The organism is Pseudoalteromonas sp. SG45-2, from assembly GCF_014164115.1.
GTDB classification, from domain to species: Bacteria; Pseudomonadota; Gammaproteobacteria; order Enterobacterales; family Alteromonadaceae; genus Pseudoalteromonas; species Pseudoalteromonas distincta.
Map to the genome: position 1 here is coordinate 230,687 of NZ_JACJEO010000001.1, position 50,293 is coordinate 280,979.

The 50,293-nt window shown below is 40.0% G+C and carries 45 protein-coding genes and 1 pseudogene (1 of these 46 only partly in view); 26 read left to right on the forward strand and 20 right to left on the reverse strand.

What is annotated here, in order from left to right; translation table 11 throughout:
* The 9 genes from serC to H5116_RS01040 all read left to right on the forward strand — a co-directional run.
* A protein-coding gene (gene serC, locus H5116_RS01000) for a 3-phosphoserine/phosphohydroxythreonine transaminase (RefSeq protein WP_024595544.1) crosses the window boundary here: on the forward strand, positions 1–1,006 show its 3' portion. 77 nt of this gene lie to the left of the window's left edge; 1,006 of the gene's 1,083 nt are visible here — the last part of the coding sequence; its start codon lies beyond the left edge, outside the window; the stop codon is at positions 1,004–1,006.
* Positions 1,006–2,283: a 3-phosphoshikimate 1-carboxyvinyltransferase gene (aroA, locus tag H5116_RS01005; RefSeq protein ID WP_154903187.1), complete on the forward strand. Its 1,278-nt coding sequence runs from the start codon at positions 1,006–1,008 to the stop codon at positions 2,281–2,283. The genes serC and aroA overlap by 1 nt, the downstream gene beginning before the upstream one ends.
* A gap of 106 nt (positions 2,284–2,389) precedes the next feature.
* Positions 2,390–3,100, forward strand: coding sequence for a (d)CMP kinase (cmk, locus tag H5116_RS01010; protein ID WP_154903185.1), 711 nt, complete (start codon positions 2,390–2,392; stop codon positions 3,098–3,100).
* A 95-nt stretch (positions 3,101–3,195) separates the two neighbouring features.
* Entirely contained in the window at positions 3,196–4,863 is a 1,668-nt protein-coding gene (gene rpsA, locus H5116_RS01015; protein WP_002961176.1) for a 30S ribosomal protein S1, read from the forward strand.
* 67 nt (positions 4,864–4,930) lie between these two features.
* Positions 4,931–5,218, forward strand: a complete 288-nt coding sequence (ihfB, locus tag H5116_RS01020; RefSeq protein WP_002961178.1) for an integration host factor subunit beta — start codon at positions 4,931–4,933, stop codon at positions 5,216–5,218.
* Positions 5,219–5,239: 21 nt separating this feature from the next.
* Complete coding sequence (locus H5116_RS01025; RefSeq protein ID WP_039489780.1) at positions 5,240–5,521, forward strand: lipopolysaccharide assembly protein LapA domain-containing protein; 282 nt, start codon at positions 5,240–5,242, stop codon at positions 5,519–5,521.
* A gap of 2 nt (positions 5,522–5,523) precedes the next feature.
* Entirely contained in the window at positions 5,524–6,660 is a 1,137-nt protein-coding gene (gene lapB, locus H5116_RS01030) for a lipopolysaccharide assembly protein LapB (RefSeq protein WP_002961182.1), read from the forward strand.
* Between the two features lie 44 nt (positions 6,661–6,704).
* On the forward strand, positions 6,705–7,409 hold the full coding sequence (gene pyrF / locus H5116_RS01035; RefSeq protein ID WP_002961184.1) for an orotidine-5'-phosphate decarboxylase: 705 nt from the start codon (positions 6,705–6,707) through the stop codon (positions 7,407–7,409).
* Between the two features lie 93 nt (positions 7,410–7,502).
* Positions 7,503–7,877, forward strand: a complete 375-nt coding sequence (locus H5116_RS01040; RefSeq protein WP_024595713.1) for a hypothetical protein — start codon at positions 7,503–7,505, stop codon at positions 7,875–7,877.
* Between the two features lie 39 nt (positions 7,878–7,916).
* On the opposite strand, the gene H5116_RS01045 is transcribed toward H5116_RS01040, so the two are convergent.
* Both H5116_RS01045 and H5116_RS01050 read right to left on the reverse strand, forming a co-directional pair.
* A complete protein-coding gene (locus H5116_RS01045; RefSeq protein WP_182715357.1) occupies positions 7,917–8,750 on the reverse strand; it encodes a S1 RNA-binding domain-containing protein in 834 nt (277 codons plus the stop codon).
* A gap of 2 nt (positions 8,751–8,752) precedes the next feature.
* Positions 8,753–10,081: a DEAD/DEAH box helicase gene (locus H5116_RS01050; RefSeq protein ID WP_182715358.1), complete on the reverse strand. Its 1,329-nt coding sequence runs from the start codon at positions 10,079–10,081 to the stop codon at positions 8,753–8,755.
* Positions 10,082–10,289: 208 nt separating this feature from the next.
* Here H5116_RS01050 and H5116_RS01055 point away from each other — a divergent pair, with 208 nt between their 5' ends.
* From H5116_RS01055 to H5116_RS01065, 3 genes are all read left to right on the forward strand, one after another.
* Positions 10,290–11,297, forward strand: a complete 1,008-nt coding sequence (locus H5116_RS01055) for a rhodanese-related sulfurtransferase (protein WP_002961191.1) — start codon at positions 10,290–10,292, stop codon at positions 11,295–11,297.
* Between the two features lie 148 nt (positions 11,298–11,445).
* Positions 11,446–13,341 (forward strand): DUF294 nucleotidyltransferase-like domain-containing protein, encoded by a 1,896-nt coding sequence (locus tag H5116_RS01060; RefSeq protein WP_182715359.1) that lies wholly within the window; start codon positions 11,446–11,448, stop codon positions 13,339–13,341.
* Positions 13,342–13,344: 3 nt separating this feature from the next.
* Positions 13,345–14,055, forward strand: a complete 711-nt coding sequence (locus H5116_RS01065) for a 3'-5' exonuclease (RefSeq protein ID WP_033039579.1) — start codon at positions 13,345–13,347, stop codon at positions 14,053–14,055.
* Positions 14,056–14,135: 80 nt separating this feature from the next.
* Here H5116_RS01065 and H5116_RS01070 read toward each other — a convergent pair whose 3' ends face one another.
* Positions 14,136–15,716, reverse strand: a complete 1,581-nt coding sequence (locus H5116_RS01070; RefSeq protein ID WP_002961195.1) for a BCCT family transporter — start codon at positions 15,714–15,716, stop codon at positions 14,136–14,138.
* Positions 15,717–16,610: 894 nt separating this feature from the next.
* Here H5116_RS01070 and egtB point away from each other — a divergent pair.
* Both egtB and egtD read left to right on the forward strand, forming a co-directional pair.
* Complete coding sequence (gene egtB / locus H5116_RS01075; RefSeq protein WP_182715360.1) at positions 16,611–17,882, forward strand: ergothioneine biosynthesis protein EgtB; 1,272 nt, start codon at positions 16,611–16,613, stop codon at positions 17,880–17,882.
* Positions 17,879–18,853: an L-histidine N(alpha)-methyltransferase gene (gene egtD, locus H5116_RS01080; RefSeq protein WP_182715361.1), complete on the forward strand. Its 975-nt coding sequence runs from the start codon at positions 17,879–17,881 to the stop codon at positions 18,851–18,853. The genes egtB and egtD overlap by 4 nt, the downstream gene beginning before the upstream one ends.
* Positions 18,854–19,136: 283 nt before the next feature.
* Here the strand turns inward: egtD and H5116_RS01085 are convergent, their stop codons facing one another.
* From H5116_RS01085 to pxpB, 6 genes and pseudogenes are all read right to left on the reverse strand, one after another.
* On the reverse strand, positions 19,137–20,012 hold the full coding sequence (locus H5116_RS01085) for a PhzF family phenazine biosynthesis protein (protein ID WP_182715362.1): 876 nt from the start codon (positions 20,010–20,012) through the stop codon (positions 19,137–19,139).
* Entirely contained in the window at positions 19,996–21,669 is a 1,674-nt protein-coding gene (gene asnB / locus H5116_RS01090) for an asparagine synthase B (RefSeq protein ID WP_182711293.1), read from the reverse strand. Before asnB ends, H5116_RS01085 begins: the two co-directional genes overlap by 17 nt.
* A 153-nt stretch (positions 21,670–21,822) precedes the next feature.
* Entirely contained in the window at positions 21,823–22,491 is a 669-nt protein-coding gene (gene pcp, locus H5116_RS01095) for a pyroglutamyl-peptidase I (protein WP_165723421.1), read from the reverse strand.
* Positions 22,484–22,767: pseudogene (locus H5116_RS20465) on the reverse strand (5-oxoproline transporter, DUF979 family subunit); the annotation flags it as partial. The gene pcp and the pseudogene H5116_RS20465, both read right to left, overlap by 8 nt.
* Complete coding sequence (locus H5116_RS01105; RefSeq protein WP_182715363.1) at positions 22,757–23,737, reverse strand: biotin-dependent carboxyltransferase family protein; 981 nt, start codon at positions 23,735–23,737, stop codon at positions 22,757–22,759. The gene H5116_RS01105 and the pseudogene H5116_RS20465, both read right to left, overlap by 11 nt.
* The gene (pxpB, locus tag H5116_RS01110) at positions 23,730–24,395 is read right to left on the reverse strand and encodes a 5-oxoprolinase subunit PxpB (RefSeq protein ID WP_182715364.1); all 666 of its coding nucleotides are present in this window, start codon (positions 24,393–24,395) and stop codon (positions 23,730–23,732) included. Before pxpB ends, H5116_RS01105 begins: the two co-directional genes overlap by 8 nt.
* A 248-nt stretch (positions 24,396–24,643) precedes the next feature.
* Between pxpB and msrA the strand changes: the two genes are divergently transcribed.
* Complete coding sequence (gene msrA / locus H5116_RS01115) at positions 24,644–25,933, forward strand: peptide-methionine (S)-S-oxide reductase MsrA (protein ID WP_182715365.1); 1,290 nt, start codon at positions 24,644–24,646, stop codon at positions 25,931–25,933.
* A gap of 133 nt (positions 25,934–26,066) precedes the next feature.
* Positions 26,067–26,843, forward strand: a complete 777-nt coding sequence (locus H5116_RS01120) for an amino acid ABC transporter substrate-binding protein (RefSeq protein WP_182695013.1) — start codon at positions 26,067–26,069, stop codon at positions 26,841–26,843.
* Positions 26,844–27,585: 742 nt separating this feature from the next.
* Here the strand turns inward: H5116_RS01120 and H5116_RS01125 are convergent.
* The 9 genes from H5116_RS01125 to H5116_RS01165 all read right to left on the reverse strand — a co-directional run bounded on the left by H5116_RS01125 (position 27,586) and on the right by H5116_RS01165 (position 37,418).
* Positions 27,586–28,467 (reverse strand): LysR family transcriptional regulator, encoded by an 882-nt coding sequence (locus tag H5116_RS01125; protein ID WP_002961883.1) that lies wholly within the window; start codon positions 28,465–28,467, stop codon positions 27,586–27,588.
* A gap of 344 nt (positions 28,468–28,811) precedes the next feature.
* Positions 28,812–29,468 carry a CoA transferase subunit B gene (locus H5116_RS01130; protein ID WP_182715366.1) on the reverse strand — a complete coding sequence of 219 codons (657 nt, stop codon included), beginning with the start codon at positions 29,466–29,468 and terminating at the stop codon, positions 28,812–28,814.
* A 14-nt stretch (positions 29,469–29,482) separates the two neighbouring features.
* Positions 29,483–30,181, reverse strand: a complete 699-nt coding sequence (locus H5116_RS01135) for a CoA transferase subunit A (RefSeq protein ID WP_008135270.1) — start codon at positions 30,179–30,181, stop codon at positions 29,483–29,485.
* Positions 30,182–30,442: 261 nt separating this feature from the next.
* The gene (locus H5116_RS01140) at positions 30,443–31,339 is read right to left on the reverse strand and encodes a hydroxymethylglutaryl-CoA lyase (protein WP_182715367.1); all 897 of its coding nucleotides are present in this window, start codon (positions 31,337–31,339) and stop codon (positions 30,443–30,445) included.
* Positions 31,339–33,342 carry an acetyl/propionyl/methylcrotonyl-CoA carboxylase subunit alpha gene (locus H5116_RS01145; RefSeq protein WP_182715368.1) on the reverse strand — a complete coding sequence of 668 codons (2,004 nt, stop codon included), beginning with the start codon at positions 33,340–33,342 and terminating at the stop codon, positions 31,339–31,341. The genes H5116_RS01140 and H5116_RS01145 overlap by 1 nt, the downstream gene beginning before the upstream one ends.
* Before the next feature lie 8 nt (positions 33,343–33,350).
* Positions 33,351–34,121 (reverse strand): enoyl-CoA hydratase/isomerase family protein, encoded by a 771-nt coding sequence (locus tag H5116_RS01150; protein WP_182715369.1) that lies wholly within the window; start codon positions 34,119–34,121, stop codon positions 33,351–33,353.
* A gap of 12 nt (positions 34,122–34,133) precedes the next feature.
* Positions 34,134–35,741 (reverse strand): carboxyl transferase domain-containing protein, encoded by a 1,608-nt coding sequence (locus tag H5116_RS01155; protein ID WP_182715370.1) that lies wholly within the window; start codon positions 35,739–35,741, stop codon positions 34,134–34,136.
* A gap of 10 nt (positions 35,742–35,751) precedes the next feature.
* Positions 35,752–36,927 (reverse strand): isovaleryl-CoA dehydrogenase, encoded by a 1,176-nt coding sequence (locus tag H5116_RS01160; protein ID WP_182715371.1) that lies wholly within the window; start codon positions 36,925–36,927, stop codon positions 35,752–35,754.
* 56 nt (positions 36,928–36,983) lie between these two features.
* Positions 36,984–37,418, reverse strand: coding sequence for a MerR family DNA-binding transcriptional regulator (locus tag H5116_RS01165; protein WP_008135264.1), 435 nt, complete (start codon positions 37,416–37,418; stop codon positions 36,984–36,986).
* 330 nt (positions 37,419–37,748) lie between these two features.
* Here H5116_RS01165 and H5116_RS01170 point away from each other — a divergent pair, with 330 nt between their 5' ends.
* The 7 genes from H5116_RS01170 to H5116_RS01200 all read left to right on the forward strand — a co-directional run bounded on the left by H5116_RS01170 (position 37,749) and on the right by H5116_RS01200 (position 45,509).
* Positions 37,749–38,930, forward strand: coding sequence for an acetyl-CoA C-acyltransferase (locus H5116_RS01170; protein WP_182715372.1), 1,182 nt, complete (start codon positions 37,749–37,751; stop codon positions 38,928–38,930).
* 125 nt (positions 38,931–39,055) lie between these two features.
* Complete coding sequence (locus H5116_RS01175) at positions 39,056–40,546, forward strand: CoA-acylating methylmalonate-semialdehyde dehydrogenase (RefSeq protein WP_182715373.1); 1,491 nt, start codon at positions 39,056–39,058, stop codon at positions 40,544–40,546.
* A 162-nt stretch (positions 40,547–40,708) separates the two neighbouring features.
* Positions 40,709–41,866 (forward strand): acyl-CoA dehydrogenase family protein, encoded by a 1,158-nt coding sequence (locus H5116_RS01180; RefSeq protein ID WP_182715374.1) that lies wholly within the window; start codon positions 40,709–40,711, stop codon positions 41,864–41,866.
* Positions 41,867–41,876: 10 nt separating this feature from the next.
* Positions 41,877–42,668, forward strand: a complete 792-nt coding sequence (locus H5116_RS01185) for an enoyl-CoA hydratase (protein WP_182715375.1) — start codon at positions 41,877–41,879, stop codon at positions 42,666–42,668.
* A complete protein-coding gene (locus H5116_RS01190) occupies positions 42,668–43,819 on the forward strand; it encodes an enoyl-CoA hydratase/isomerase family protein (protein WP_182715376.1) in 1,152 nt (383 codons plus the stop codon). The genes H5116_RS01185 and H5116_RS01190 overlap by 1 nt, the downstream gene beginning before the upstream one ends.
* A 10-nt stretch (positions 43,820–43,829) precedes the next feature.
* Entirely contained in the window at positions 43,830–44,729 is a 900-nt protein-coding gene (mmsB, locus tag H5116_RS01195; RefSeq protein ID WP_182715377.1) for a 3-hydroxyisobutyrate dehydrogenase, read from the forward strand.
* Positions 44,730–44,738: 9 nt separating this feature from the next.
* Positions 44,739–45,509 (forward strand): SDR family oxidoreductase, encoded by a 771-nt coding sequence (locus H5116_RS01200; RefSeq protein WP_182715378.1) that lies wholly within the window; start codon positions 44,739–44,741, stop codon positions 45,507–45,509.
* A 73-nt stretch (positions 45,510–45,582) separates the two neighbouring features.
* Here H5116_RS01200 and H5116_RS01205 read toward each other — a convergent pair whose 3' ends face one another.
* Positions 45,583–46,551 carry an integron integrase gene (locus H5116_RS01205; RefSeq protein ID WP_182715379.1) on the reverse strand — a complete coding sequence of 323 codons (969 nt, stop codon included), beginning with the start codon at positions 46,549–46,551 and terminating at the stop codon, positions 45,583–45,585.
* A gap of 231 nt (positions 46,552–46,782) precedes the next feature.
* On the opposite strand from H5116_RS01205, the gene H5116_RS01210 reads away from it, so the two are divergent.
* The 3 genes from H5116_RS01210 to H5116_RS01220 all read left to right on the forward strand — a co-directional run bounded on the left by H5116_RS01210 (position 46,783) and on the right by H5116_RS01220 (position 48,654).
* Entirely contained in the window at positions 46,783–47,397 is a 615-nt protein-coding gene (locus tag H5116_RS01210) for a hypothetical protein (RefSeq protein ID WP_182715380.1), read from the forward strand.
* Between the two features lie 86 nt (positions 47,398–47,483).
* Positions 47,484–47,915 carry a hypothetical protein gene (locus tag H5116_RS01215; RefSeq protein ID WP_024600383.1) on the forward strand — a complete coding sequence of 144 codons (432 nt, stop codon included), beginning with the start codon at positions 47,484–47,486 and terminating at the stop codon, positions 47,913–47,915.
* Between the two features lie 289 nt (positions 47,916–48,204).
* Positions 48,205–48,654, forward strand: a complete 450-nt coding sequence (locus tag H5116_RS01220) for a hypothetical protein (RefSeq protein ID WP_182715381.1) — start codon at positions 48,205–48,207, stop codon at positions 48,652–48,654.
* A gap of 375 nt (positions 48,655–49,029) precedes the next feature.
* Here H5116_RS01220 and H5116_RS01225 read toward each other — a convergent pair whose 3' ends face one another.
* Complete coding sequence (locus tag H5116_RS01225) at positions 49,030–50,184, reverse strand: IS110 family transposase (RefSeq protein WP_182715382.1); 1,155 nt, start codon at positions 50,182–50,184, stop codon at positions 49,030–49,032.
* Positions 50,185–50,293 lie beyond the last annotated feature (109 nt).

Sequence of the window (50,293 nt, forward strand, 5' to 3'; positions counted from 1 at the left end):
AGATTGGCAAGATTTAGGTGTGTCTGTGATGGAAATAAGCCATCGTAGCAAAGAGTTTTTAGCCCTTACAGCTAAATGTGAAGCCAGCCTTCGTCGCCTAATGAATATCAGTGATGAATTTGAAGTGCTGTTTATGCATGGTGGTGGTCGTGGTCAGTTTAGTGCTGTGCCATTAAATTTACACCAAGAAGGCAAAGCTGCGGTTTATTGCGAAAACGGCGTGTGGTCAAAAAGTGCAACAGACGAGGCCAACAAGTTTACTCAAGCAACCTCTATTGATGTGCGTAATGATGCCAATGGCGAGTTTTCTATTAAACAGGTTGCTGATTGGGTGTTACCAGAAGATGCATCTTACATTCACTATTGCCCTAACGAAACGGTTGACGGCTTAGAAATTTTTGATGTACCAAGCCACCCAACTGCACCGATCGTTGCTGATATGTCGTCAACTATTTTATCACGCGAAATAGACGTTAATAAATTTGATTTAATTTACGCTGGTGCGCAAAAGAATATCGGCCCGTCGGGCATATCAATCGTTATTGTTCGTAAAACATTACTTGAGCGTGAAGGCTTACCTAAGCCAGGCATTTTAGATTACGCATTAGAAGCAAAACAAGGCAGCATGTTTAACACGCCTCCCACATTTGCTTGGTATTTAGCTGCTGAAGTATTTCAATGGCTTGAAAGTAATGGTGGCGTAAAAGCGATGGAAGTTCAAAATATTGCTAAAGCGCAGCTACTTTATGACTTTATTGATGAATCGAGCTTTTATACCAATAAAGTAGCTAAACATTGCCGTTCACGTATGAATGTTCCGTTTTGGCTTAACGATGAAAGCTTAAATGATAAGTTTGTTGCTCAGTCTAAAGATGCAGGGTTACTCGCTCTTGAAGGCCACAGAATTGTGGGCGGTATGCGCGCAAGTATTTATAACGCAATGCCTATTGAAGGTGTTCAAGCACTTGTAGACTTTATGGCTGCTTTTGCAAAGGAGCACAGCTAATGGAGCAGCTTCGTTTAGAACCTATTTCTAGAGTAAATGGCACAGTAACCCTACCAGGTTCAAAAAGTCTATCGAACAGAATTTTATTATTAGCAGCACTTGCAAGCGGTACTACCGTTGTAGAAAACTTACTTGATAGTGACGATATACGCCATATGCTGGGCGCCTTAAAGTTATTAGGTGTAAATGTAACTTTAAATGATGACCGCACTGTAGCCACCGTAGAGGGTGTTAGTGGTGTGTTTAATACACCGACTGAGCCATTGTTTTTAGGTAATGCGGGTACTGCTTATAGACCTTTAACGGCAGTACTTGCTGCCGTTGCTGGTAAGTACGAGCTAATTGGCGAGCCACGTATGGAAGAGCGCCCGATAGGGCACTTGGTTGACGCGCTGCAAGCATTGGGTGGTGATGTTACTTATACAAAGCACAAAGACTACCCACCACTTAAAATTGTGGGTGGCCAAATAAAAGGCGGTGAGGTTGAAATTGACGGCAGTATTTCAAGTCAATTTTTAACCGCTCTATTAATGGCAGCGCCATTATTTAACGGTGATACAACAATAACTATTAAAGGTACTTTAGTCTCTAAACCTTATATTGATATTACACTTGATGTAATGGCACGTTTTGGGGTTAATGTTGAGCACAGTGATTATGCAACCTTTAAAGTTAAAGGTGGTCAACAGTATCAATCATTAGATCGCATAATGGTTGAAGGCGATGCATCTTCTGCCTCTTACTTTGTTGCTGCGGCTGCAATTGCAGGCGGTGAGATTGAAATTAAGGGCGTGGGTGCCAAGTCGGTGCAAGGTGATATAGGCTTTGCCAAAGTAATGGAGCAAGTAGGCGCAAAAATTGATTGGTATGATGAGCGTTTAGTTGTTCGCAAAGGCGAACTAAAAGGTGTGGATATTGACGCCAATGCAATTCCTGATGCAGCTATGACTCTTGCAACTGTTGCTCTTTTTGCCAAAGGCCCAACAGCCATTCGTAACATTTATAACTGGCGAGTAAAAGAGACAGACCGTTTATATGCAATGGCAACTGAGCTTCGTAAAGTAGGCGCACAGGTTGTAGAAGGTGAAGATTTTATAGAGATCACCCCACCTGAAACATTTAATGATGTTGCTGTTGATACTTACGACGATCACCGTATAGCCATGTGTTTTGCAATGGTTGCCGTTGGTGGAAAGCCAATAACAATTAATGATCCAAAGTGTACCTATAAAACATTTCCTACATTTTTCAATGTTTTAGCGTCAGTCAGTGAATAAGCTAATTAGAAGTAATTACAAAAGTTACACACTAATAGCAGATATATTTTAATAACTGACGTATAATGTCGCGGTTTATTTAGGTGTGCATTGCAGGAGGTTTTAAATGCAGGCGTTATTAATGCCCGTGATCACCGTTGATGGCCCAAGTGGTTCAGGTAAAGGAACTGTTTGTCGCTTGTTAGCCGACAAGTTAGGGTGGGATGTATTAGATAGCGGTGCGATTTATCGTGTTTTATCTTTAGCTGCACTTCATCACCAAATTGCATTAGACAATGAAGAAGGGCTTGTCCCGCTTGCTGCAAATTTAGATGTGCAGTTTTTGGTAGATAGCCAAACTAATGCAGGAAAAGTTATTTTAGAAGGCGAAGATGTAACCACTACTATTCGTAATGAAGAAGTAGGCGCTGCGGCTTCAAAAGTTGCAGCATTACCTCGCGTTCGTGAAGCGTTATTACGTCGCCAGCGTGCATTTCGCACTGAAAATGGCTTAATTGCCGATGGCCGTGATATGGGCACTGTGGTTTTTCAAGATGCGCCGTTAAAAATATATTTAACAGCCAGTGCAGAAGAGCGTGCTCGTAGACGCTTTGTTGAGTTGAATACGCGCGGCCTTGATGTTACACTAAGTGGTCTATTACAGGACATTCAAGCTCGTGACGAGCGCGATATGAATCGCACCGTTGCTCCGCTTGTACCTGCAGAGGATGCTATTGAGATCGATACTAGCGATCTTAATGCACAGCAAGTGTTTGATAAGGTAATAACTTTATTGGATATTGCTATCTCTGAAGGTAAGCTTCCTAAACGAAGCTAAACACATTTTATGCGCCAGCAGGATGCCAGTGCTATTTTAACAACCCCATGCAGCATGGTTGCTTATTGGTATTAATATATGAGACGTATATTCGTATGTCAGAAAATTTTGCGCAGTTATTTGAAGAAAGCTTAAAGGGTTTTGAAGCAGAGCAAGGCTCTATCGTTAAAGGTACAGTAATCTCTATCGAGAATAACATTGTACTTGTAGATGCTGGTCTTAAATCAGAAAGTGCTATCCCTGCAGAGCAGTTCAAAAATGCTGCTGGTGAACTAGAAGTTGCTGTAGGCGACGAAGTAGATGTTGCACTAGATGCAATTGAAGACGGTTTCGGTGAAACTATCCTTTCTCGTGAGAAAGCTAAGCGTCACGAAGCATGGATCCGTCTTGAGAAAGCATGTGAAGAGCAAGAGACTGTTACTGGTGTTATCAACGGTAAAGTTAAAGGCGGTTTCACAGTTGAAGTTGATTCAATCCGTGCTTTCCTACCTGGTTCACTTGTTGATGTTCGTCCAGTACGTGACACAACTCACCTTGAAGGCAAAGAGCTTGAATTTAAAGTAATCAAGCTTGACCAAAAACGTAACAACGTTGTTGTTTCACGTCGTGCAGTTATCGAATCTGAAAACTCACAAGAACGTGAAGAGCTTCTTGCTAACCTTGTTGAAGGCCAAGAAGTTAAAGGTATCGTTAAGAACCTTACTGACTACGGTGCATTCGTTGACCTTGGTGGTGTTGATGGTCTACTACACATTACTGATATGGCTTGGAAGCGTGTTAAGCACCCTTCAGAAATCGTTAATGTTGGCGACGAAATCGCAGTTAAAGTTCTAAAATTCGACAAAGATAAAACTCGTGTTTCTCTAGGCCTTAAACAGCTTGGTGAAGATCCATGGGCAGCTATCGCTGGTCGTTACCCAGAAGGTTCTAAACTTTCTGGTCGTGTTACTAACCTTACAGATTACGGCTGTTTCGTGGAAATCGAAGAAGGCGTTGAAGGTTTAGTACACGTTTCTGAAATGGATTGGACTAACAAGAACATCCATCCTTCAAAAGTTGTAAGCCTTGGCGACACTGTTGAAGTTATGGTTTTAGAAATTGACGAAGAACGTCGTCGTATTTCTCTTGGTCTTAAGCAATGTATTGCTAATCCTTGGCAGGAATTTGCTCGTCTACAAAACAAAGGCGATCAAGTTACTGGTAAGATCAAATCAATCACTGACTTCGGTATCTTTATCGGTCTTGACGGTGGTATTGACGGTCTTGTACACCTTTCAGACATTTCTTGGAATACACCTGGCGAAGAAGCTGTACGTGAATTCAAGAAAGGCGACGAAATCACTGCTATCGTATTGCAAGTTGACCCAGAGCGTGAACGTATCTCTCTAGGTGTTAAGCAAATCGAAGCTGACCCATTCAATAACTACCTTGATGCAAACAAAAAAGGTGCTATTGTTAAAGGTAAAGTGACTGAAGTTGATGCGAAAGGCGCAACTGTTGAACTTATCGAAGGCGTTGAAGGTTACATCCGTGTAGCTGATATCGCTCAAGAGCGCGTTGAAGATGCAACTACTGTTGTTTCTGTAGGCGACGAGATTGAAGTTAAATACGTTGGTGTTGATCGTAAGAACCGCACTTTAAGCTTATCTGTAAAAGCTCTTTTCGAAGCAGAAGAGAAAGAAGTACTAGAGAAGCTTAAGAAAGAAGAGCCAGTGTTTGAAAACGCAATGGCAGCTGCTTTCGCAAATGCACAAAAAGACTAATATATAATTAGTTTTTAGTTGGAAGGGCATTTTTTGCCCTTCCTATATCTCTTTTTAAGGAAACGCTATGACTAAGTCAGAATTGATAGAAATACTTGCGGAACAACACGCACACGTTCCAGTGAAAGATGTTGAGAATGCTGTAAAAGAAATTCTTGAACAAATGGCCGGCTCATTATCTACTTCAGATCGTATTGAGATCAGAGGTTTTGGTAGTTTCTCTTTGCATTTCCGCGCTCCTCGCACAGGTCGTAATCCTAAGACTGGCGATACAGTTGAGCTTGAAGGAAAGCATGTACCTCATTTTAAACCAGGCAAAGAATTACGCGACCGCGTGAATGAAAGCATTGCCTAGTTAACTTAGTGGAGTAGTTACTTGTTCAAGGTATTAAAAATTATTCTGGTTGCACTATGCCTTATCAGTGCATTTGTATTAGGGTCACAAAACCCACAGTTAGTACAAGTAAATTACATTATAGCCAGTAATACGCTACCTTTAGCTGTAATAATAAGTATCTGCTTTTTATTAGGTGTTTTGATTGGTTGTTTTATTAGCTTTAAATTGTTTTCGCAATTAAAGTGGCAAAACTACCGCTTAAAAAAGCAATTAGCGCCTGAAAAAGATAAAAAAAAGCTTGCCGCGAATAAAGACACCTAACTATGATTGAGCTTTTGTTTTTACTATTACCTGTTGCCGCTGGTTACGGTTGGATTATGGGTAAAAACAGTGCTAAAAACCAAGCTCATCAACTTAATCGTCAGATCACTTCTGAATATAGCAAAGGCTTAAAATTTCTACTCGATAGAGAAGAAGATCAAGGCTTAGAGCATTTAATCAACTTACTTGAAGTTTCAGCCGACTCGGTTGAACACTATTCTACACTTGCCACCATGTTTCGCCGTAGAGGTGAATTAGACCGCGCTATAAAAATTCACGAACTTCTATTAAAACACCCAAGCTTAAATGAACAACAAGCTGCAACTAGCCGTTTAGAATTAGCCGAAGATTATATAATGGCCGGACTACTAGATAGTGCGGAAGAGCACTTAGTTTGGCTAGTTAAAGCAGGGCATGTAGAAGCGCTGGACCCTATTATCACTTTATATTCGCAAACCCGTGAGTGGGAAAAAGGCATCAACATGTTTGAAGCCCATAGCGAACTATTTTCAAAAGAACAGCAATTTAAAGCAATTGCTAATTTTTATTGTGAGTCAGCTTTAAGTGACAATACACCCCAACTAATGAGAAAAGCGATTAGCTTAAATTATAAAGCCGTGCGTCCGCTTTACGAGTTAGGGTTAGTTGCTTACGCAAAAGAAGATTACGTTAAAGCTATTTATTACTGGCGTGAACTTGTCTCTCAATTTACCTTGTTTGCTCCGTTGTTTATTGATGAGCTGGCACACAGTTATAAACAATTGAATTTGACGCATCAATTTCACGAGTTAGTCAGTGACTTGTTAGAGAAGGGCGGAGTATTAATTAAAATAAAGCATTGCCAAGCATTACTTGAGCAAGGTCACACCAAGCAAGCCTTTGAATTTTTAACTGATAGCTTAAAACGTCAACCTACTATTCGTGGTTTTAGTTTTTTACTGCAATTAATGGGTGACCAAAATAAAAATACTAAAGAAGTACTTAACGAAATTGATAAGCTTGTAACCTCTTATATTGCTACAAAACCAGATTTTCAATGCCAGCATTGTGGTTTTACAAGCTACACCATATATTGGAATTGCCCTTCTTGTAAGCATTGGGAAACCATTGTTCCAAGTCGAGGCTTAGACGGATTTTAATAACCCCATAATTTATAACTTTACTGCCATTCACTAGGATAGTTATGTCTTTCGAACACTCAAAAAAAATTCTTATTGCATTAGATTACGATGATCAAGAAGTTGCTTTAAACTTTGTTAAACAACTTTCTCCTGATACTTGCCGTCTCAAGGTCGGCAAAGAAATGTTTACCTATTTTGGACCTGCATTTGTTAAAGAGTTAATTGATTTAGGTTTTGATGTTTTCTTAGATTTAAAGTTTCATGATATTCCTAATACAGTAGCTAAAGCGGTTACTGCAGCTGCTAAAATGGGGGTGTGGATGGTAAACGTTCATGCTTCTGGTGGCTTTGAAATGATGAGCAAAGCTAAATCGGCTCTAGAGCAATTTGGTGACAAAGCCCCATTACTTATCGCTGTGACTGTATTAACAAGTATGGATGAAACAGAGCTTAAGCGTTTAGGTGTTGATAAATCAGCTCAAGAGCAAGTTATCTATTTAGCTAAGCTTGCAAAGGAAGCTGGGCTTGATGGTGTCGTGTGCTCTGCACAAGAAGCAAAAGCTTTAAAAACAGAGTTAGGTGATAGCTTTAAGCTTGTTACGCCTGGTATACGCCCTGAAGGGAGTGATGCGGGTGATCAAAAGCGTATAATGACACCTAAGCAAGCTATAGATTCAGGAAGTGACTATTTAGTGATAGGCAGACCGATTACTCAAGCAGATAATCCTGTAAAAGTGCTTAGTGATGTTAATAACTCTATAGCTTAATTTAACAATAAGCAGTCATATAGTGCTAAAACCCCTTACCTTATGTGAGTTTTATGTTACATTAATAAAATCAAAATGTAGTAGGGGTTTGTTTTGAAGTTATTTTTTGGTTCTATAGTAATTGTTATTGCGGGTTTTTCAGTAAATAAGTACGTTTTTTCTAATAAAGCATACGATGGTGTAACAACCGTTACAGATATAATTCCAACGTATCCAGTCGATATGTTTGATTTTAAAAAAACAATGCAAGATTATGCTCATCATCTGTGTTACAAAAATGAAGATACACTCATATCTCAGCATGTAAGCGTTAGTGAATGTATATCAAAGCTTGATGATAAAAAAACAGAATGTGAAAAAAAGGTTTTTCGTTTGGCGCCGCTCAATCTTGAGTCGGAAGTTGAAGTGCTTGATTATTCAAGGCAATATACGCAATGTACATTGCCTTATAAATATATTTTAGGTTAATTACAAACAGGTATTATTAGTAATTACAGCCAATTATAATTAAGATCTTAAGCGAATGGATTTCGCTTCAATATCTATTAACTCTTGTTTAAATAAGCCACCAATTGCTTTTTTATAATTAGCCTTACTTGTAGAAAACATCTTTTTTATTGCTTCAGGATCAGACTTATCACCAAGTGGAATAACACCGCCTTCGTTTTTAAGCTTTTGCATAATAGTTTCACCAAGGTCACTTACTTTTCCCATACCTGGCTTTTCTAGTACAACATCAATTTTTCCGTCGTCACGTACTTTTTGAATATAGCCTTTAAGCTTTTGACCCACAAATAAGCTTTTAAATACCATATTGTAAAAAACAACACCGAAGTGCGACTCTTCAACTAATACTTTGTAGCCAATATCTGTTTTGCCAGCAACAATTAAATCCACTTCTTGTAAGTGAGTATATTGCGGCTCATCTTTTGATAAGAAACGATTAAAATTGTTTGAGGCACAAATACGTTGGCTTGCATTATCAAGGTACAGGCGTACTAAATAAGAATGGCCTTCTTGCATGCGTGGCTTTTGTTCATTAAAAGGTGCAAGCACATCTTTCTCAAGCCCCCAATCTAAAAATGCCCCAATACTATTTATTTCTTTAACGCGTAGTAGGGCATACTCGCCAACTTGAGCATGTGGTTTCTTTATTGTTGCTGTGGCTAAATTAGCATTGTCTAAAAAGATAAATACACTAATACTATCGCCCGCTTCAAGCTCATGTTTTATTTCTTGTTTTGGTAAAAATACTTCACCTAAATCATGGCCGTCTAAGTAAGCACCTTCGTTACTCACTTCTTTTACAAATAATGTTTGTGTGGTTCCTAGGTAACTCATAATTATTCCTGCTCAGGCTTTTTTTTACGGCGCATTGGTGTATCGCCATCAATGTTCATCGGTGCTTTAATTGGTGCTGTAGGCTTTTTAGGTTTAGCTTTGCGTTTAAATGCAGGCTTTTTAACAGCGGCGGCTTTTTCTTTAGATTTGTCCCACGCTGCCTCAGGTTTTTTCTCTTTTAAACCTTTAAACTTAGCTTTTAAGCTCTCTATGCTCGCAAATTTTAATTCGTCATTTAAAAATGCTTTAATAGCTAAATAACTTGCCCAATCTTTTGGGCCAACTAATGAAATTGCATTTCCTTTAAAGCCAGCACGTCCTGTACGACCTATGCGGTGTACATATTCTTCAGCGTGTTTTGGTAAATCAAAGTTAATAACGTGCGTTACGCTCAACAAATCTAAACCACGAGATGCAACGTCGGTGGTGATCAATATTTTAAAGTTTTCGCGACTAAACGAATCCATGATATCTAAACGTTTGTTTTGCGTTAAATCACCAGCAAGCGCTACAGATTTGAAGCCTTTAGCATTAAGCGCTTCACTCAAACGGCTCGTGTCAGAACGCGTTGCTGTGAAGATAATACATTGACCAACATCATCTTGGTTTAAAAAATGCTCTAATAACGCTTCTTTATGATCAAGGTGATCGGCAAGGTATAACGTTTGTTTAATATCACTATGTTGCTCATTTGCTGCACTTAGCGTAATTTGCTTTGGTTTTTTTAATAGGTTACGTGATAGTGCATCTACTTGTGCATGGTCAAGTGTTGCAGAAAACAATAACGTTTGACGTAGACGGTGATTAGCTTGCTCGTTAATCATTTTTAACTGCTCGGTAAAGCCTAAATCTAAAATACGGTCGGCTTCATCAAAAATAAGCAGTTCTAGTCCACTCAATTGCAATGAGCGTTTTGTAATGTGATCAGCTAAACGCCCAGGTGTAGCAACTACGAATTGTGGGTCGTTTCTAAGTGCTTTTATTTGGTCATTAAAGTTTTCGCCGCCAAGTATTTTAACTGCCTTAATAGCTGTACCAGCAATTAATAAACGCAGCTGAGTAAATACTTGCGTAGCAAGCTCACGCGTAGGAGCAACAATAAGTACACGAGGATCGCGTTTACTGAGTGCTTTTTGTTTCATAACCCTTTGTACAGCAGGTAATAAAAACGCCAAGGTTTTGCCCGACCCAGTTTTAGACTGAGCGAAAATGTCATGCCCTGCAAGTGCGGTAGGCACTGCATGCGCTTGAATATCGGTGGGCTGGGTGATCCCTTGATGTGCTAGTTGTGTTTCAAGGCGTGTATCAATCCCAAGATCAGTAAACTGCAATGTGTGTTTCTCCAAAATGAGCAAATTAACTCTATAAATTTATCAGCGCATTATAGCTTACACAGCTAGGTCGCTAACAGTAAAAACCAATCTATAGCGCTATTTTTTGCAATTAAACTAAAAAAGCGTAAAATACGCGCCCCATATGCGCCGGATTTACGATTCGGTAAACGCCAATATTGGCTAACAAGGCAAAATAGGAAATATAATGACTGTTGTTCATAAAGATAATGTAACGGGCGATCACTTTGTAGTGTGTGCGCTGTATAAGTTTGTAGGTTTACCTGAATTTGAAGCTATCCGTAAGCCATTACTAGAAGTGATGGAAGCAAATGAAGTACGCGGTACTTTATTGCTCGCTGCCGAAGGTATAAACGGCACTGTTTCTGCAAAACGAGAAGGGATAGACAACTTATTAGCATGGCTAGATGAGCAACCAAATTTAAAAAACATCGTTACAAAAGAATCTTACGACGATGAATGCCCGTTTTACCGCACTAAAGTAAAACTAAAAAAAGAAATTGTAACGATGGGCGTTGAAGGCGTAGATCCGCTTAAAGTTGTGGGTAGCTATGTAAAGCCAAATGAGTGGAACGCACTTATATCTGACCCTGAAGTAATTTTAATTGATACACGTAATGATTACGAAATTGAAATTGGTACATTTCAAAATGCGGTCGATCCAAATACTAAAACCTTTCGCGAATTTCCACAGTGGGCAAAAGAAAACTTAGACCCTGAAAAACACAAAAAAGTGGCGATGTTTTGTACCGGCGGTATCCGCTGCGAAAAATCGACAGCCTACATGAAAGAGCAAGGTTTTGATGAAGTTTATCACCTTGAAGGCGGTATCTTAAAATACCTAGAAGAAGTACCAAAAGAAGAAACCATGTGGGAAGGCGAGTGTTTTGTATTTGATAATCGCGTTGCGGTTGATCATGACCTACAAAAAGGCTCTTATGATCAATGCCACGCGTGTCGTATGCCAATTACAGAAGACGAAAAGTTAAAGCCTGAATACATGGAAGGCGTCTCTTGTCATCATTGTATTGAAGAAGTTACGGACGAACAACGCGCACGTTTTGCAGAGCGCCAAAAGCAAATAGAATTAGCGCAAGCGCGTGGTGAGGGCCATATTGGTAATGAAGCACAAGCTGTTTTACAGCAACGTAAAGAAGCTAAAAAAGCCCAAAAAGACGCTCAGCGCGGTAAATAAATTTATACAATAAGTATTACACTTAAAGAGTCTATTTAGGCTCTTTTTTTGTGCCTAAATTTGTACAGTAATTGTTTTCACACCCCGATGATAGTGTTAATCTGCAAAACAGATTTAGTCATTTTAATGCGCATACAGGAAGGGATTTATGCAAGCCGAACAAGTTGAAATCGCACAATTTTTAGCACAACATCCTCCTTTTGATGACTTACCTCAAAAAGCGCTTAATGAGCTAGCTCAACAAGTAGAAGTGGCTTATTTTAGAGCAAAAACAGATATCTTGAGTTTTGGACAAGACATTTCTGATTTGTATGTAATTAGAAGTGGCTCTGTAGAAATGTACCGCCGAAATGGCGAGCTGTATAATCGTTTGGCTACCGCTGGTATATTTGGTCAAATGGGTTTATTGATGAACCGTAAGGTACGTTTTCCTGCAACTGCTCTTGAAGATACGTTAGTATATTGCATAAATGTCGAGCTATTTAATCGTTACTGTGATGAGTTTGATGCGTTTGCTGATTACTTCGAAACAGACGGTAACGTGCGTTTGCATCAAGCTATTGTCGAACAAGCCGATGGCAATGACCTGACAACCGCGAAGGTAAAATCATTAATTCACAGAGATGTAGTCACCGTAGATGCAACCTCTACGATACAAGATATCGCTAAATTAATGACCGAAGAGGCGGTATCGTCAGTGTTGGTAACCGATGTAAATAAACCCATAAATGATGACCCAGAAGAAGATGATGGACAAGTAGTTGGTATAATAACCGATAGGGATTTACGCACTAAAGTAGTGGCTAAAGGGCTTGCCTTTAACACGCAAGCAAAAGACATTATGTCCACTAACTTAGTACTATTAGATGCTAATGACTATATTTTCGAAGCTGTATTGGCCATGCTTAGAGATAACTTACATCATTTGCCAGTAGTACAGAAAAGACGCCCAATAGGCGTTATCTCCCTCTCTGATATTTTGCGTTATGAATCCCAAAGCAGCTTATTACTTGTACGTGGCATACTGGCTCAACAAACAATAGAGGATTTGGCGCATTATGCACGCCAATTGCCCAATGTGTTTGTTCGTATGGTGAATGAAGATGCAAACTCACACATGGTTGGTACAGCCATGGCTGTTATAGGGCGTACATTTAAACAAAGATTGCTTGTATTAGCTGAAGAAAAGTTTGGTCCACCTCCCGTTCCTTATTGTTTTATTGCACTGGGCTCAATGGCTCGCGACGAGCAACTTATTGTAACTGATCAAGATAACGCATTAATTTTAGATGACAGTTACGAAGACGAAAAACATAATGAATATTTTCAAAATATCTCAGACTTTGTCTGTGATGGCTTAGCACAATGTGGCTATACGTATTGTGATGGAGAAATAATGGCGTCGTTTAAAAAATGGCGTAAAACTCGCTCACAGTGGTTCGATCAATTTGCAGATTGGATCGCGCAGCCAAAACCACAAGCATTGCTTAATAGTTCTATATTTTTTGACTTAGACGGTGTGTGGGGTAAAACCAAGTGGGCCGACGAGCTTAAAATATTTATAGCAAAACAAAGTAAAGTAAATCGCGTATTTTTAGCTAATATGGCAGCAAATGCTAGAAATAGAACACCTCCACTTGGTTTCTTTAAAGGCTTTGTTATGGAGCATAATGGCCAACATAAGCGTTCAATGAACTTAAAGCGAAGAGGGACTGCACCTCTTTCTGATGTTATTCGCGTGCACGCATTGGCTATTGGCTCACGTAAACAAAATTCGTTTGAGCGGCTAGAAGATATTATTGAAGCTAAGCTGTTACCACAGGGTAAAGCGCAAGATTTACGTGACGCACTTGAGTATATTGCCATGATGCGAATTCGCCATCAAGCGTGGCAAATAGAGAAGGGCGAAGAGCCCGATAACGACTTAGATCCACATTTACTTTCTCCGTTCGAGCAACGAAACTTAAAAGAGGCATTTGCCATTTTAGAAAAAGCACAAAGCTATTTAAAATTTAGCTACACAGCAAACTCTGGTGTGAAGTAGCCTATGAATCCGCGTAATCATAAAGCAATTGATTGGCAAGCTAGGTATAACGAGCTTGCCAATAGCACCAAAAATAAACTCTTAAAACACTTTTATGCGGGTGCTTATAATCAAGACAAAGCTGCAATAAAAGACGTACCTTTTGTAGCAATGGATTTTGAAACAACAGGCTTAAATAGCCAAAACGACGATATAGTGAGTGTTGGTTTAGTGCCGTTCAATTTAGAGCGCATTTATTGTAAGCACAGTCGGCATTGGGTTGTGCAGCCTAGGCGCAACCTTCATGAAGAGTCTATTTTAATACATGGAATAACGCACTCTGAGGTGGACGACGCCCCCGACTTTAATCAAATTATAGAGCCTTTACTTGAAGCGCTCAGTGGTAAAGTTGTCGTGGTGCATTATGCCGCAATAGAACGTCACTTTTTAAATAATGCGTTATTGTTAAGGCTTAAAGAAGGTATTGAGTTTGCACTTGTTGATACAATGGAAATAGAAAAAAGAGCACTAAAAGCAAGGCAGGGTTTATTAGGGCGATTGTTTAACACAAAATTAGGTTCTCTTAGGCTAACAGATTGCCGTGCGCGTTATTCCCTACCAGCATATCAAAATCACAATGCGTTAACGGATGCACTTGCTACAGCAGAACTTTTACAAGCGCAACTGAGTTATCATTATCGTGTAGATACTCCAATCTCAGAGCTGTGGTTCTAGCTTTTAATGACCAAACAAAAAAACGCCGCAAAAATTGCGGCGTTTTCGTTACTAATTAAAAGTGTTACTTACTAAAAGTATTATTTAACTGGGCGAGGCTCAGTTCGTAAACCTAAAACTAAACTTAAACACATAAATAATAATACAATAGTAAATGGCAAGCCTGTAGAGACAGCGCCTGCTTGTAGTGCTTCAATTGCTTGTGTGCCACCAATCCAAAGTAAAGCAGCTGCAATTGCGCCCTCAACCGATGCCCAAAATATACGTTGTGGTACCGGTGCATCAATTTTACCGCCAGCTGTAATTGAATCAATTACTAATGAACCAGAGTCAGATGACGTAATGAAAAATACCAACACTAATAAAATTGCAATAAACGATAAAATATTAGATAAAGGTAATTCATCAAGCATTTGGAACATAGCTAAAGGTACATCAGTTAAACCATTAGTGCCTAACGCACCAACACCATTAACTACTTGATCAATCGCAATACCACCGTAAATAGACATCCATAAAACAGTAACTAGAGTAGGAATAAGTAAAACCGCAATTAAGAATTCACGAATTGTACGACCACGTGATACACGCGCGATAAACATACCTACAAACGGTGACCAGGAAATCCACCAAGCCCAGTAAAACACAGTCCAACCATGCATCCATGTTTCGTCTTCACGTCCGTGAGGATTACTCAATGGAATAATATTTTCTACATAGCCCATCACGGTAGTGGGTACATTACCCATTGCTACAGCAAAGCCTACTAAACATACAAACAATAATAATGAAAACGCAATTAGCATATTTACATTACTTAGTAGTTTCACACCACCGTCAATACCACGAACCACAGAGACAATGGCTAAAAGTGTTACACCCGCAATAACTAGAATTTGAGAGCCAATGCCACCTTCTGTACCAAATACATGGTTAATGCCTGCAGAAGCTTGCTGCGCACCTAAACCTAAAGATGTTGCAAGGCCAAATAACGTAGCAAGTACAGCTAAGATATCAATGATATGACCAGGCCAACCCCAAGCTCTATCACCTAATATAGGGTAAAAAATAGAACGAATTGAAAGTGGTAAACCTTTGTTATAGGTAAAAAATGCAAGAGATAAACCAACAACAGCGTAAATAGCCCAAGGGTGAAGACCCCAATGAAACATAGTTGCGCCCATTGCTAATTTTGCAGCTTCTGGTGTATTAGCGGCTACATTAAGCGGTGTTTCGTACCAACCAGTAAAGTAAGCAACTGGTTCAGCAACGCCCCAAAACATAAGGCCGATACCCATACCGGCAGCAAATAACATAGCAAGCCATGAAACGCGAGAGTGAGAAGGTTTAGCGTCATCACCACCAAGGCGAATATTACCGTAAGGAGAAACAATAAGTGCTAAACAAAAGAGTACAAAGAAGTTAGCAGCCCACATAAATAGGGCATCAAAATTATTAATAATATCGGTCTTGATACTATCAAGCGCTGTTTTTGCAGTTTGTGGGTCGGTAACAAGTATGGCGATTAAAAAGATGACAATCAGGCCCGCACTAGTTCCAAAAACAGGGTTGTGAATATCAAACCCCCACTTTTGTACGTTGTCCTGACCTACGGTGTAATCCGTGTTGTCAATACTATATTTGTCATGATTTTCCTTCATGCAATACCTCTTTAGTTGTCCTAACAAGCCAAAATAAATTCGGCGTCATATCGAATTACATTAGTCTTTAAATATTAAGTAAAAAGTAATACCGTAATTATTCGAAGACTAACTAATTTGAAGCGTGATCATACAGCTAGTAGTGTATGAGTTAAATATTAAATGTAAATGAATTTGTATTTAAAACGCTGTTTATATGGCCAAATTCATGATTTTTTCATTTAAAAGCCCTAAATTTAAAAATTCAGTGAACGTTAAAATTTAGTTTGCTATTAAAAGTATTAATTTACTTGGTTAAGTAAAAAAAGATCATTTTTAAGTAGCTTAATTAATGCTTAAATATTAGGGCTTGTTAGTCTTTTAGGATTGAAATTTGTTAAGTCTAGTCGCGATTTAATCGCTCCTAGATTTATAGCTTAGCGGTTCGGTAACAGCTTATGCGTTATTTTTCATGCTTGCATGCACGTAAGAATAATCAAAAACCGGCTAGCGAAGAGCAAATTTCTCTTCAAGGCTATTATAAATTTATAAGCCGATAAGCACCTTTAATCAAGTTGTAATATGAATATGATTTAACACAACATTAGGGCATGTTGAATTTTGGCGATTGAATTTACAGTAGTATGTTTGGTTTTTAGGCAAGGCAGAGCCTATGTAGTGTGGTCATTCCCCATAAATAGGCGATAACGCAGCATAAATACCAAACATACACTGCCCTTTGGGTTCTTTCTAGGGACGATTAACTCTTTGTTACTCGGTTTTTACTTAGCCCACTAGGTTACAAACCTCGTGCCGCGATTTAATCGCCCCTAGATTGAACAAATTTCAATCCAAAAAGCTCAGCATGCCCTAAGCTATATTTTATAAATAGATAGGCAAAGGATTAATACTATTATGCGTGAAAGCGTTACAAACGATACCAATCAAAACGAACTTGTTAAACGCTTTTGTAGCGTTAGAGACGAAAGCCTAGCCATTATCGAACCACTCACTGTAGAAGATTGCCAATTACAAGCTATGTCTGATGCCAGTCCTACTAAATGGCATTTAGCGCATACCACGTGGTTTTTTGAAACGTTTTTACTTAGTGTTCATTGTAAACAGTACGCAGTGTTTAATCCTCACTATAAAATGCTTTTTAATTCTTACTACAATGGGATTGGAGAGCAATTTAAACGGGCAAACAGAGGAAGCTTATCTAGGCCAGGTTTAGACGAAGTGCTAGCTTACAGAGAACATGTAGATAGCCGCTTGATTGAATTACTTAAGACTGACGTTAACCCGCACATTAAAGATATTATTGAACTTGGGTTACACCACGAGCAACAGCATCAAGAACTAATGCTTATGGACATCAAATATAACTTTTCAGTAAATCCATTATTTCCTCAATATAAAACATCGCTTTTAAATAGCCAAAAAAAATCAGCTGATATTAAACCCCTTAATTTTATCAATTTTGAACAAGCCATTATTAATATTGGCACAAATGCCGACGATGAATTTGCATATGATAACGAGTGCCCCAAACACCAAGTACTAATTCATCCATTCAGTTTTGCTAATAGATTGGTCACTAATGGTGAATATTTAGACTTTATAAATGCCGGTGGATATAGCAATCCACAATATTGGTTAAGCGACGGTTGGGCGCATATTCAAAACACTCGTTTAACGCATCCATTATATTGGCATTACATAAATAACGAATGGTTTGAGTTTACACACTATGGATTGCAGCCTTTAAATTTAAGTGCTCCCATCAGCCATGTTAGTTATTTTGAGGCCAGCGCCTACGCTAATTTTGTAAAGGCTCGCTTGCCTACAGAGTTCGAGTGGGAATATGCAGCTAAAAATACACCTTCAACAGACACTAATAATAACTATCTAACACCACAACAAACAAAAGATGATACTGAAATAAACCAGTTAACGGATTCATGTTGGCAATGGACAAACAGTGCATATTTGCCATACCCCGGTTTTAAGCCTATTGAAGGAGTAGCAGGGGAATACAATGGTAAATTTATGAATAACCAAATGGTGTTACGGGGCGGGTGTGTGTTTACCCCTCAAGACCATTTACGACAAACATACCGAAATTTTTATTACCCACATCAAGCGTGGATGTGCAGCGGGATAAGACTAGCTAAGGATATAGTATGAGCCAAGTAACAGCGATTAAACAAAGTAACATAACCGACACTGAATTTTTAAACGACGTGATAAGCGGATTAACTCAACAACAAAAAACGCTTCCGTGTAAGTATTTTTACGATGATAAAGGTGCTGCATTATTCGAGCAAATAACATCCTTACAAGAGTATTATGTTACACGTACTGAGTTGTCTATTTTAGAGCAATACTCGCAGTCGATTGCTCAAATGCTACCTGAAAATCTCTCTATTATTGAGCCTGGGTGTGGTTCGGGTAAAAAGGTCGCGTATTTATTAGCGCACATGGCAAAGGTAAAAACCTTCGTACCGTTTGAAATTTCTGAGGAGATGCTCAGTTATTCACTTGCACATTTATCACCATTATTCCCAGATTTGGCCATTTCGCCATTACTAGGAGACTTTACACATAGCCAAATGGTTAAACAGCTAACCAAAGACACCGCTTTAGATAGTCAAACCAATTTGGTGTATTTTCCAGGCTCTACTCTTGGTAATTTTGCCCCAGTTAAAGCTATAGAAATTATGAATAATTTCCATCGTTTATGTGGTGTAAACGGTTATGTATTAATTGGGGTTGATTTAGTAAAAGAGCGCCAAGTGTTACTCAATGCATATAACGATAAAGCGGGAGTCACCGCCGCATTTAATAAAAATTTACTACAACGTATTAATAACGAGCTAAACGGCACATTTAATATAGATAACTTTAGCCACGAGTCTCGCTTTAACGAGCAACATAGCCGTATTGAAATGCATTTAGTAAGTAACTGTAATCAAAGCGTGATTATAAATGATCAGCAAATAGACTTTATTGAAGGCGAAAGTATCCATACAGAAAATTCCCATAAGTACACGCTCGAATCGTTTAAGCAGCTTGCCGCGCAAGCTAATTTAAAGTTAGAGCAAACATGGCAAGACGATAGTAACTATTTTGCATTGTGCTTATTACGACCGCTATAAACGTTTACTTAATATGTTTAGGGGGTGTTGATCTTTGATAGTTGAATTTGCAGCAATATGTTTGGTTTTTAGGCAAGGCAGAGCCTATGAAGTGTGGTTATTCCACATAAATAGGCGATAACGCAGCATAAATGCCAAACATGTGCTGCCCTTCGGGTACTGCCTAGGGGCGATAAACTATTTGTTGCTCGATTTTTACTTAGCCCACTAGGTTACAAACCTCGCGCCGCGCTTTAATCGGCCCTAGATTGAACAAATTTCAATTCGCAAAGATCAACACGCCCTAGTAAATGACAACTTTAGCATTGCTAAACTCATAGCTTAGCAATGCACCATTATTTGATTGCTGTATAAGCTTAGCTTTATTTAAACCATGTAGTCTAAATAGCAGGGGGGCAATAACAGATACCGCAGAGCCCGTTGCACTGTCCTCATTTACTCCAAACTGGGGTGCAAAATATCTAAAATGCGCTATAGCATTTTTTTTGTCCATATTTTTTATACTAAGCGCTATAACTGCATTTTTGTGGAGTTTACTCAAAGCTTTAAAATCAACGTGTAAGCTTTTTAAATCGTCTTTTTCAACGTCTTTACTAAATCCTTTATTAAATTCTTCATTAAATAATACAACCGTATAACCGTTTTTATCACCGGTACTGTAGGCTACTTTTATTGCTAATGAAAACACACTTTTTAACTCACCTTTAGCTAATTCGCTTTTTTTAGGCTCTATACTTTTTAGTAACAACTGTGCGCGTTGTTTTTTTACTCTTATAGTAAAGCGCTCATTACTCATTGATGTAAATACTTCAGGGCAATAACCAAAATACTTTATTAAAAAATTAGCGGCCGCTAAAGTACCATGCCCACAGCGTTTAATTTCACTTGTTTGGTTGAACCAGCGAATATTACAATGGCGTTTAGTTATCTCATTTTGATTTAAAAATACGGTAGCAGGGTGGTTTGATTGTGATGCAATATATTGCATTGTTTTTGATGTTAACCCAATTTTATAAATAACAATTAAAGCACTTGAGCCTTTTAAGTTATTTGCAGGGCTATAAAAAACAGATTCGGTGGAAGTGAGTTTTATACAGCGAAGCGTAAGCCATTTGGGCTTACGCTTCGTTAAACAAAGAGTGTTATCCTTTGCTTGCATACGCGTCGTTATGAACGCCCGCAGCACGACCTGATGGATCTGCATTGTTTTGGAACGATGCGTCCCATGCAAGTGCTTCAGGAGTCGAACACGCTACCGATTTACCATGTGGTACACATTTAGCTGATGCATCACCAGGAAAGTGCGATTCAAAAATAGTACGGTAGTAGTAAGCTTCTTTTGAATCTGGCGTATTAATAGGGTATTTAAATTTAGCATTTGCAAGCTCTTGATCGCTCACTTGCTCATTTACAAACTCTTTTAACGTATCAATCCAACTGTAACCAACACCGTCTGAAAATTGCTCTTTTTGGCGCCATAAAACTTCATCAGGCAAGTAGCCATCAAAACCTTCACGTAAAATGTGTTTTTCAATTTTGCCATCTTTACACATTTTGGCTTCAGGGTTGATACGCATAGCAACATCAACAAATTCTTTATCAAGGAACGGTACACGTGCTTCAACGCCCCATGCTGCCATTGATTTATTAGCACGTAAACAGTCAAACATATGCAGTTTTGATACTTTACGGTTTAGCTCTTCATGAAACTCTTGTGCGTTAGGGGCTTTATGGAAGTATAAGTAACCACCAAATAGCTCATCAGCACCTTCGCCAGATAACACCATTTTAATGCCCATCGCTTTAATTTGGCGAGCCATTAAGTACATAGGTGTAGAGGCACGAATCGTTGTTACATCATACGTTTCAATGTGGTAAATCACTTCACGCAGAGCATCAATACCTTCTTGAATGGTAAAAATGATAGGGTGGTGAATAGTACCAATCATGTCAGCTACTTTTTGAGCAGCGGCTAAATCAGGTGAACCCTCAAGGCCTACTGAAAAAGAATGCAACTTAGGCCACCATGCATCGCTTTCATCGTTATCTTCAATACGTTTGGCAGCAAAACGCTGGGTAATAGCAGAGATAACCGATGAGTCTAAACCACCAGAAAGTAATACACCGTATGGTACATCACACATTAGCTGGCGTTTAACGGCCGCTTCTAATGCATCTTTAACGTCTTGCGCTTGTGCGCTGTTATCTTTAACTGCATCAAATGTTTCCCAATCACGCTTGTAATAAGGCGTGATTTTGCCATCTTTGCTGTACAGGTAATGCCCTGGTGGAAATTCTTCAATATGCTTACAAATTGGAGAGAGTGCTTTTAGCTCTGAAGCAACGTAAAAGTTACCGTGCTCGTCGTGACCAGTGTAAAGCGGGATAATACCAATATGGTCACGGCCAATTAAGTAAGCGTCATTTTCTTCGTCGTATAAACAAAATGCAAAAATGCCATTTAGATCATCTAAAAAGTCAGATCCTTTTTGTTTATAAAGCGCTAAAATAACTTCACAGTCTGATTGAGTTTGAAAAGTAAAATCAACATCTAGCTCTGCTGCAAGTTCTTTATGATTATAAATCTCGCCATTAACCGCTAAAATATTTGTTTTTTCAGGATTGTATAAAGGCTGTGCACCGCTTGATACACCAACAATAGCTAAACGCTCATGTACTAAAATAGCTTTTTCAGATGCATATACACCAGACCAATCTGGGCCACGGTGTCTAAGCAGCTTTGACATTTCAATTGCTTGGGTACGCAATTGAGCGGGATCAGATTTAATATCTAATACCCCAAAAATTGAACACATAGTAACTCCTCATTCCTATTATGTGTGCAGCAAAGCCAATTTGCTGTGCTGCGAAACCTTGTTTTATCAGAAAAAATTACTCAAGTCACATAGCTTTTATAATTAATTAAGAATAATTTATGCACCAAGTTATATATAACCGCACCAAAGTGGTCAATGCGTGGTGCCTGCGGCTATTTTTACGTCGTTATTATTGTTCAAAGCTTGTGCAATCATCACTTTTAGCGCGTTAATAACAGTGTCTTCACACATGCTTGGTGCGCCATTGTGGTGCACAGCTTGGCTTGGTAAATAAGGAATATGCACAAAGCCACCTTTCATTACAGCGCAGTGATCATTTATGTAATGCATAAGGCCATACATAACGTGATTGCATACATACGTACCTGCCGTATTGGAAATGGCAGCAGGAATATTGCTGTTGTGCAGTGCTTGTAACATACGCTTTATGGGTAAATTAGTGAAATAGGCATCAGGGCCATTTTTTTCTATTGGTGAATCGACAGGTTGCTTACCTGCATTGTCTTTAATGCGTGCATCGTCAACGTTTATTGCAATACGCTCAATTGATATTTCGCTGCGCCCACCAGCTTGACCTATACATAAAACAACCGCCGGATTATGTGACTCAATGGCGTTTATAAGCTGACTAATAGACGTATTAAACTCACAGGCAAGTTCTAGTGTACATATTTTGTGTTTCATGATGATAGTTTCATCAAGTTTTTGCACTGCTTGCCAAGAAGGATTGATAGTTTCGCTACCAAAAGGCGCAAAGCCGGTTATTAATACACACGCCATAGAAGAAGTTGATTTAGTCATTACACACCAAGCTATACATTAAAATAATATTAACGGCGAGTAAGGTAACTGCCGTCTGAATTTGAACCTTAATTACATAGTACTTATCTTTTAAGTCAAAAAGAGTTGCAGGAAGAATATTAAATTTGCTGTCATAGGCGTCATTAACGCACTGCAATAGCCGCTATACATGCCGAGCGCAACTAATGGAGCAGGGCTTGCGCCATGACCTTCAATTAAAAATGCCATACCTACACAATACAAAAAAAACAGTATAAAACGATTATCAGGGCCAATAATTTAAGTCGAACATAGTTTTCCTATTTATTTTTAGAATATTTTTATAGGTTATTTTAAGTGCAAGGCTCAATTGATGTAGGTGTCCGTCAAGTTTCTGCTTCGCCTTCGCTGCTTCTTCAAACGTTACATATTTAAACTCAACAGTATCTATAGGTCTAAACTGTGCAAATTGACGTAAGTCGGCTTCAATAACAGTCCCTAGCAGAGGGTAGCCCCCTGTAGTTTGGCCATCATTTAGTAACACAATTGGCTCTCCACTTGGTGGGAGTTGAATACTCCCAGGGCTCACCCCTAATGATGGCAAAGAGTGCGAATGCCCCAAATTATTCTTATGCTCAAGCCTTACACCCATTCGGTTACTATTATTGCTGACTTTAAAAGCGGTAGACACAAAGTTGCTAAGTAAAGTCTCGCCTAATAAGTCGGCATGAGGACTTGGATGCAGGCGTATAAGTTTGCGCTGGGCGGGAGCAATTGCGCCTACCTTTTTAAACTCTCCATAATAAGGAGTAATAGGTATTTTATCACCAGAGGTGAGAGATCTACCTTCAAAACCACCAAAACATGCGTTTAAATCTGTAGATTTAGAACCCATAACTTCAGCATTTTGTATACCGCCTTTCACTGCTAAATAAGCTCTTAAGCCTGCTCTACCAGTAGCAAAACTTAGGACTTGTTTGTTTTTTACTGCGTATGTCCAACCAGGATAAATTGCATGTCCATCAAGGGTTGCTTGCAAATCTGCACCATGAAGCGCAATTACTGTGTCGCAGGTAAATTCCAGTTCGCACAAACCCACAGTTATTTCTAAAACGGCATCATTGTCGTTATTGTTAAGTAATCTATTAGCAATGATTTGTGCAATAGGGTCTAAGCTACCCGCTTTGCTTACACCTAAATGGCGGTAGCCCTCACGGCCAAAATCTTGAATTGTAAGTAATACACCACTTTTAAGTACTTTAATCATGATTTGCTCCTTTATTAACGTGCGGAACAAATTCAAGCGTATCTCCTGGTTGAATTAAACAAGGTTGCTCAGAGGTCGAATCAAACAAAGCAGTATCTGTATGACCTATTATATGCCAACCACCTGGGGTATCTGCGGGGTAAATGCCGGTTTGTGCAGCACCTATCGCAACAGAGCCTTTAGGAACTTTAATGCGTGGCTCATCACGTCTTGGTGTATGTAATTGCTCATTTAAGCCATGTAGGTAAGCAAAACCGGGCTGAAAGCCTAAAAATAAAACGTGGTACTTGGTTTTACTATGAATATTAATAACTTCATCGGCACTTAAATTATGATAGCGAGCCACGTAATTAATGTCCTCACCCTTGTATGTGGTTTTGATTAAGTGATGCTGCCCCTTAAAAGTACTCGTTTTAATATCATTCCACAGCGAAGGTAGCACTTGTAACCACTTATTTAAGTGTTTATCTGATTTTAAATAAAGAGTGAGCGAGTTCATGGCCGGCACCAAATCGCTAAATTCATCAGTGCTTTTACAGTGGCTAGCTAAAGCCCAAATTTTTTTTTGAATAGAGAGTATATCTGTAGCGTCTAAATGCGATGCATCAAACAGTAAACTACTGTTTGTTAATGCATAAATATGAGGAGCTGGCTTCATTAAATAAACCTATTTGTACAACATAATTTAAACGTAACACAGTTTTATTAATTTATTTACACCATTGCGACTAAGTGGTTATGTTTATTGCCCAACTTACTTTAAGAGTAGTTTTATATTCAATTAATCGTATTTAACTTATTGAAGACCAAAACTTAATACGCTTCGTACTAAATAAGTAATTAGGTTGAAATGAAAATTAGGATAAGGAGGTCTTAGTTAGCACGCACTTGTTTAAGAGGTACTTTATGAAACACCAGCATTTATTATATTTATCAGGCGCTGCTATTATATTTAGCGCAGGCAGCTTTGCTTTATCTATGGAAAAGGTTGAGCACAGTAATGTAGAAGCCACCATGCATGTAGAAACCATTGTACTTGGATCAGGTTGTTTTTGGGGAGCGGAAAAACGCTACGAAGCGCTTAATGGCGTTATTGATGCTGAATCGGGGTACGCTGACGGCAATGGCTTTAAAGCTACCTACAGAAACATTACTGATCAGTCTCGTCGTTTTGACGAGAACAATTATGCTGAAGTTGTACAAGTTATGTATAACAGCAATATAATTTCAGCAGAAGATCTCTTAAAAAACTATTTTGAAAGTCACGACCCTACGCAAAAAAATCGCCAAGGTAACGACATTGGTACGCAATACCGCTCAATTGTATTAACGACCACTGATGCGCAAGCTAAAGTAGCTGAGCAAGTTAAATCGCAATATCAGCAGCTTTTAACTGATGCGAGCTATGGCAAAATTGAAACAGTTATTAAACCGCTTCAAGGTTTTGTAACGGCAGAAGAGTATCATCAAAATTATTTAGAAAAGAACCCTAATGGCTATTGCCCAGATCACTCTACCGGTGTTGTTTTTAATAAAACACCTGTAGAAAAAGTAGATAACACGGCTTTATTATCAGGAAAGCAAATAGTGGTACTTGATTCACGTGAATACTGCCCATACTGTGAAAAGTTTAAAAAAGCAGTCGCAAATGATTACAAAGGAACAATACCAATGTCGTTTCGCCATGCTGACCAACTTGATGATTTAACTATTAAGTCAGCCACGTGGGCAACACCAACCATTTTGTTTTTAGAAAATGGCGTTGAGGTATATGGCCGTCAAGGTTACGCAACGCCTGAAGAGTTTTATAAAGCATTAGGCGCTTTTAAATTAGGTAACAGTGATGCTTATAAAGTTGCATTTGATGCACGAACAGATAGACCTTACTGTAAAGAGTACAAAGAGTTTAAAAACACACCAGACGGTACTTTTGTTGATAAATTAAGTGGCGAGCCACTATTTGATACAAGCAATAGGTTTAACTCAGGTACTGGTTGGTTGTCCTTTACTCATCCTGTAAAAAACAACGTAACACAGCACGACGATAGCAGCTGGGGCATGACACGCATTGAGCTTCGCTCTAAAAGTACAGGCATACACTTAGGGCATTTATTTCCAGGTGAAGGTCCAAGAGGTCGCGATCGTTACTGTATTAATGCAACAGTCCTTGATTTTGTACCGAGAGATAAAAGCTAAACCTTTTCTTTACGTAGCCTGATTCTAATCAGGCTTTTTTTTGCATAAAACAAAATAGGCTTATCATAATCTTTGCAAATTTGTTAAAATTAAAGCGTGCAGCTAATTGTCAACAATATTACTTAGGTTATTAATGAATCAATTTATAAAAATAGCAACGCAGTTAATATATTTGCCATTCGCTTTACTGCTTTTAATAAACAACGCTAAATCAGCGACTCATTACGTAGTAGGCGTAGAGAATATAGAATACCTTCCATACTACGATGGTAGTGGGGCTGATAACCGCGACTATTATGGTTTTAGTCAAAAGTTACTTACCTTGTTTGCCCAGCAGCATGACTTTAAGTTTGAGTTTTACACACTACCTATTAATCGACTTTACAAAGAATTTGTGGAACATCGCCATGTCGACTTTAAGTATCCAGATAACCCTAGCTGGAAACCAAGCTACAAAGCTTCATTTATTGATGTAAATAAAATTATTTATTCGCAGCCAACCGTTGTAACTAAAACGGGCATTGCGAGTTTAAATAAAAATATCACTATTGATGAATGCATTAGTTTTGCAACGGTAAGAGGGTTTACGCCTCAAAGCTTTAAACCGTTAATGAATAATGAAAACGTTGAGTTAATAGAAACAGCTAACGTAATTGAATTAATAGAGTTGCTTTTAAAAGAGCGAGTGGAGTGTATTTACATATCTAACGATGTATTAAATTATAACCTCCAAAAATACTTTAAATTAACCCGACCTGTTTATTTTCAAAACGAATTGCCGACAGATTTACAAGCCTTTTTATTATCGTCGATTGACTACCCTGACATAATCAAGAAATTTAATACCTTCTTGATTTCACATAAAGTGCAAATAAGTAAATTAAAAAAAGAATATCAAATTAAAAATTAACTAAAAAAGCCCCGTAAGTTATAACTTACGGGGCTTTTAAAAGTATTAAACTTATATTGCATATCATGTGGTTTGCGCCAAAAATAAAAACAGTTCAAGCCAAGTCACCACCTAACTTGAACTGCTTTTTCACACTGACAACATCTTCACACACAATATAAAGATTCTGTTTACTACGCTTTGGTAGCTTTGTATTGCATACCATGTGGTTTGCGCCAAAAATAAAAACAGTTCAAGCCAAGTCACCACCTAACTTGAACTGCTTTTTCACACTGACAACATCTTCACACACAATATAAAGATTCTGTTTACTACGCTTTGGTAGCTTTGTATTGCATACCATGTGGTTTGCGCCAAAAATAAAAACAGTTCAAGCCAAGTCACCACCTAACTTGAACCGCTTTTTCACACTGACAACATCTTACACACACAATATAAGATTCTTTTCACTGCTACGTTTGAGTTACTAGAACTCTAAAGGTTGCATTTATTGCTCTTAAGAAACAATTTAACTAAGTTGTTTTGAGCTGATAAAGCAACTTTAATATTTAACTTTATTTTCGACAAACGATAAAAACAAAACCAATGAGTGAAAAAAATTAAACTATAGACTTTAGTCTAATGCATGGTGCTAAGTTTATGTATTTAATTAAAAAAATCATTAAAATTTGCAGGGAGGTTTAGACGAGTTCAGTAATACAACACAGAGTAGGTTGTATTACTGAACTCGCCTAATAGGGGATTATTCTTGAATTTTTCTAAACGTATTTACAACCCACTTCGCAAATAAATCAAGCGGGTGATTAGGCGTGCTTGATTCGTGCTGCACTAAATAGTATTTATCTTTAGTTGTTAAAGGCTGTTCGAATAATTTGTAAAGCCATTGCTCATCTAGCCAGCTTTGGCTAATAGGCAGTGGAATAAGTGCAATGCCCATGCCTTGCTGCGCTGCACGCGCTACACCAAACATGCTATCTATTTGAATAATCTGCGAAGGAGAAAAGTCATCAATCCCTGCTTTTTCGGCCCACTGATGCCAAGCCCAAGGGCGAGCTTTGTGCAAGATTAGCGGAACTTGGTTAAGGGCTTGACGATGATCGTCCCTCCACTGATCGAGCAATTTTTTATTACATGCAGGAATATATTCAAGGTTAAACAACTCAGTCGCTAACCCTTCAGTAGGTTTACCAGAGGACAATACAATAGATAAATCGCTATGACGCGTTAATTCTTTGCGTGTTTTAAGCGTGTCCATTTGCAGGTTTATATTAGGGTGTTCTGAGGTCCACTCACTTAATTTAGGCATGAGTAGTTCGCTGGCAAAAAATTCAGGCAGGGTAATCGTCAAATTTGTATTTTGCTGCATCTGACTAAACTCATTAATGGTGCTCTCTAACATTGTGATGATAGGAGACACAGCATCAAAAAAGTTTTTACCCGCTGTGGTTAAGCTAATTGAACGCGTTTTACGTTGAAAAAGCTCAATACCAAGTTGTTCTTCAAGTTGTTTTATTTGATGGCTTACCGCAGACGGCGTTAAGTACAGCTCATTAGCTGCATGCTTAAAACTTAGGCTTCTTGCGGCAAAGCAAAAAGAGCGAAGGCCACGAATAGGAGTTTGCATGTTTTCCAGAATTATTTAATTTATTGAGACGCCTTACTTAGGCAAAATTTAAACCAACTATTTAATGTTTAAATATCAGTAGGTTAAAAATAAAATTAACGCTAGTTCACAAAAAGGGTGCAGGCTATCCACAAAATAGTGCAAAGAATCTAAGCGCTTACATTTAATTTATATTTGTATTATAGATAAAATTTACTACAGATGTATGAATGACGGTAAAAATAATGACAAAAGATAAAAAAAATCCCTCGTAAGAGGGATTTTGGGTAACTCAGCGCCATTGGCACTGGGAATGAGGTCGGTACAGGGTAAAGCGTTATTTTAAGTTAACTTATTAAAAGTTACTAAAAAACCATTTCTGGTACTTCACCGTCAACAAGTAATTTACCTGCTGTTTTACTAATGATTTCATTAACAGATACGCCCGGAGCACGTTCTATTAGATGAAATGCGCCGTCTTTAACTTCTAATACGGCTAAATCTGTTACTATTTTTTTTACGCAATTAACGCCAGTCAGCGGTAAAGAGCAGGCTTCTAATAGTTTAGAGTCACCATGCTTACTTGCATGGGTCATAGTAACAATAATATTTTTCGCGCCAGCGACTAAATCCATCGCGCCACCCATGCCTTTAATCAGCTTTTTAGGGATCATCCACGATGCGATGTTGCCGTTCTGGTCAACTTCAAATGCACCCAGAACGGTTAAGTCTACATGACCACCCCGTATCATGGCAAAACTATCTGCACTATTAAATATGGCTGCACCTGTGGCTGCTGTCACGGTTTCTTTACCCGCGTTAATCATATCGGCGTCTAGCTCTGCTTTAGTTGGGTACGGGCCCATGCCTAAAAGGCCATTTTCGGACTGTAACATAACTTCAATATCATCTGGTACATAGTTTGCGACGAGTGTCGGAATTCCTATGCCCAAATTTACGTAGTAACCGTCTTGTAGTTCTTGTGCAACGCGCATTGCAACTTGTTCACGTGATAATGCCATAATTTTGCTCCTGCTTAATCTCGTGTTGTTACACGTTCAATGCGTTTTTCAAAGCTGCCTTTAATAACGCGATTTACAAAAATACCCGGGGTATGAATTTGGCTTGGTTCAAGCTCGCCCGGCTCTACAATTTCTTCTACTTCGGCAACGGTAATTTTACCAGCTGTTGCCGCCATTGGATTAAAGTTCATGGCGGTGTGTCTAAACACTAAATTACCAAAGCGGTCGGCTTTCCACGCTTTAACAATAGCAAATTCACCCGTTATAGATTCTTCTAAAATATACGGGCGACCATTAAACTCTTTTACATCTTTACCCTCAGCCACAGGAGTACCGTAACCGGTAGCGGTGTAAAACGCAGGTATACCCGCGCCACCAGCACGCATTTTTTCAGCTAATGTACCTTGAGGCGTAAGCTCTACATCAATTTCGCCACTTAATAACTGCTGCTCGAATAGGGCATTTTCGCCAACGTATGAGGCAACTACTTTTTTAATTTGTTTGTCTTGTAATAAAATACCTAAACCAAAGTCATCAACACCACAGTTATTAGATACTACGGTTAAGTTTTTTGTTTGCATGTGCTTAATTTGTTTAATTAAGCCCTCAGGAATACCACATAAACCAAAACCACCGGCGATAATGGTATCGCCGTCTTTTAATCCTTCCATTGCAGCTTCGTAACTAGAAACTACCTTATCAAAACCGGCCATGAGTCTCTCCTCATTGTGTGCTATTTGTTGTTAACTATCTTTAATCATCATTTCATAAGATAGCTATTTAACCTGAACTCTGGTTAATAGATTTACTAACATATGAATCAGGGTGATATTTAAATTTATTTTCTCTAGCCAGAGATTTTCAGTGAAAACAAGGCGAATTTACGCGTCAATAGCTGGCCTATTGCAAGTAAATTCAACGCAGTTAATGCTGAAAATAGCTGCTCGAGATAGATTTATCATCCAGAGCTCAGGTTATTTTGTGTGCAGTGCCACAGATACTTTGCTCACAGGTTGCTTACCAAGTGCTTTGGTTATCTCCCAGCCAGCGTCACTTAACCTTTGTAAATCAATTGAGTGTTCAATGCCAAGCCCTTGCAGTAAGTAAACTACATCTTCGGTGGCAACATTTCCTGACGCCCCCTTAGCATAAGGACAGCCACCAAGGCCCGCAACTGCCGCGTCAACCGTTGCAATACCTAGGCTTAAAGCTGCGTAAATATTTGTGAGCGCTTGGCCGTATGTATCATGAAAATGCACGGCCAACTTGGCTTTATCAATGTGCGTTAAAAGTAACTCGATTAATTGCGTTACTTTTTTTGCGGTGCCAACACCTATGGTATCGCCAAGGCTTACTTCGTAACAGCCTAAATCTAATAGCTTTTGCGATACACTTAGTACTGCTTGCGGGTCAATATCACCCTCATAGGGGCAACCGAGTACACAGCTTACATAACCACGTACACGAATATTATTAGCTTTAGCAAACGCCATTACTTCGCTAAAACGTTCAATACTTTCGTCTATTGAGCAGTTGATATTTCTTTGACAAAACGACTCACTCGCAGCTGTAAATATAGCAAACTCTTTAATACCAACAGCGTGCGCTGCTTGTGCACCTTTTAAGTTAGGTGTAAGGGCGCTTAAATTTACATTAGGTAATTCTAGCGCTGATATTACATCCGCTGAGTCTGCCATTTGCGGCACCCACTTAGGGGAGACAAACGCGCCCGCTTCAATATCTTTTAAACCTGCAGCACTTAGGGCGTTAATAAGCGCTACTTTATCGGCTGTGCTTACTGTCTTTTCGTTTTGTAGGCCGTCTCGCGCGCCAACTTCAACAATACGTACTTTATTTGGAAAGGCACTCATTATGCACCTTCCTCAGTTGTATCTTCGACAATAGCAAGTAAGGCTCCATGCGTTACTAATTCGCCTTCACCAAAACAGTAGCTTTTTAAAATGCCGTCATGTGGTGCGTTAAGCGTGTATTCCATTTTCATGGCTTCGATAATAACAACCGCATCGCCTTTGGTAATTGTGCTACCAATATCGATTAAGTGCTTAACTACTGTGCCATTAAGCGGCGCGGCAAGTGGCAGTGCTTCACTTTCGTGCGAACTAATATAATGTTTATCAACTAGTTCAAGCTTAGTTTGCAGTGCTTTATTCATCACTGTCACACTATTGCCAACAGTATTATTACCTACCGTAGTTACGTGCGCGCTATGTTTTTCACCGTTAATAAATACACTGCAAAGACCACTATTTAATGTGCCTTGTAGATTAAAAACGTGCTCGTTATGCGTAATACTATAACCCGCTGCTGTTTTTATAGCGCTTAGCTGCAAATCGGCAAAAGGGATCTTAATTGCTTGCGGAGCATTGAGTCTAAAACCAGTTAGTTGTTGCCACGGGCTTGCACTGTTTTGCGCATTTTGGGTGCTAGTTAGCGATTCTAAATACGCAAAAGCACCAATAAGCTGACTTGCTTGCAATAACGATTTATCAACCGCAACTAACGAATCACCTTGCTCAGCAATAAAGTGTGTGCTTGGCGCACCTTGTTTAAACGTAGGGTGGCTTGCTAAATTATGTAAAAAGCCAATGTTAGTGCTAAAACCTGCTAAATGAAATTGCTCAAGAGCGTGTTGTAAACGGCTCAGTGCTTGTTCGCGATTGTCGTCGTGCACAATAAGTTTTGCAATCATCGGGTCGTAAAACGGGCTGATTTCGTCGCCTTGTGCAATGCCTGTATCAATGCGTACAAATTCACTGTTAAGCGGTGTGTGTAGTGCTTCAATAGTGCCCGAACACGGGATAAAGTCGTTAGCTGGATCTTCTGCGTATATTCGTGCTTCAAAGCTATGACCCTGCAATTGAATATCACTTTGTGTCAGTGGCAATGTTTGCCCACCCGCAATATTAATTTGCCAATTGACTAAATCTACACCCGTTACCATTTCGGTCACAGGGTGTTCTACTTGAAGGCGCGTATTCATTTCCATAAAGAAAAATTCATCGCCACAAAGTAAAAACTCAACCGTACCTGCGCCTCTATAATTTATAGCCAGTGCACAACGTACAGCCGCTTCGCCCATTTCTTTGCGTAGTGCGTCAGATAAACCCGGAGCAGGGGCTTCTTCAATTACTTTTTGATGACGACGTTGCAAAGAACAATCACGATCGCCTAAATAAACACAGTTGCCATGGTTATCTGCAAATACTTGCACTTCTACATGGCGAGGTTGGTTTACATAGCGCTCTAATAACACTAAGTCGTTACCAAAACCGGCAATCGCTTCACGTTGCGCACCTTGTAGTGCGCTCATAAAGTCTTGTGCTTTTTCAACCACACGCATGCCTTTACCACCGCCACCAAAGGCCGCTTTAATGAGTACAGGGTAGCCAATTTTTTCAGCTTCACTTTGTAAAAAAGCAGGGTCTTGCTTATCACCGTAATAACCAGGCACTAACGGTACATTAGCAGCTGCCATTATTTCTTTAGCGCGGGTTTTAGACCCCATTGCTTCAATGCTACTTGCTGGTGGCCCTATAAAAGCAATGTTATTAGCTTCGCAGGCTTTAGCAAATTCGCTGTTCTCAGATAAAAAACCATAGCCTGGGTGAATACAGTCAGCGCCGCAGTCTTTGGCAACTTGTAAAATTTTGTCTGCTACTAAATACGAATCTTTACTTGGCGCGGCACCAATATGGTAAGCCTCGTCAGCCATTTTTACGTGCTGGGCATGTTTGTCTGCATCAGAGTAAACCGCGACCGTGGTTAAGCCCATTTGTTTTGCGCTGCGCATTACACGGCACGCAATTTCTCCACGATTGGCAATTAGTATTTTTTGTAATCGTTGTGTCTTCATAATCAATCCTACAGTTGCCAAGCGGGTGGGCGTTTATCAAAAAAAGCACTTAGCCCTTCTTGACCTTCTTCAGATACGCGAATTTTTGCAATACGCTCTGCGGTAAGCTCAATGAGTTCATCGGTTATTGGTTTATTTGCTACATCTTTAATTAATGCTTTTGCGGCTTTTACTGCAACAGGTCCGTTATCAATCAGTGTTTGCAGCATATTATCGAGCGCACAGTCTAAATTACCGGTTACTTGATGAATTAAGCCAAGTTGCTTAGCAGTATGTGCATCAAACACTTCAGCCGTTAAAAAATACCTGCGAGCAGCGCGCTCACCAATAGCTTTAATAACGTATGGACTAATAACCGCCGGAATAAGACCCAGTTTTACTTCACTTAAACAAAATTGTGCATCGTCTTTACTAAGGGCTATGTCGCAACAGGCTATTAAGCCCAGAGCACCACCAAAAGCGGCACCTTGCACAGCACAAATTGTAGGATGCGGGGAGCTTGCCAATACCTGCATTAATTTAGCTAATTGCATTGAATCAGCTAGGTTATCGGTGTAATTGTTATCAGCCATTGATTTCATCCAGGCTAAATCGGCACCGGCTGAAAAGTGTTTACCTTCTGTTTTTAAAACCAAAGCACGAATATCAAGCGTATTTGCATGTTCAATACACTGAATAAGTTCGTGTATTACTTCACTGTTAAATGCGTTTCTTTTTTCTGGGCGACTTAACACAAGTACAGCCACATTAGATTTTGTTATTTGTAGTGTTACTGACATTTTGCGCTCCGGTTACATTCTAAATACGCCAAATTTCGAATCACGTTTTGGTGCGTTATACGCAGCCGTTAACGCAAGCCCTAATACATTACGCGTATCGGCAGGGTCTATAATGCCGTCATCCCACAAGCGTGCGCTTGCGTAATACGGATGACCTTGCTCTTCATACTGTTCAATAATTGGCTTTTTAAAATCACTGATTTCTGGCTCGCTCATGGTTTGGCCTTTGCGTGCTAAACCATCTTGTTTAACTTGCGCCATTACACCAGCTGCTTGCTCGCCGCCCATTACCGAAATACGGGCATTAGGCCACATCCACATCATGGTTGGTTCAAATGCGCGGCCACACATACCGTAGTTACCTGCGCCGTAAGAGCCGCCAATAAGTACAGTGAATTTAGGCACATCAGCACACGAAACCGCCATCACCATTTTAGCGCCGTGCTTAGCAATACCTTCGGCTTCGTATTTTTTACCCACCATAAAGCCGGTAATATTTTGTAAAAATACTAAAGGAATATTGCGCTGAGCACACAGTTGAATAAAGTGGGCGCCTTTTTGCGCCGACTCACTAAATAAAATACCGTTATTAGCCACTATGCCAACAGGATTGCCGTAAATACTGGCAAAACCGGTGACCAGCGTTTCACCAAAGTAACGTTTAAATTCATCAAATGATGAATCATCCACTGTGCGCGCTATTACTTCGCGTACATCAAATGGCTTTTTAAGGTCGGTGCCCACAATGCCGTAAAGCTCGTTTATATCGTAACGGGGTGGCTTTACATCCTCTAGAAGAGGGGCCGTAGGGCGTGTATAATTAATACGCTCAATACATTGGCGCGCAATAGACAGCGCATGAGCATCGTTTTCAGCGTAGTGATCGGCAACACCCGAAATTTTACAGTGCACATCGGCGCCGCCTAACTCTTCGGCTGTTACTTCTTCGCCGGTTGCTGCTTTTACAAGGGGCGGACCTGCTAAAAATATAGTGCCTTGATCTTTTACAATAATACTTTCATCGGCCATTGCAGGTACGTACGCACCACCTGCGGTACATAAGCCCATTACTACAGCAATTTGTGGAATGCCTTTACCGGACATACGGGCTTGATTGTAAAAAATACGACCAAAATGCAACTTATCTGGAAATACATCATCTTGCTCTGGCAGATTTGCACCGCCCGAATCCACCAAATAAATACACGGTAAGTGGCAGCGCTCGGCGATATCTTGTGCGCGTAAATGCTTTTTAACGGTAAGCGGAAAATATGTACCGCCTTTAACCGTGGCATCGTTTGCAATAATCATGCATTCAACGCCTTTAACACGGCCAATACCGGCTACAACGCCTGCACAAGGTATTGCTTGTTCGTACACACCAAAGGCAGCAAATTGCGAAATTTCTAAAAACGGTGAGCCTTCGTCAATTAATGTATTTATGCGGTCGCGTACAAATAATTTACCACGGCCTTCGTGGCGCTCTTTTAATGCAGCGCCTCCGCCTTGGCTAATTGTTGCTACTTTACTGCGTAAATCATCCACCAGCGCTGACATATTTTTATGGTTTTGCACAAACGTTGGGTCGTGAGGATTAACGCTCGATTTTAAAATAGTCATGGTTTAATCCTTAACGGCTTTCTGTGAAAAGTTCGCGGCCAATAAGCATGCGACGAATTTCGGATGTACCTGCACCAATTTCGTATAATTTAGCGTCACGAAGAAGACGACCCGTTGCGTATTCGTTTATGTAGCCATTGCCACCTAAAATTTGAATTGCATCTAGCGCCATTTTAGTTGCTAGCTCTGCGGCGTATAAAATGGCACCGGCGGCATCTTTACGGGTGGTTTCGCCTCGGTCACACGCTTTAGCTACCGTATATACATATGAGCGCGCAGCATTCATTTGTGTATACATGTCGGCTATTTTGCCTTGAATTAACTGAAATTGACCAATAGGGGTATCAAACTGTTTACGCTCATGAATGTACGGTACCACTATGTCCATACACGCTTGCATTATGCCAAGCGGGCCCGCTGCAAGTACTACGCGTTCGTAATCAAGGCCACTCATAAGTACTTTAACGCCTTCGTTTAAGTTACCTAAAATGTTTTCCTCGGGTACTTCGCAGTTTTCAAATACTAGCTCACAGGTATTTGAGCCGCGCATGCCCAGTTTGTCGAGCTTTTGCGCTGTTGAAAAACCAGGAAAGTTGCTCTCAACAATAAACGCGGTAATGCCTTTAGCGCCGGCGTTTAAATCTGTTTTTGCGTAAATAACGAGTGTGTGTGCGTCGGGACCATTGGTGATCCACATTTTATTGCCGTTTAAAATGTACTTATTACCTTTTTTTTCGGCTTTGAGTTTCATCGATACAACGTCAGAGCCCGCATTAGGCTCGCTCATTGCAAGGGCACCAATGTGCTCACCACTAATAAGCTTTGGTAAGTATTTTTCTTTTTGAGCTTGTGTGCCGTTACGGTTAATTTGATTAACACACAAGTTTGAATGCGCACCATAGCTTAAACCTATAGAGGCACTGGCACGGCTTATTTCTTCCATAGCAATAACATGTTCTAAGTAACCTAAACCGGCGCCGCCAAGTTCTTCAGATACGGTCATACCTAGTACGCCCATTTCGCCCATTTGAGTCCAAAGTTGATTTGGAAAAGCGTTATCTAAGTCCGTTTTTTCAGCAAGCGGGGCAATCTCCTGACTCGCAAAACTGTTTACGTGGTCGCGGATCATATCGGCGGTTTCGCCAAGGCCAAAGTTCATTTCTTTATATAGTGAAATAGTGCTCATGATTCATTCCTGTGTGACGTGTGTGTTGTCAGTGTGTTGTTATTTTAAAAATAAACTTACTCGTCTATTTTATTAAGCGTGTCTCTGCAGCGGCGCTCGGCCGTCACCAACTCCATAAGAACAACTTTAATGTCGTCCATTTGTTGAGATAGGTCTGCTTTTTTTTCTGAAATAAGGTCAAGCATAGTAACCAACTGCTTAGCGCTTGATTTATCTGCGTCGTACAGTTCAAACAAACGACCGGTTTCGGCCAATGTAAAGCCAAGGCGCTTACCACGTAATATTAGTTTTAAACGCACTTTATCGCGTTTTGAATAAATACGGGTTTGACCATTACGTTCTGGCGTTATTAACCCTTGGTCTTCGTAAAAGCGAATAGAGCGGGTTGTAATGTCAAATTCTTTAGCGAGTTCGCTAATGCTAAATGTTTGTTCATTACTGGCCGGCATTTTGGCTGAGCTTGCAAAGTTTGTTTGATTATCTGGTTTCATAATTGTATTTACCTCATTCGAATAACTCCAATATAAGTGAAGTTTACGTAAAGGTAAAGCTTGGTGTGGTTTGAAACTATTTATAAAGGGATGTTTAAGCGAGGTATTGATTTATATTATTAATATTCAATGGGTTATTTTTATTTTATCAGTGTAGTCTAACCGATGGAAAATAATCCTTACACTTATAAAACTAAAAATTAAGCTGTTTTTAGTTGACGTTAGCGTAAACGTTAGTATTGTGTAAGGGTATTAAATAATAAATGAATACTAAATTAATAGAGCAAATATACTAACAACTATTTGCATATAAATACAATGGAGTTAGTTATGACTTTAGAATCAGTGGTAATTGTAGCAGCAAAACGCACCCCAATGGGTGGTTTTATGGGAGCGTTAAGTGATGCGCAGTCTACCGAGCTTGGCGCTACCGCCATTGCAAGTGTACTCACACAAACTGGTTTAGCTAAAGATGCTATAGACGAAGTAATTATGGGCTGTGTATTACCAGCAGGGCTTGGACAAGCACCTGCACGCCAAGCAATGTTAAAAGCAGGCCTTGCACTTAGAACTGGCGCTACAACAATTAACAAAGTATGTGGCTCTGGTTTAAAAGCAGCCATGCTTGCAAACGATTTAATTAAAGCGGGCTCAATTCAATCTGCTATTGCTGGTGGCATGGAGAGCATGACAAATGCACCGTACTTTATACCAAAAGCGCGTGGCGGTATGCGCATGGGACATGGCGAAATAAAAGATCACATGATGAGCGATGGCCTTGAAGATGCTTACGACAACAAAGCAATGGGTTGTTTTGCACAAGACACCGCCGATGAATACGGCATTGGCCGCGAGCAAATGGATGCGTTTGCATTAGGCTCATTAAGTAAAGCAAAAGCAGCAATACAAAATGGTAGCTTTGATAACGAAGTTGCACCCCATACAATGCAAACACGCAAAGGCGATGTAACAGTATCGATTGATGAGCAACCAGGTAACGCCCGTCCAGAAAAAATCCCTACCTTACGTGCAGCTTTTAAAAAAGACGGCACTATTACAGCCGCTAATTCATCGTCAATTTCAGATGGTGGCGCAGCGCTTATATTAATGAGCGAATCAAAAGCAAAAGAGCAGGGCTTAACACCGCTTTGTAAAATTGTGGCGCACAGCACGCATTCTCAAAAACCAAGTGAATTTACAGTAGCGCCAGTAGGGGCTATGAACAGCGTGCTTGAAAAAGCAGGTTGGGCTGTAAACGATGTTGATCTTTGGGAAATTAACGAAGCATTTGCCATGGTAACCATGCTGGCTATTAACGAGTTAAAACTTGATGAAAGCAAAGTAAACGTTAATGGCGGTGCATGTGCACTTGGCCACCCAATTGGTGCAAGCGGCGCGCGTATTTTAGTAACGCTGATTCATGCCCTTAAAAACCGAGGTCTTAAAAAAGGCATTGCGTCTTTATGTATTGGTGGCGGTGAAGCGGTTGCTATGGCCGTAGAAGCGTATTAACTAGGTATTAAATAGTTATAAGAAAGCTGTACGAATAACTACAAAAGCGCTGCACTAATAATGCTAACAAAGCGGCGCTACCAATTTTAAAAGAGAACACACAACTCACACACTAGGATTTAATCATGCACCAAGTACCACTACTTATTAATGGCGAATTTATTCAATCAGCATCAAAAGAGCTTATCGATGTTATAAACCCAGCAACTCAAGAAGTACTTGCACAAGTGCCATGTACCACAAAATCAGAAATGGACGCGGCAATTGCCTCAGCTTCTGAGACGTTTAAAACATGGAAAGACGTACCCATTACAGAACGTGCTCGCATTATGATGAAGTACGCAGCGCTATTAAAAGAACATCATGATGAGCTTGCTACCATTATTTGCCACGAATTGGGTAAAACATTTGAAGATGCAAAAGGCGATGTTTGGCGCGGTATTGAAGTAGTAGAACAAGCAGCAAACGCACCATCATTAATGATGGGTGAAACAATGGAAAACGTAGCGCGTAAAATCGATACGTATTCTTACATGCAGCCACTTGGCGTATGTGCGGGCGTAACCCCGTTTAACTTCCCTGCAATGATCCCCCTTTGGATGTTCCCGCTGGCAATTGTGTGTGGTAACACCTTTATTTTAAAACCGTCTGAACAAGATCCACTTACACCAATGCGCTTAGCAGAGCTATTTATTGAAGCCGGCGCACCAAAAGGCGTATTACAAGTTGTTCACGGTACAAAACCACAAGTAGACCGCTTACTTGAAGATAAAGCAGTACGCGCTATTTCGTTTGTTGGCTCGTGTGGTGTAGGTGCTTATATTTATTCTAAAGGCACACAAAACCTTAAACGTGTGCAAGCCTGTGTTGGCGCTAAAAACCACATGGTTATTATGCCTGATGCAAGTAAATCGCACGTTGTAAACAACCTAGTAGGCGCATCTGTCGGTGCTGCTGGCCAGCGTTGTATGGGTATTTCGGTTGCTGTGTTTGTAGGTCAAGCAAGTCAGTGGGTAGATGAAATAAAAGCAGGCTTTGAAAATGTACGCCCAGGCGTGTGGGATGATGCAAACGCGGCATACGGTCCACAAACATCAAAAGCAGCAAAGGCACGTATTTTATCACTCATTGCTGGTGGTAAAGAGCAAGGCGCTACCTGTTTAATTGATGGCTCTGACTTTACGGTTGAAGGGTATGAGCAAGGTAACTGGGTTGGTCCGACGTTATTTAGCGATGTAACCAAAGAGATGGATTTATACAAAGAAGAAATATTTGGTCCAGTACTAGCGTGTATGTTTGTAGACACGCTTGAAGAGGCAATCGCCCTTATTAACGACAGCCCTTACGGTAACGGTACCTCGTTATTTACGTCAAGCGGCGCAGTGGCTCGTAAATTCCAACACGAAATTGAAGTAGGCCAAGTAGGTATTAATGTGCCAATTCCGGTGCCACTTCCGTTCTTTTCATTCACTGGTTGGAAAGGCTCGTTTTACGGCGATACTCACACGTACGGTAAGCAAGGTATTCGCTTTTACACAGAAACTAAAACAATTACATCACGTTGGTTTGAAGACGACATTGCGTCGGGCCCAAACATGAGTATTAACTTAAAATAATCGTAATTAAAAAATGAGTAAATAAAAGAATAATTAATAAAAAAGATGGGCGCGAAGGCTACTTCACACACAACACACACATAAGCCTTCGCCGCTCGTCACAAACTATCCCTGTAACGGGAAACACTAACAACACAACTAACACAATTAAAGAGGTCTACCATGGACTTTAACTTATCTGAAGATCAACAAGCCTTTGCACAAACTGCACGTCAATTTGCCGAGTCAGAACTTGCGCCCCATGCCGCAAAATGGGATCGCGAACATATCTTTCCTAAAGACACGATTAAAGCAGCGGGCGAGCTTGGTTTTTGTGGTTTATACACGCCAGAGGAAGCAGGCGGCCTTGGTTTATCACGTTTAGATTCGAGCATTATTTTTGAACAGCTTGCTATGGGCTGTACAGCAACTACGGCCATGTTAACCATTCATAATATGGCCACGTGGATGGTAGCAAGTTTTGGTACCGATGCCGTTAAAGACAAATACGTAGAGCAATTAGTAATGGGCGAGCTACTTGCCTCTTATTGTTTAACAGAGCCTGGCTCTGGCTCAGACGCCGCATCACTTAAAACAAAAGCCGTGCTTGAGGGTGATGAGTACGTTATTAACGGCTCAAAAATGTTTATATCGGGCGCTGGCGAAACCGAAGTATTAGTTGTAATGGCACGTACTGGCGGCGAAGGTGCTGCTGGTATTTCGGCATTTGTAGTCCCGGCCGACGCAAAAGGTGTTGAATACGGCAAAGCAGAAGAAAAAATGGGTTGGAACGCACAACCTACACGCCTAATTAGCTTTGAAGATGTGCGTATTCCTGCGCATAACTTATTAGGGGCAGAGGGCGAAGGCTTTAAATTTGCGATGCAAGGCCTTGATGGCGGTCGAATTAACATTGCCACATGTTCAATTGGTACAGCGCAAGCGGCGCTTAATACCGCCCGCGAATACTTAAAAGAGCGCACTCAATTTGGTAAACCATTGGCTGCGTTTCAAGCACTGCAATTTAAAATTGCCGATATGAACACCGAACTTGTAGCCGCGCGCCAAATGGTCAGGCTTGCTGCATTTAAACTTGATAATAACGACGTTGAAAAAACCACTTACTGCGCCATGGCTAAGCGTTTTGCTACCGATGTTGGCTTTACCGTGTGTAACGACGCACTGCAAATTCATGGTGGTTACGGTTACATAAAAGAATACCCGCTTGAGCGCCATGTACGTGATGTACGCGTTCATCAAATTTTAGAAGGCACTAACGAAATCATGCGTGTAATTATTGCGCGCCGTATTTTAGCGCAGTCAGCAAGCGACGTTTTATAAGGAGCAATGTATGTCAGAATCTAAATCTAATCCGAGTATTGAACTAACAACCGAAGGTCATGTTGCAATTTTAACTATGTCTAATCCGCCAGCAAACACCTGGACAAAAGACACCCTAGTTGATTTAAAAAATACCGTTAACGCGCTTAATAACAATAAAAATATTTATGCATTAGTACTGACTGGCGAAGGCGAGAAGTTTTTTAGCGCGGGTGCCGACCTAAATGTATTTGCTAGTGGCGATAAAGGCGTAGCCGCTGATATGTCGCGTGTATTTGGTGAAGCATTTGAAGCGCTTACTAATTTTAGAGGAGTGTCGGTTGCTGCCATTAACGGTTACGCAATGGGCGGCGGGCTAGAGGTCGCGCTTGCGTGCGATATACGTATTGCGGAAGAGCAAGCACAAATGGCATTGCCTGAAGCTAAAGTAGGGTTATTACCCTGTGCGGGTGGTACACAAAATTTAGCATGGCTTGTAGGCGAAGGCTGGGCAAAACGCATGATTTTATGCGGCGAGCGCTTAAAAGCCGATAAAGCCCTACAAATTGGCTTAGTAGAAGAAGTAGTACCACACGGTGAAAGCTTTGCAGAGGCATTAAAACTTGCAAACCAAGTGGCCGATCAAAGCCCTAGCTCGGTAGCTGCGTGTAAAACTTTGATTCAAAAAGGGCGTCATCAACCGATGGCAAGTGTATTGCCTCTTGAGCGTGAATTGTTTGTTGGATTGTTTGATACACAAGATCAACAAGAAGGCGTAAATGCCTTTTTAGAAAAACGCCGCGCTAACTGGGTAAACGGCTAATGAGTGCTTTAACAGTATTAAATAACGCCGATGAGCCCGTAGTATTTGAAACCGCAACCGCAGAAAATGGCAGTTTAATTGGGCTTATTACACTCAATGCACCAAAAGCATTAAATGCGCTTAATTTTGAGATGATCAAATTACTTGAGCCGCAATTGCGAGCTTGGCAAGACGATGAAACTATTGCAATGGTGTTGTTAAAAGGCGCAGGCGATAAAGCATTTTGTGCTGGTGGCGATGTTGTGAGCCTTCATCATGCGATGGCGCAGGGTAAACCAACAAGCCTAGTTGAAGAGTTTTTTACACTAGAGTACAAGCTTGATTATCTTATTCATACCTTTGATAAACCAATCCTTGTTTGGGGTAACGGCATAGTAATGGGCGGCGGTTTAGGGCTAATGGCCGGTGCTAGCCACCGCGTTGTAACCGAAACATCACGCATTGCCATGCCAGAGCAAACCATAGGTTTATACCCAGATGTAGGCGGCAGTTACTTTTTACATAAAATGCCACAAAGCGTCGGGCTATTTTTAGGGCTAACGTCGGCCTCTATAAACTGCGACGACGCGCGTTTTGTATCGCTTGCAGATCACTTTATCGATAGCAACAAATATGATGCCATGCTTGCGCAAATTTTAACTGCCAAGTGGGGCAAAACTGCGAGCTTAAATCATGATCGATTAACCGATTTACTCACCGATTTAGACAACCAGTCGGCGCGTATGCCTAAAGGCAATATAAAAGCTAACCTAAAAACGATTCAGAAACTGGGTGAGTTTAAAACCTTGCAAGAGCAGGTTAATTATATTTTAGGGCTAACCACTGATGACAAGTGGCTACAACGCGCTCAAAAATCACTTAAACACGGATGCCCATTAAGTTGTGCACTCGTTAGTGAGCAATTAAAAACCAGCAAAGGCAAAAGCTTATTAGCGTGTTTTAAAATGGAGCTAAGTATGTCGGTTCGCGCTGGCGAAGTAGGTGAGTTTCAAGAAGGTGTAAGGGCGTTATTAATAGATAAAGACGGCGCGCCTAATTGGCAGTACAAAACACTAAGTGATGTACCACAAACAATAATCGACAGTTTTTTTGCTAACCGCTTTGGCGAAAAACACCCTCTCAATGGCTTAGACACGCCATCACACAAATAAAGGAAAGACGATGACTAAACTAAATATTGGTTTTATCGGCTTAGGTAATATGGGCGGCCCAATGGCGGCTAACTTAATTAAAGCAGGCCATATTGTTAGCGTGTTTGATTTAAACCAGTCGGTCGTAAATGAGCTTGCAAGTAAAGGCGCAAAAGCAGCAGTTGATGCAAAGCAGTGCGCAACTAATGCTGACGTACTTATTAGTATGTTACCTGCGGGCAAACATGTTAAGTCGCTTTACTTAGGTAATAATGACGACAGCGGTTTAATTAACGTGCTGATCAACAATACATTAGTAATTGATTGCTCAACAATAGATGCAGAATCAGCACGTATTGTAGGCAGTAAACTTGGCGAGCAGGGCATTAGCTTTGTAGATGCACCGGTATCGGGCGGCGTTGCAGGAGCAACTGCTGGCACTCTTACCTTTATTGTAGGTGGCGAAAAAGCAGCGTTCGATAAAGCAAATACAGTGCTTAGTGATATGGGTAAAAACATATTTCATGCAGGCGATATTGGCGCAGGGCAAGTAGCAAAAATATGTAATAACATGCTACTCAGTATTTTAATGGCAGGTACCAGCGAAGCACTGCAAATGGGTATAAATAACGGCCTCGATCCTAAAGTACTTAGCGACATAATGACCGCAAGTTCGGGCCGTAACTGGACGCTTGAACTTTACAACCCTTGCCCAGGTGTAATGGATACCGCACCGGCTAGTAACGATTACAAACCAGGCTTTATGGTCGATTTAATGGCTAAAGACCTAGGCCTTGCCATGGAAGCCGCGCAGCAAAGTAATTCATCAACCCCAATGGGTTCAATGGCTAAAAATTTATACACTATGCTACAGCACCAAGGTGCGGGTAGTGATGACTTTAGTGCCATTTTTAAACTGTTTTCTAAGTAGGAGCAACGCGTGGAAATTAAAAGTAACACGGTAGTAATAACCGGTGGCGCACAAGGTTTAGGCTTTGCAATGGCGCAAAAGTTTGCACTTATGGGTGCTAACATTGCTTTAATAGATATGGCACAAGATTTATTAAACACCGCATGCGAAGAACTCACACAGCTTGAAGGTGTAACCAGCAACATAAAAGGTTATGCCGCAAACGTAACCACTGAGAGCGAAGTAGAAAACGTATTTAATACCATCAACAGCGATTTTGGCCATATTGGCGTGCTTATAAACAACGCCGGTATTTTACGCGACGGCATGTTTATAAAAGCTAAAGATGGCAAGGTCGTTAAAAAAATGTCTCTTGAGCAATTTCAATCAGTGATTGATGTGAACCTGACCGGTGTGTTTTTAGCAGGGCGGGAAGCTGCAAGCCACATGATTGAATCAGGCAAAGGCGGCGTAATCGTAAATATGTCGAGCGTAGCGCGCGCAGGTAATATTGGGCAAACAAACTACGCGGCATCAAAAGCAGGCGTAGTGGCACTTACCACCACATGGGCTAAAGAACTTGGCCGCTTTGGTATACGCGTAGGCGCTATTGCACCAGGTGTTATAAGCACCGCCATGACCGACGCCATGAAGCCCGAAGCCAAACAACGTATGCTTGCAGTAACGCCAGTAGGGCGCTTAGGCGAAAGCGACGAAATTGCCCATACTGCACAATACATTATCGAAAACGACTTTTTTACCGGTCGCGTGGTTGAAATAGACGGCGGCATTCGTTTGTAAAACGAACTAGATTAAGGTTGATTTAAAAGCATAACTCTTTGGGTTGTGCTTTTTGGTTTTAAATCGGGGAGATTTATAAACTTGAAAAAGGGCTAATAACCCCGTTTGCACCTTGCTGCAATACATGAGTATAAATTTGTGTGGTTTTAACATCAGAATGGCCAAGCTGAGCTTGAACAGTTCTTATATCGGCGCCATTTTGCAGTAGATGAGTAGCAAAAGAGTGCCTTAATGTATGAGGTGTTATTATTTTTGTTAACCCTGATTTTTGGACGGCTTTTTTAACCTCTTTTCTAATACAAGAGTGATGAAAATGATGTCGCCTTATTTCACCACCTTGAGGATCTGAACTTAACATATGAGAAGGAAATAAATATTGCCATGCTAGTGTTTTTGCGGCTGAAGGATATTTTTTTGTTAAGGCATATGGCATCCACGCGCCGGCATATTTAGTGTTATTTAAATCAAGCTTTAGGTAGTCATCAACGTTTAAAATTTGAGTTCTCAGCATAGGGATCAGCTCTGTAGCGAGCGTTACAATACGATGTTTATTTCCTTTGCCATTCCATACTTGAATACATTTATAATCAAAATCAATATCTTTCACCCTTAATTGCACCGCTTCCATTACTCTTAAACCACTTCCATACATAAGGGCTGCAATTAAATAATAGCGCTTATTTAAATGAGCCATCAACATTTTAACTTCCTCTGGGGTCATCACGACAGGGAGCTTTGCTTGTTTTTTACTACGGGCAAAATTTAAATTTAATGAAAGTTCGTTTTTTATTATATGTTTGTATAAAAATGACAATGAATTGAGTGCAGTGGCTTGCGTACGTGGTGCAACGTTTTGCTTTAACACTAAATGTTCTAAGTAGCACTCGACTTCATTGTCTCCCATTGAGGCGGGATGGCGTTTATTATGAAAATGGATATAAGATGCAATCCATCTTAGGTAGGTATCGATGGTGCGTAATGAATACTGACGTACCAACATATAATCGGCTATATAATTTAAAAATGGAGAGCGTGTTTTCATATTACCACCAATAATGTAACTGTATTTATATACAGTATAGTTGCACTGCTCCCATCTTCAAGAAAATGAGCGACGAGCGCATTTTGTCTTTTATTGAGAGTTTGTGTGCTAGTAAAAAATTATATATAGCAATGTGTTAAGTTATTTGGTAAAAATGATTTATTGAATACATGAGCGTGACATTGGCAGGTATATGCGCGATGAGCGCACTATAAAATTGTTAAGTCTCTTATGAATATCGAGTATTACGAAAGTTTTGAGAAAGAATTAGAAGCTGGCTTAAAAAAGCAAGCGACTGCCTCTGTTAAAAAATTTGTCGACTCATTTAAAAGTCGTGAAGAAGTTAAAAATTGGGTTTGGTCATATTTACCAAACCTTGAAAAAAACCGTCATAGCTGTATCAGATATGAAATATTTATTAATTTGGTATACCCGACCCTAAAAGAAGGCTTTGAGTCTAACGACTACAACTCTACTTTATGGCTTGGTAAGCTAATTCAAAATGTATATCAAACCAAAGGTATTTTTGAAGAACTAGGTTCCTTGGTTGAGATGGATTTCTATCGTAAATGTTACGGAATCGATTCTTCAAATTCTGAAGGTCGAACTCTACTTTTAGAGAGCATTTTAAATTGGCTTTCACATTGCGAGCATGAATGGCCATCTGGTATTTTATACGCAATGGACGGTGCAACATTAGAGCAATGCGAAATAATAAGAAAAGAGACTGATTTTGCGTTCACTTTAGCATCAACTGAAAGAGATGCAGCTTTTATTGAACAGTTTTTATGTAAGCTTAGTTTGTACGAAGAGAGACTTAACAAGTCACTAAAGCAGGACTCGTAACAGTTGGCTCGGTTCCGCTTCGCTTCACATTTTAGCCAACAATTACTCGCCTCTTAGTGAGGCGTTAGGGTTTTCTGGAGTCACGGATGAAATTTAAACTACCTTTTATTTTCCTCGTATTTATTTCAACATTCGCGTATTCGAATGAAATTGATGAATTCTGGAATACAGAAGCTGCATATAAAAACAAAGCTGAAAGTTATATTTCTCAACTGTACAGCAATAAGCCTGAACTTCTTGTTCTTGAATTTTCTATTAAACGCAACCCAACGAAAATTGAATCTGAATTAGAGCACTATGTATTTTTTAAGGCGCTCGACAAAGCGAGTATCGTTGATACTAAAGATCCTGCTATTCTAGAATGGGCTAAATCTAATGGTATAAGTGCTAAAGATATAACCATCTATGACGTAGTTTTCGAGTTGCCTAAAACTAATAATATCAGTCCAGTAATAATGTCAGTTGGGCAAGAGACTGGCTTTTTAAACAACAAATGGGCAGAGTTAATAAAACCTTAAAAGCACTTAAAATGCAACAAAAACAGTTACTCAGGTTCCGCTTCGCTTCACATTTTAACCAGCTATTTTTGTCCGCTTAAGTGGGCGTTGAGGCTGTAGAATTACTCTTTTTTAAGAAAACAGCCTGTTTTATGGTTTCCAAATGCATTACCTAATGCTTTTAAAGCGCTTAGAGTTGATTTGAGGAACTCGTTTTTTAATTGAATTTGGTTGTTGGAGTTATTCTACAGCCTCGTTAGTTGGCTTAAATTCACCCTGTAGTATGGAATAGATTTTTGGAGTTTTAAAAATGGAGTTTCTCATAGGTTTAATTCTTTTTTTATTCTTCTTTGTTCTAGTAAATTATGTACAAAGCATTGTTGGATTTTACCCTAAACTAGCAAAAGAGTACAAAACGGATTTATGTATTTCTGAACGTTCACTTTTTAAATCAAAAAGTATTAACCTGACAAATGTTGCGGACTTTTCTCAGGAGAAAAACAGTGAATATAGAAATTTTCTAAATATAAAACCATGTAAACAAGGTTTGTTTATAGGTCAAAATAAGATGTTGATTCTACTATTTCCCAATAAATTTTTAATTCCTTGGGGGCAAATCAACCTAATAAAAGAAAAAACTAATTTTTTAAAAAATCAATATCTTTATAAAGTAGAAAGTAAAAAAGAGCCTATTTATATCATTTCTAAATTCGATCTGTTTAAAAGCACAACTAACAAGAATTTAAAGCGGGACTGCTAACAGTTTGCTCAGTTTCGCTTCGCTACACATTTTAGCAAACTATTATCAGCCCCTTAAATGGGTGTTGGTATGACTCCCACTGTCAAGTTAAGCACACTGATCCTTGCTTCACTTTTTAAGCCATAATTACTTCAGCTCGAATTAGAGCGAGTTAATACATAGGATGAAGCAAGTAATTTCGTCGGTTATCTTGCTGATATTCGTTGGTTATTACTATTTCTAGCAACAGAGCAGACCTTACTTATTCCGTCGTGGCACCTGTCTTCAGTCTATGTTCGTGGTTCAATGCAGCGTTAGCTGCATTGCCATCCTAACGCCGTCGGTGGTTGTGCCACACCCGATGCTTGATCCCATGCATTAACTCTAATTCGTTTATCATGCGGGTACTCTTGCCAATCTAAGTTTTGCGTTCACTGGCGTAAGTACCACTTCTTTTGCAATGGCCCATATGTACGCAATCATTTCTCGGGCAATTGCGGTGACAACAAGGTTGTAGTGTTTCCCTTTGGCTATCATTTTTTTATAGCGCTTGCAGAGCCTAAGTTGTGCTTTCCACGCAATATCAATAATGTCCTTTGGTAAACCTTCTTGTCGTTTTTGCATATCTGTCGATATATTTGCCGCATACCGATAAGTGTGTGCACCTTCAACGAGAAGGCGTCTTGCTCGGCCGTTTCCGCATTTTGTGATAGCGCCAATATGGCGTTTGCCACCACTCGAGTGTTCACTGGGTACAAGACCGAGATAACTCATTAATTTACGGGGATGGTCGAAGCGCGATAAATCACCAAGCTCAGCCACAACGCCGGTGGCGACCAACAAGCGAACACCTCGCATTGCTTGTATTGCTTTAACAACGGGATAATAACGCCATTGATGGACGTGATGTGTTAGTTCATTGTCTAGTCTTTCAAGTCGGCTTATTCGCTCGGTAATTGTTTGTAAAAACTCTTGTAAGACAATGTGCTGCGCGGGATGTGGCAGCACAAGCTCAGTGAGCCAACGTAAATGTTTTTGTGACCAATTTGCGGTGCCTTTGTAATTAATATTATTGCGAAGCAGCAACGCTTTTAATTGATATTTAGCATCTTTTAAATCTTTCATGGCTATTTCGCGTGCGCGAGATAAATCGCGTACGGCTTCATCTTCAGGCTCGGGAACATAGATAGGTGTTAAATCTTCAGACTTAAGTAATTTAGCAAGTTTAAGAGCATCACGTTTATCGGTTTTAATCTTCTCGCCTGGTTTTTTAGGAATAAGAGACGGGGCAACCACATAACAGCAATGGCCAAGGCTTGTGATTAATCTGTAAATCCAATAACCACATGGGCCTGCTTCATAAACAAAATGAAGTGTTGCGCCAGGGTATTTCGATTCGAACTGACGAACAAGCTTTTGAACGGCCACTTTGGAAGACGAAACTCGGCCAAGATGAACAGGTTGCGCACCTCTATGTTCTTCAATATAGGCGACTTCATTGAATTCTTTATGTGTATCAAGACCGATAAAAAGTATGCTATGTTTATTCATGTTAGCCTCTGCTGTTTAGTTAATTGACAAACTAATTATGGCTCTGGCTTTGAATTAAGCTAACCCACGAAAAGCGGAGGCTAACACCGTGTGGGAGTCATTATGTCTA

Bases quoted from the DNA above. Each gene is read 5' to 3' on its own strand.
- aroA (WP_154903187.1), top strand. From the start codon at position 1,006: ATGGAGCAGCTTCGTTTAGAACCTATTTCTAGAGTAAATGGCACAGTA.
- cmk (WP_154903185.1), top strand. From the start codon at position 2,390: ATGCAGGCGTTATTAATGCCCGTGATCACCGTTGATGGCCCAAGTGGT.
- rpsA (WP_002961176.1), top strand. From the start codon at position 3,196: ATGTCAGAAAATTTTGCGCAGTTATTTGAAGAAAGCTTAAAGGGTTTT.
- ihfB (WP_002961178.1), top strand. From the start codon at position 4,931: ATGACTAAGTCAGAATTGATAGAAATACTTGCGGAACAACACGCACAC.
- lapB (WP_002961182.1), top strand. From the start codon at position 5,524: ATGATTGAGCTTTTGTTTTTACTATTACCTGTTGCCGCTGGTTACGGT.
- pyrF (WP_002961184.1), top strand. From the start codon at position 6,705: ATGTCTTTCGAACACTCAAAAAAAATTCTTATTGCATTAGATTACGAT.
- H5116_RS01045 (WP_182715357.1), bottom strand. From the start codon at position 8,750: ATGAGTTACCTAGGAACCACACAAACATTATTTGTAAAAGAAGTGAGT.
- H5116_RS01055 (WP_002961191.1), top strand. From the start codon at position 10,290: ATGACTGTTGTTCATAAAGATAATGTAACGGGCGATCACTTTGTAGTG.
- H5116_RS01060 (WP_182715359.1), top strand. From the start codon at position 11,446: ATGCAAGCCGAACAAGTTGAAATCGCACAATTTTTAGCACAACATCCT.
- H5116_RS01065 (WP_033039579.1), top strand. From the start codon at position 13,345: ATGAATCCGCGTAATCATAAAGCAATTGATTGGCAAGCTAGGTATAAC.
- H5116_RS01070 (WP_002961195.1), bottom strand. From the start codon at position 15,716: ATGAAGGAAAATCATGACAAATATAGTATTGACAACACGGATTACACC.
- egtB (WP_182715360.1), top strand. From the start codon at position 16,611: ATGCGTGAAAGCGTTACAAACGATACCAATCAAAACGAACTTGTTAAA.
- egtD (WP_182715361.1), top strand. From the start codon at position 17,879: ATGAGCCAAGTAACAGCGATTAAACAAAGTAACATAACCGACACTGAA.
- H5116_RS01085 (WP_182715362.1), bottom strand. From the start codon at position 20,012: ATGCAAGCAAAGGATAACACTCTTTGTTTAACGAAGCGTAAGCCCAAA.
- asnB (WP_182711293.1), bottom strand. From the start codon at position 21,669: ATGTGTTCAATTTTTGGGGTATTAGATATTAAATCTGATCCCGCTCAA.
- pcp (WP_165723421.1), bottom strand. From the start codon at position 22,491: ATGACTAAATCAACTTCTTCTATGGCGTGTGTATTAATAACCGGCTTT.
- H5116_RS01105 (WP_182715363.1), bottom strand. From the start codon at position 23,737: ATGATTAAAGTACTTAAAAGTGGTGTATTACTTACAATTCAAGATTTT.
- pxpB (WP_182715364.1), bottom strand. From the start codon at position 24,395: ATGAAGCCAGCTCCTCATATTTATGCATTAACAAACAGTAGTTTACTG.
- msrA (WP_182715365.1), top strand. From the start codon at position 24,644: ATGAAACACCAGCATTTATTATATTTATCAGGCGCTGCTATTATATTT.
- H5116_RS01120 (WP_182695013.1), top strand. From the start codon at position 26,067: ATGAATCAATTTATAAAAATAGCAACGCAGTTAATATATTTGCCATTC.
- H5116_RS01125 (WP_002961883.1), bottom strand. From the start codon at position 28,467: ATGCAAACTCCTATTCGTGGCCTTCGCTCTTTTTGCTTTGCCGCAAGA.
- H5116_RS01130 (WP_182715366.1), bottom strand. From the start codon at position 29,468: ATGGCATTATCACGTGAACAAGTTGCAATGCGCGTTGCACAAGAACTA.
- H5116_RS01135 (WP_008135270.1), bottom strand. From the start codon at position 30,181: ATGGCCGGTTTTGATAAGGTAGTTTCTAGTTACGAAGCTGCAATGGAA.
- H5116_RS01140 (WP_182715367.1), bottom strand. From the start codon at position 31,339: ATGAGTGCCTTTCCAAATAAAGTACGTATTGTTGAAGTTGGCGCGCGA.
- H5116_RS01145 (WP_182715368.1), bottom strand. From the start codon at position 33,342: ATGAAGACACAACGATTACAAAAAATACTAATTGCCAATCGTGGAGAA.
- H5116_RS01150 (WP_182715369.1), bottom strand. From the start codon at position 34,121: ATGTCAGTAACACTACAAATAACAAAATCTAATGTGGCTGTACTTGTG.
- H5116_RS01155 (WP_182715370.1), bottom strand. From the start codon at position 35,741: ATGACTATTTTAAAATCGAGCGTTAATCCTCACGACCCAACGTTTGTG.
- H5116_RS01160 (WP_182715371.1), bottom strand. From the start codon at position 36,927: ATGAGCACTATTTCACTATATAAAGAAATGAACTTTGGCCTTGGCGAA.
- H5116_RS01165 (WP_008135264.1), bottom strand. From the start codon at position 37,418: ATGAAACCAGATAATCAAACAAACTTTGCAAGCTCAGCCAAAATGCCG.
- H5116_RS01170 (WP_182715372.1), top strand. From the start codon at position 37,749: ATGACTTTAGAATCAGTGGTAATTGTAGCAGCAAAACGCACCCCAATG.
- H5116_RS01175 (WP_182715373.1), top strand. From the start codon at position 39,056: ATGCACCAAGTACCACTACTTATTAATGGCGAATTTATTCAATCAGCA.
- H5116_RS01180 (WP_182715374.1), top strand. From the start codon at position 40,709: ATGGACTTTAACTTATCTGAAGATCAACAAGCCTTTGCACAAACTGCA.
- H5116_RS01185 (WP_182715375.1), top strand. From the start codon at position 41,877: ATGTCAGAATCTAAATCTAATCCGAGTATTGAACTAACAACCGAAGGT.
- H5116_RS01190 (WP_182715376.1), top strand. From the start codon at position 42,668: ATGAGTGCTTTAACAGTATTAAATAACGCCGATGAGCCCGTAGTATTT.
- mmsB (WP_182715377.1), top strand. From the start codon at position 43,830: ATGACTAAACTAAATATTGGTTTTATCGGCTTAGGTAATATGGGCGGC.
- H5116_RS01205 (WP_182715379.1), bottom strand. From the start codon at position 46,551: ATGAAAACACGCTCTCCATTTTTAAATTATATAGCCGATTATATGTTG.
- H5116_RS01210 (WP_182715380.1), top strand. From the start codon at position 46,783: ATGAATATCGAGTATTACGAAAGTTTTGAGAAAGAATTAGAAGCTGGC.
- H5116_RS01215 (WP_024600383.1), top strand. From the start codon at position 47,484: ATGAAATTTAAACTACCTTTTATTTTCCTCGTATTTATTTCAACATTC.
- H5116_RS01220 (WP_182715381.1), top strand. From the start codon at position 48,205: ATGGAGTTTCTCATAGGTTTAATTCTTTTTTTATTCTTCTTTGTTCTA.
- H5116_RS01225 (WP_182715382.1), bottom strand. From the start codon at position 50,184: ATGAATAAACATAGCATACTTTTTATCGGTCTTGATACACATAAAGAA.